Here is a 45,753-nt window from a genome sequence, read left to right on the forward strand (position 1 = left end):
CATCGCCAAGCGCCAAATTAGAATTAGCCGATATCGTGATGATATCGGCTTTTTTGTGTCTAAAATTTAGGTTTTGGACTATCATGTTCGTGCTAAATGCCCGCTCTCGTTAAAAATACGGCGTTAAGGCGTGATGAGCACTCGCTTGACCGACGTGACAGGCAATAAAAAACCAGCCTGCGGCTGGTTTGTTTGTTTTTACATTACTATTTTAAATAGTTAGTCACTATTTTAAATAGTTAGTCACTATTTTTAACACTTTCATAAGCCCATGAAAGCCAAGGTAATAGTAATTCTACGTTGGCAGCTTCAACCGTTGCACCACACCATATTCGTAATCCAGACGGTGCATCTTTATATGAATTGATGTCATAGGCTACCTGTTGATCAGCGAGTAACTGACCAAACTCTTTTAATTGTTTATCAGTCAGAGACAAGCGCAAACATACGCTGGTATTAGAGCGCTGTTCAACTCTCTCAGCAAGGAAATTGATCCACTCGTGTTGGTTAACAAAATTGGTTAAGATGGCTAAGTTATTCTCTGAACGAGCAATTGCGGCATCAACGCCACCGATTTCAGTTATCCAATTTAACGCATCTAAATAGTCGGCGACGCATAACATTGAAGGAGTATTGATCGTTGCACCGGTAAAGATGCCTTCAATTAATTTGCTGTTTTGTGTTAAACGGAAAATTTTTGGTAGTGGCCAAGGTGGTGTATATGATTCTAAGCGTTCAACAGCAGCAGGGCTGAGGATAATCATGCCATGAGCACCTTCTCCGCCTAATACTTTTTGCCAACTGAATGTGGTGACATCAAGTTTTTCCCAATCCATTGGCATAGCAAACACTGCCGAGGTTGCATCGCAGATAGTTAAACCACTGCGTTGTTCACTGATCCAGTCAGCGTTTGCAACTTTTACACCTGATGTAGTGCCATTCCAAGTAAAGACGATATCATGATCTGGATTTGTGAGTGTCAGATCAGGTAATTGACCATAGTCGGCTGTTAGCGGATTAACGTCACTAAGTTGTAACTGATTTTTAATATCACTGAACCAACCTTTACCAAATGATTCCCAATAGCAAACATCAACAGGCTTTTTGCCTAATAATGACCACAACATCATTTCCATTGCACCTGTATCAGAGGCCGGTACGATGCCTACCTTGTAATCGGCGGGGATCTTTAACAAGGATTTTGTTTGTTCAATCGCTTGCTGTAGTGCTGATTTTCCGATGTCAGAGCGATGTGATCGACCAAGGGTTGAGATGTCTAGTTGGGTTAATTCATAACCAGGACGCTTGCTGCAAGGACCTGAAGAAAAGTTAGGATTATGAGGTTTACTTGTTGGGATCATTAGTTATTCCTTTACTAAAGTGCTATCCATGTACATCGATTATAGCAATCGGCGAGTCATCTATGAAGTATTTAAACCCGTGATTTTTTATAGCATTGTTTATTGCCGCTAACGTTTGCTATTCCTGATAAATAAACGTATTTTCAACACAGTTTAAATAGATAGGAATTGAATACTATGGCTAAAGGCTTAGACAAACATCAACATCGAAAAGATGAATTAAGTGCATTCGGTAAAAACTTAGCGAGACGTGCTCGTTCTCACTGTGAATTATGCGATGCGTCCGGGGTTAAATTAAATACCTTTGAAGTTGCACCAATACAGACAACGCCAGATTTTGATGATTGTATTTTAATTTGTGATACTTGCAGTGAACAGCTTAACAATCCTAAGCGTATTGATGCTGATCATTGGCGTTGCTTGAACAAGTCAATGTGGTCTGAAGTCGCTATCGTACAAGTTACAGCGATCAGAATGTTACGTGTGCTAGCTGAAAAGCATGATTGGGCTGAAGATTTGAATGAAATGGCATACTTAGAGCCTGAAGTTGAAGAGCGTATTAACAAGCTATAGCAAATCTCTTGGTATACTCGGTTAAGTCGTTTGGGTATCTGGATAATTAATGCTATTCTGCGGCTCCATTTTTGTATTGTAGTTAAATTAGAGGTCTTCGATGAGCCAAAGTTGTGATGTGATAGTAATTGGTGCCGGTGCTGCAGGATTGATGTGTGCGGCAAGTGCTGGTTACCGAGGTCGCTCAGTATTGGTTCTCGATAATGCCAAGAAAGCGGGTCGTAAAATCCTTATTAGTGGCGGTGGACGTTGTAACTTTACTAATAATGACCTTTCTACAGATGCATTCATTTGTGCAAATCCACACTTCGTCAAATCTGCATTAAGCCGTTATACCGCTTGGCATTTTATTGAGATGGTAGAGCGTCATGGTATTGCCTATCATGAGCGTGAGCATGGCCAGTTATTCTGTGATGACTCAGCAAAAGATATTGTTGATATGTTACATACAGAATGCGACTGGGCTGGTGTTAAGATTCAATTGCGCACTGAAATCTTGTCTATCGAAAAAACCGATGACGGCCGTTATCATTTGCAAACCAGTGAAGGTGCATTAAATTGTCAATCTTTGGTTATTGCGACGGGTGGTTTATCTATGCCTAAACTGGGTGCGACACCTTATGGTTATAAGGTTGCAGAACAGTTTGGTTTACAAGTAAACGCCACTAAAGCTGGTCTGGTTCCGTTTACCTTACAACAGTATGATAAAGATAAATATGCAGATCTGTCAGGTGTTAGCTTACCGGCACGTATCACCACCGAATCTGGTGTTACTTTTAAAGAAGCGCTGTTGTTTACCCATCGAGGCCTCTCTGGCCCCGCAGTATTGCAGGTATCATCTTATTGGAATGCGGGTGAAGCCGTCAGCATTAACTTATTGCCTGAAGCAGAAATAACTGAAACCTTGGCGGCAATGACGGAATCAAGTCCAAACCAAGCGCTTAAAACAGCGTTAGCGCGTTTATTACCTAAACGTCTGGTTGAGATATTTTATGCGGATGGATTATTACCTGAATGCACGCTTAAGCAGTTACAGCATAAAGAGCTAAATGACATTTCAATGCTCTTGCATAACTGGCAAGTCAAACCGAATAGTACTGAAGGTTATCGTACCGCTGAAGTGACGCTCGGTGGCGTTGATACGAACGAGTTATCATCAAAAACCATGGAAGCTAAGAAAGCCGCTGGTCTATACTTTATTGGTGAAGTGATGGATGTAAGTGGTTGGTTAGGCGGATATAATTTCCAGTGGGCTTGGTCTTCTGGCTGGAGTTGCGGGCAGTTCGTGTAACTGAACGCGTAAACAGACAGTTAAAACAGGTCACATTTTAGAACGGTTAGTGCTACTGAAAATGAATATTTTTCGCAGCATATAACCGTTTTTTTATATTCTAAGTTTAACCAGAATGATAAATCCCGCATTATTTTATTGAAATTGCATTATTTTTTGTTAGCGGTGTCGTGAACAATTTAACCTGAGTCAAACTCGACTCTGATGCTAATTGTTGGACGTCTGCTGATGAGGGATAACTAATACCATCAAAATCGAGCTGTAGCCATTGCTGCTTGTCCTTTATTAACAAACTTTGCCATAGGTGTTGTTGTGTTTTACTTATCTGTAATGGCGCTTTTACTTGCGTTATACGGCTAATAAATTTATATCGATTTAAGTTGTTCTCAAACACTAACAATACACAGCCTTCTCCTTCACACCAGTCGAGCATCACAAGTAAATCTTTGCGGCCGTTACCATTTAAGTCATATTCGCTAAACCAGTATTTGGTGTTATCTGTTTTGGTTTTATGCATGGTAAAATAACGTTTTACCGCATTATTGATTGCTGGCGTACTTATTGCCGGTGAGGGGATATCTGCTGCTTGGAATTCTCGAATGGGGATCCGTGGCAGTTCAGCCGAAAAGGATATCGTTTCAATCTCATCCGTCATTCTATCTAAGGTTAAAGTAGCGCCATTAAAGCTATACTTTTGATTATCTCGCCATTGTTGATTTGCTTGTAATCTTGCCCCATCTCGTCGAAAGTGAAATACGATATTGGCTTTATTACCCTGGTGCTCGGTTAACAGTAATTTTAATCCAGATGAACCATATGTATGCCAATAACCACTTTCATTCAGTTCTTTGCCATTTGCATAACGGTATTTCACGTTGGCTTTATAATGGTCTAAAAGCGCTATTTCGATGGTGACATTATTGTTTTTATAACGATATTGTCCCAACCAACCTTGTGATTCGTCTGGTTGATTAGGGTATTTACCGCACCCTTTTATTTGCTTGTTCTTTACATATAATGTGCTTTTATACTGCCAATAACTGTCGTTGTTATCGATACAACCATGACCAGAAAAAGCGATGTTGAGCTGCTCGCCTTGGTCATTTTCAGTTTCGATAAATGCCCGCAAACCTTTAGTCATGACACTTTTCTTAATTGCCCACTTACTATTTAAATCTTTAATGATGAAAGTAAATTGATTATCTTGCCCATATCCTCGCCAATTCGGTTCTGAGCCTGCAATGTCAAAATGAGTGGATGATGCTGCTTGCTGACACGTTTTATTATCTTGTTTGGATAGGAAGTGGAGTTGATCGACTGTAATAATGGCACGTTGATGTATTGGATTGAGAGACTGGTTTATTTGACCTTCAAACTCAATATAGGCATTGGCTTGCTTTAAGCGTTTTATTTGCTCGAGTAACTGCTTATCAGCTTGTAGATTAAAGGTCTGCGCATTGTGGCATAAGCGTATGGTGCGCTGCTGAGGTGTGATCGTGACAATGCCACTGAAGTGGGCATATTTTTTAGGTATTATTGAAGTGTCCAAGGCTTTAGTCATCTTGCTGGCTGTTGTTGGAACCAGTGCTGTCGGCGCTATATGTGGGGCGTTACTACTGAGTGAGTAAGGACTGTTATTGATAATAGGTTGGTGTTGCTGGGCACAGCCGGTCATTATAAATAGGCTAATAGAGAGTATAACTCGAAGCATAATTCATCCTTGATATCGAGAGTATTGTTAATCATTCACTAGTTACCAAGAGATCCTTTCTGAGTAACTAGTTGATATATCATTATGTGGTGGACCGTGACTAACTACAATATATTTTTTTCAATATAGTGGGCTACGCCATCTTCCGCAGAACTGCCGATCATTTCAAAATCGGGTAGTGCTGCTTTAAGCATGACGGAAGCATTGCCCATGACCAAACCTTTATCAACGGCTTGTAGCATTTCGATATCATTCATTCCATCACCAAAAGCCATTGTTTCTGCCATTGTGAAGCCTTTAATTTTGAGTACTTCAGTCAGTGCTCTGGCTTTATTGACGTTAATGTCCATCACTTCTAAGCATTCAGGTAATGAGAATGAGACATTCAGTTGTGCACCGTGCTGTGCGTTGATTTGTGCTGCTAACGTGACGAGATCTTCATGCGGGCCACAGAAAAAGAATTTAGCAATGCCGGCTTTTTCTAATGTCGCCAGATTGGCAACTTGATAGCTAAACGTGGAGTCTTGACTAAAGCTCAGGATCTCTGGATTTGGTTTGTCTACGAACCATTCATCATCACGATAAACATTAGTTTGAATCGTTTCTGGCAATGTAATTTCAGCGATCATTTGTGCTATCTCTACGGGCACATTTTTACTGTAGATCAGTTCACCTTTATTATTGTGAACTCGCGCCCCGTTTGAGGTGATGAGGTAGATTTCAGCATCAATCGTTTTTCTAATGGCTTCAACATCGACATTATGGCGACCCGTAGCAATAATGAATTTTTTACCTTGTTTGAGCAACTTGTGAATAGTTATTTTGGTTTGTTCTGAGACAATATGTGCAGGTGTCAGTAACGTACCATCTAAATCAGAAACGATAACTTTATACATCTTAACCTCAATATTTACTTCGTGTAGCTAAAGTAGTGTTTGTCGTGAGACTGTCCGTAGTAACGCGCTCAATATTTGGCAAAGTAATTTAATGCCACGGTGAGCGCTGGGATCCTAAAAATATCCGTTTCTAAGAATAATTCATGTGCAGCGCCGGGGATTAATACCGGTTCCGCAGGTTGATGTTGGTTGTGCTTGTGGCTCAAGGCGCGACAAAATTGTTGTTGTGCTTCTGCAAGTACAACTTCATCACCACCGGCTTGCAAGACGAGAGTTGGTGTTTTTATATGTCCGGCATATTGGATCGCACGGCGGCAAGCTTTAATGCTTTGCTGTAGCCAGTTAATCGTTGGACCACCTAATTGCGTCTGTGGGTAAAAACCGTAACTACGACGGAAGATATCAAAGCGTAATGGACTATGAGTTAGCTGGTTATTTTCAAATGGAGAATGCGCAAAATCGCCTTTACCGGGCGCGTAAAAGGACTCGGTATGAATGATCTTGTTGACGATATGCATCGCTCGGCTATAAACATTGGCGATAGGACGGGGTATTTGGCCAAAATTAATGCCAAACATGGGTGATGCGAGCACTGCTGCATCAAAGTCATGCTGATAACTTTGTAAGTATAAACTACCGATTGCGCCACCCATTGAATGACACAGTAAATATTGTTTACTGTGTTGAGTTGGGCTGATGACTTTATCGATAAATAATTTTAAATCGGTGACGTAATCACGGAAATGTTCCACATGACCTTTATGCAGGTTTTTTAATAATCGATCTGACATACCTTGACCACGGTGGTCTAAGCAATATACCGAGTAACCTTGTTGGCAAAGGTCATAAATTAGCTCTCGAAATTTTTGGTAAGACTCTGAACGCCCACCTAAGAGTACAATCGCTGGACCTGTCGCATTGATCACTGCCGATGCATAGCGTAGCGTTACATTATCAACACCTTGCATTGTTTCTTCGATGATAGTTGCATCCCAAAATTGCGAAATTTGCTCATGATATCTATCTGCAAGTTGTGATTCAGTGGTTAAGTTATACGGATTATCAAATTCGACACATGGGTATTTGCTGGACATGGTTGCAGGAGCTTCTTATTAATTTTATTGGTGAACATCTGTTACTAGACTACCATAATTCAATTAATAAAATGGTGACTTAAATAGCTGTAAATATGTTTAACGTCAAAAAAAAATGACGATATTGAATAGCTTGCCCATTACTTTATTGTGAGCTGAGGCTATTTAGCGGTAAAACGCGATAATTAGCGTTAATTTAGGTTGGTAATTATTGAAAGCTTAACTAGTCTTGTTTTATTGATAATCGTAAATTTTTGACATCATATATCGACAATCAAAGAGGCTGCTAATGAAACGTACTCGACTGAAGAAAAAACTTAATTCGCTAAGACGGACTCGTTGTCATTGGTGTCAAATTACAGAGAAAATTAAGCCGATAGAGGTGAGTTACAGCGTCTTATTACAGGGGCGTTAGTATTTATCAATAGTATCGACAAGAGTAGATATAAGTAAGGCGCTTATGATAAGCGCCTTACTGTTTTATTTTTTAATTACCGCACATTACTCGGTGTAAATTAAAGTATGTAACGACTTAGATCTTCATCTTCAACTAATTCGTCGAGGTACTTACCAACGTAATCAGCATCAACAAGTAAGCTTTCACCATCTTTTTCAGATGCATCAAATGAAATTTCTTCCATTAAACGTTCCATTACGGTGTGTAAACGACGGGCACCGATGTTTTCAGTCTTTTCGTTAACATTCCAAGCAGCATTGGCAATCGCATCGATACCTTCTTGGGTGAAATCGACGTTGACGCCTTCCGTTTTTAACATAGCAACGTATTGTTCTGTTAATGACGCTTTTGGTTCTGTCAGAATACGCACAAAATCTTCTGCTTTTAGTGCATCTAATTCAACTCGGATTGGCAGACGCCCTTGTAACTCAGGGATCAGATCTGACGGCTTTGCTACTTGGAAAGCACCCGATGCGATGAATAAGATGTGATCTGTTTTCACCATACCGTGTTTTGTCGTGACTGTTGAACCTTCGATAAGCGGTAATAAATCACGTTGTACACCTTCGCGTGATACTCCCCCATCATTTGAATCGCTACGCTTACAGATTTTATCAATCTCATCAAGGAATACGATGCCGTTATTCTCTACCGCAAAGATGGCTTTTTCTTTCAATTCTTCTGGGTTAACCAGTTTTGCTGCTTCGTCTTCAACAAGTTGTTTTAATGCATCTTTGACTTTCATCTTACGGGCTTTAGTCGTAGAGCCGCCAGAGAGGTTTTGGAACATGCCTTGTAATTGATTGGTCATCTCTTCCATACCTGGAGGCGCCATGATCTCAACACCAACTTGCGGTGCAGCAAGCTCAATATCAATTTCTTTATCGTCTAATTTACCTTCGCGTAATTTTTTACGGAAGATTTGACGAGTATTCTCATTACTGGCTTTTTCTTCTTCGCCCCAGTTGTTACGTGGGTTAGGAAGTAGGGCATCAAGCACACGATCTTCAGCATTTTCTTCAGCGCGAACGTGATATTTTTTCATTTCTTGTTCACGAGTCAGTTTTACTGCAACGTCGGTTAAATCTTTGATGATTTGCTCGACTTCTTTACCAACATAACCAATTTCAGTAAATTTCGTTGCTTCAACTTTGATAAATGGTGCGTTAGCTAATTTGGCTAAACGACGGGCGATCTCTGTTTTACCTACACCCGTTGGACCGATCATCAAAATATTTTTTGGTGATACTTCTTGACGAAGTTCTTGGTCTAACTGCATACGACGCCAGCGGTTACGTAGGGCAATTGCTACTGCGCGTTTGGCATTTTGTTGACCGATAATGTGGCGGTCTAATTCAGAAACGATTTCTCTTGGCGTCATTGAAGACATAATAAGCGTCCTTTAATTCGGTAAAATTTAGTAATCGATAGTTTCAACTGTTTGGAAACCGTTGGTGAATACACAGATATTACCTGCAATAGTCAGGGATTTTTTAGCGATTTCTTCAGCGTCTAATTCGGTATTTTCTAATAATGCCATTGCTGATGCCTGGGCGAAATTACCACCAGAGCCGATCGCGATAAGGTCATTTTCAGGTTGTACTACATCGCCATTACCGGTGATGATGAACGAGCTATTTTTATCTGCTACAGCCAATAAGGCTTCTAAATTACGTAGCACTTTGTCAGAACGCCAGTCTTTAGCAAGCTCTACAGCGGCACGTTCTAGATTACCTTGGTGCGCTTGTAATTTGGCTTCAAAACGTTCGATGAGGGTAAATGCGTCAGCGGTGCCACCGGCAAAACCAGCGATAACTTGGCCATTGTATAAACGGCGCACTTTTCTTGCGTTGCCTTTCATTACCGTGTTGCCAAGAGAAACTTGTCCGTCTCCGGCCATTACGACTTTGCCTTCACGGCGTACAGATACAATAGTAGTCACGATAAAACTCCATTCTAGATTAACTTGAGCGTACCTGGTTGTAGTTAGCTACGCTTCATTATGTTAGGTACAAAATGTTAGGTAAAAAATGCGAGGTAAAAAAAACGCCTCATATGATATGAAGCGTTTTCATTACAATATACCAACTAAGGTGGGTATATTTATTTAGTTTTTCAAGGCTTCCACTGCCAAATTTCACAAGTTGTGACACCTGCGCGTTTAATTTGGTGGCGTTCTTTTTCTGCGGTACGTTTACGTTCGTAAGGGCCTAAAACGACACGATACCAATTGCCTGTATGACGGACATTGGCAGTATAACCTTGAAAGGCTATCGTTGCTTTCATCGCTTCAGCTTGTGATTGTTGACGGAACGAACCACATTGCATTTGATAACGAATACCGGTGTCTTGTTGTGGCGGTATATCAACAATGACTTCTTTTTCTTGCAAGTCTTGCGGATATTGCCACTCTTCCTTAGGCTTTTCCGGTAATGGTTTTACCGTTAGCTTTTTCGGTTGTATTTTTTTAACTGGTTGTGGTTGTGCTTCTTCTGCAGTGCCACTGATTTGGGCTAAAAAGTAACCCAAGCCGATTGCCAGCAATAAAAACAGCAAGATCGCCAACACCGGACGTTTCTTTTTAGCAGGTGGTGCCTTTTTAGCACCCCGCTGTTTTCTCGGCTTCGGGGCGTGCCCCGCGTAATCCTTACGAGCCATAATTTACATACGTTCCAAAGTTTCAATGCCTAGCAGATCTAGACCTTGTTTAAGCGTTTTCGCTGTTAACTGCGCCAGTTTTAGACGGCTTAATTTAACGTCTTCATCTTCAGTACTTAGGATAGGGCAAGCTTCATAGAAACTTGAGAATACGCCAGCTAGTTCAAACAGGTATGTACATAATGTGTTTGGTGTAGCTCGTTTTGCTACTAGATGCACAATCTCGTTAAACTGGATCAGTTTACCTGCTAACTCTTGTTCTTTGTCTTCGTTTAGTTGCACTTTAGCTGTGGCTAGTTTTGCTGCTGTTGCTGCATCAACTTTGTTGAAGATACTGCCAACACGCGTACAAGCGTAAAGCAGGTAAGGGGCTGTATTACCTTCAAAGCTTAACATTGAGTCGAAGTTGAAGATGTAATCACTGCTGCGGTTTTTAGATAAATCGGCATATTTAACCGATGAGATACCAACAACGCGAGCGATGTGTTTTAGTTCATCTTCAGCAAGGCTAGGGTTCTTCGCTTTTACTAATGCGTAAGCACGTTCTTCTGCTTCGATGAGGAGATCAACCAGTTTTACGGTGCCGCCAGAACGCGTTTTGAATGGACGACCATCTTCACCATTCATAGTACCAAAACCAAGATGTTCCAGTGATGTTTCAGGTTTAACAAAACCAGCTTTTTGTACTACTGAAAATACCTGTTGGAAATGCAGTGCCTGACGTTGGTCAACAAAGTACATGATGCGGTTCGCATTCAGCTGTTGTTGACGGAAGCGCATTGCTGCAAGATCGGTTGTTGCGTAAAGGAAACCACCACCGTTTTTCTGAATGATTACCGGTAATGGGTCGCCATCTTTGTTTTTGAATTCATCTAAGAATACACATTTCGCGCCGTTTGATTCTGTTAGTAGACCTTGTGCTTCAAGTTCGTTAACAACGTTATGCAGGTCGTTGTTATAGAAGCTCTCGCCACGTACGTCTTCGCGCGTTAGTTTTACGTTTAGGCGTTTGTAGATTTCATGACAATGTGCAAGTGACACGTCATTGAACTCTTGCCATAATTTATTGCACTCTGCATCACCAGATTGCAGCATTACCACCATTTCACGTGCGCGTATGGCAAAATCTTCAGATTCGTCGAAACGACCTTTTGCTGCGCGGTAGAATACTTCTAGATCAGAAAGTTGCATGCTAATTTCTGTATTTTCAGCACGTTTCTCTTCCATGTACGCTAATAGCATACCGAACTGCGTACCCCAATCACCAACGTGGTTTTGACGGATCACGTTATGACCAAGTAGTTCTAATGTACGTGCAACTGAATCACCAATGATAGATGAACGTAAGTGACCTACGTGCATTTCTTTGGCTAGATTTGGAGATGATAAATCCACGATTACGTTATCTGGTGTTGCTGTTTTTTGTACTGAAAGGTTTTCATCTTCCAGTGCAATATCAATCTGTTGCGCTAACCAGTTTTGGTTTAAGAAGATGTTAATAAAACCTGGGCCTGCGATCTCTGTACGGCTGACTAAGTCTGATTCAGGTAGGTTATCAATGATTAGTTGTGCTAACTCACGCGGGTTTTTCTTCGCTGGTTTGGCCATCATCATTGCTAAATTTGTTGCTAAATCACCATGAGCTTTGTCGCGGGTACGATCTACTGAGATGCGTGGTTGTGCATCTGCAGGAATGATTTGTTGTTCTTTTAAGATCGTAACGGTTTGCTCGAGTAGCTGTATAATATGCTCTTTCATGGATTCTCTTAACTAGCAATGATGAATGAAATAGACCGATCATTTTAGCCTGATTAGGGCCATTTGACTAGTTAATCGAGGAGAAATACCGATATCCTTACAACATTTCAGTTGGATCCACATCTAACGACCAACGGGCTTTGCGTGCTGACTTTAACGCTTCTATTTTAGGCATAATCTGGCGCAGTAGCTGAGTGATGTGCTGACGTTGGGGACCTTGCAACAATAGCTGTAAACGATATTTGCCTGCGCGCTTCTCCATAGGGGCTGGCATTGGCCCTAAACAAAGCAATTGAGGATTGTGATTATGTGCTTGAACCAGTTGTTTTATTTCGACTAAAAACGCATTGGCTTCACTGAACTGATGGGCTTCTGCGCGAAATAGGGCCTGAAAGCTATAAGGCGGCAAATTAGCCATTGAACGCGCATGTAATGCAGTTTGAGCAAAGTGTGAATAGCCATTGTTAATCAGGTCTTGAATTAGCTCGTGTTCAGGGTGGTGAGTTTGGATCGCGACTTCACCTTGCTTAGCTGCTCGTCCCGCGCGTCCTGATACTTGCACAAACAATTGCGCGAGTTTTTCTGGCGCGCGAAAATCACTGCTAAACAGGGCACTGTCTACGTCAATTAAACCGACTAAGGTAACATCGGGAAAATGATGGCCTTTGGCGAGCATTTGTGTGCCGATTAAAATCCGAAATTCTCGTTTACGCACCGCTTCTAATGATTTTTCTAAACTGCCTTTACGACTGGTACTATCGCGGTCAATACGAATAATCGGGTATTGCGGAAAATGTTCGGCGAGCATGGTTTCGAGTTGTTCAGTACCAAAACCGGCAGTGATGATCTCTTTAGAGTCACAACTTGGGCAACGACGCGGTTTGGGAAATTGCTCATCGCAATGGTGACAATGCAATGTATTACGCGATTGATGGTAAGTGTAATAGGTATTACAACGCTGACATTCTGCCATGGAACCACAGGTATGACACATGACGGCTGGCGCATAACCACGGCGATTAAGAAACAGCAGGACTTGATTACCCGCCGCTAAGTGCGTTGCCATTAAAGCCATAAACTCAGTCGATAACCCTGAGTCTAACGATTGATTTTTAATATCAATAAGATGATGGCTGGGCATTTGCGCATTACCCGCACGTTGGGTAAGTTTTAAGTGGCGATATTTACCCGTCATGGCATTGTGCAGGGTTTCTAATGCAGGAGTTGCAGAACCTAATACCACGGCGATATTATTGCGATGCGCCCTGACAATTGCCAAATCGCGGGCGTGATAGCGGAATGTTTCTTGTTGTTTTAGCGAACCATCATGCTCTTCATCAATAATGATCACGCCTAAATCGTGCATAGGGGTGAATATTGCCGATCTTGTGCCAATGACGATACCTGCGACACCCGCTTGTGCTTCAAGCCAAGCCTCGCGTCGTTCAGCATCATTTAAACCAGAGTGCAGGGCGACGATTGGCACATTGAAACGGCGTTTGAAGCGTGAAATTGTTTGCGGTGTAAGACCAATTTCGGGGACGATGACTAACGCTTGCTTGCCCGTCTTTAATACTTTCTCGATAACATTTAAATAAACTTCAGTTTTACCACTACCCGTCACACCATCGAGTAAGTAGGTGGTAAAGTGATTGATGTCAATTGCGGCGATGGTGATCGCTTGTTCGGTATTAAGCGAAGGGCGGTTGTCACTGACAACCAAATTCTGACGCCAATGCTGGGCATCATTATCTTGGACTTCAATATATTCTTGGCTGATCAGTCCTTTGTCTTGCAGTGCTTTGATGGTGGTTGATTTTATATTGGCTAATTTTAAATGTGATTGAGTCAAGCCTGTTTCAGCTAATAACTTGATGGTCTGTAATTGCGCAGGGGTTAAACGGTTTAATTCTTTTGCTGTCAACTCATGAGCGCTATCGGTTAATTGCCAAAATGTGTAACTGTTTAATTTCGCCGATTCCAGTTTACGCAATAATACCGGCAGTGCTTGGGCGATAACTTCGCCGATTGGGTAATGGTAATAATCGGCACACCAATTAAAAAAGGCCAACATCTCTGCCGATAAAATAGCGCTATCATCGAGTACATTGATAATCGGTTTGAGTTTGGCTAGCGGAAATTCACTGTCGTTTTTAGTGGCTAGCGCAATGCCAATAAGTTGCTTATTCATAAACGGTACACAGATCCGCATACCGGGCTCGATGTGTTCATCATCAGAGTAGGTATAATCAAAGCTTCTGCTTAAATGGACTGGAACGGCAACGGCGACAACTGGCATTTACTCAACTCTCTTTTTCGGGCTAAATCTGTATTTCGATAGACAGTTTACGGCTGTTAACTAGGTAATGTCTTGATATTTTCTGTTTAATGTTCTATTTGCAGTTTATTTATGCATCAGCTATTGATATTAGGGGGTAAGATCCTATATTATTCGCAGCCTAAAAATTCTATAACTTTATGTGGTGTCTGGCAGAGTTTCAGATGGCGACATAACCAAAATTGAGGTTTCTATGAAACAAGGTATACACCCAGAGTACGCAGCAATCGAAGCAAAATGTTCATGTGGTAACGTTTTCACTATGGGCTCTACTCGTGGTAAAAACATCACGCTAGACGTATGTTCAAACTGTCACCCGTTCTACACTGGTAAGCAACGTACTGTTGATACTGGCGGTCGTGTTGATAAGTTCAACAAACGTTTTGGTGCTCTTGCAGCAAAATAATAATTGTATTTATACAGTTATTTGCAGTGAGTCAAAAGGGTGCCTACGGGTGCCTTTTTTTATACCTAAAAAATAATTTGAAACATTTATCAAACTTAAAATTAACCTCAGTCATTTCATTTCCATAAAAATCTTCTTCTAAAATTAGCCAAGCATATAAAAATAAACACTTCGTACCAGTGCAAAGGTAGAATAAACCACTTAAATTAATGTAGAATCATGCCGACAATATTATTAGCCGGTTTCGCTTAGTGTAAAATAAAAGTGAGCTGTGTTAAATTAAAGTTAAATACTTGGTATTACATTCAATTATTATTTAATTCCCCAACGTTGTTTCTCACACTTTGTTATTCTTGAACTAAGTCTGTGAGTTATGTGCATTCATTTCATTCAGGATATTGCGTATGTCAGATTTTAGACAGCAAGCATTGGATTACCATGCGAACCCAAAACCAGGCAAAATTGCTATTCAACTTACTACATCAGCAGAAACGGCCGATGATCTTTCTCTAGCATATAGCCCTGGTGTCGCCGAGCCAGTGCGTGAAATCGCTGCTAATCCTGACGATGCTTATAAATACACCGCTAAAGGCAACTTAGTTGCAGTGATTACTAATGGTACTGCTATTTTAGGTCTAGGTAACTTAGGCCCACTGGCTTCAAAACCGGTAATGGAAGGTAAAGCATTATTATTCAAACGTTTTGCAGATATCGACTCGATTGATATTGAAGTGAAACACCGTACAACTGAAGAATTTATTGATACAGTTGCGAATATCGCGGATACATTTGGTGGCATTAACTTAGAAGATATTAAAGCACCAGAATGTTTTGAAATTGAAAAAGCGTTAATTGCGCGTTGTAATATCCCGGTATTCCATGATGATCAGCACGGTACTGCGATCGTAACAGCTGCCGGTATGATTAATGCCTTAGATATTCAAGGTAAAGATATTACTGAAACCGTGATTGTTTGTATGGGGGCTGGCGCGGCGGCGATTGCTTGTATGGAATTATTGATCTCATGCGGTGCTCAGCGTGAAAAAATCTATATGTTAGACCGCAAAGGTGTGATCCACACTCGTCGTGATGACATTAATGAATACAAGCAGCGTTTTGCCAATAATACCGATAAGCGTACATTACAAGATGCGATTAATGGTGCTGACGTATTCGTAGGTGTATCAGGTCCGAATGTATTATCTGCTGACGATGTGAAATTAATGGCCGATAATCCAATTATCTTTGCCTGTTCAAATCCAGATCCAGAAATTAAGCCAGAGTTGGCACACGGTGTACGCCAAGATCTGATTATGGCGACGGGTCGTTCTGATTATCCTAACCAAGTGAATAATGTATTGTGCTTCCCATTCATTTTCCGTGGCGCATTAGACGCGCGTGCTAGCGTGATTAATGAAGCCATGAAAGTGGCTGCGGTACATGCTATTCGTGAGATAGCGAAAGAGGAAGTGCCACAATCAGTGTTAGATGCGTCTGGCACGACGTCGTTAGCATTTGGTAAAGAATACATCATACCGAAACCAATGGATCCGCGTTTATTACCACGTGTAGCTCGTGCAGTTGCTCTGGCTGCGGTTGCAACGGGCGTTTCACGTGTTGAATTACCTGAGAATTACATGCTGTAAATTTCTTATGCAGCTCTAACAAACGCCAAGGTCTATCCTTGGCGTTTGCATTTCTGGTCTTATGCTTGTATAAAGAGCCGCTATATTGCCCACATTTAAGGTTCCCATGTCTGAAGAATACGAAATTGAAGTTATCCCCGTTGTTGTTTCTGAAGAACCAATCGAACTATATAAAATTTTAAAAATTGAGAATCTAGTGACATCGGGCAGTGAAGCAAAGAACCATATTGCTAACGGTTTTGTATATGTGAATGGTGAAGTTGAAACGCGTAAGCGCAAGAAAATTATGTTTGGCGACATTATTGGCTTTGATGGAGAAGCTTACCAAGTCATGTCAGCGGAAGAGCTAGCGTCATACGATGACGCTGATTATGCGGAGACGGATGATGGCGAATATTCTCCTGAAGATGAACTTGCTGATCCTGCGGCTTTAGAATCTGACTCTGTAGCAGCATATATGGTAGAACACGATCTGACTGAAGACGCTTTCACAGGCAATAATACGGTTGCTCAAGATATGTCAGTTGAGCAAGATTTTCACGCTGTAGAAGAAGCGATTGTTGAACCTGTATTTATTACACCAACACCAGCTGCTAAGCCTGTTGTTGACAGTATCCCTGCAGATAGTTGGGAACAGCCTGAAAAGAAGAAAAAGAACAAAGCTGACGTTAAACCAGTAAAAGTAGCTGAACCTAAACCTAAACCGAAAGCGGTTGAGAAAAAGAAAAAAGGCCGTGCGGCACCTTTTAATTTTTAGATATTACTTTAAGGTATTAACAACAATGCGCGTTTAGAACGCGTATTGGTTACAGATTAGATCAAAAAAGGCTCCTATATGGGAGCCTTTTTTATAAACCGTGAGTCTTTTTATTTATACCCAGGTAATTATTGCTTAATCATCTTGTTCTAAATAATCATCGATATTAATACCCAGTGCTAACATTTGTGCTTTTGCTTCTGCAGGTATGTTATCTGGTTTGTCTTTGGTTAAATCGTCATCTGCCGGTAATGGTTGTCCTGTGTAAGCATGTAAAAATGCTTCACATAATAATTCACTGTTAGTCGCATGACGTTGATTGTTAATCTGACGGCGAGTTCTTTCATCTGTCAGTACTTTCAATACTTTCAAAGGAATTGAAACAGTAATCTTCTTAACCTGTTCACTCTTTTTCCCATGTTCTGCATAGGGACTAATATACTCGCCGTTCCACTTCGTCATTTTCGACCTTTGCGTAAATTATTATTTAATGAATAAGTAATAAGTCTACCTTTGAATTTGATTATTGGCAATCAGTATGTAAAGAGCTCTAGACGTCTATTGACCTGTTGTGACCTAATGGTGTATGTTTTGAGGTACTAGTAATACATTAATTCGATATTAAGTTCGGGAGAACGCATGGACGCAGTGAAGCGTAGTATTCATAAATTTGGTGGCAGTAGTTTAGCGGATGCCACTTGTTATCGTCGTGTATCGGCGATTATTAGTGAGCATACTCAAGCTCGCGATCTGATTGTTGTGTCTGCGGCAGGTAAAACCACTAATCAATTATTAGAGCTATTACAATTAGCACAAGATGGTGATCAAGCTGCGTCTGAGCGTCTTATTGCCACGTGTGAATATCAAGTTAAGTTAATTGCTGAGTTATTAGTCGATGAATTATGCACGCAACTTACTTGTGCACTGCAAGATGATATTCATACCATCGGCCATTTATTAGAAAGTAAACTTGATGTTTACACTAAAAACCAAATTCTCGCCCATGGCGAAGTATGGTCGGCACGATTATTAGCGGCATTGTTGAGTCAAAACCAACTGCCTGCGGATGATTTAGATTCACGGTTGTTTTTAACCACTGAATTAGCCGCTCAGCCAGTGGTCGATGAAGTCGTGTCTCGTCAAAAATTAGCGTTGTGTTTAGCGACCCTAAATAATCGTGTTGTTGTTACTGGTTTTATTGCTGGAGATGACCAACAACGCACCGTGACATTGGGGCGTAATGGTTCTGATTATTCTGCAACCTTATTAGGCGCATTAGTTGATGCCGACCAAACGACGATCTGGAGTGATGTGGCGGGGGTATTTAGTGCCGACCCACGTCGTGTTAAAGATGCTGAATTACAAACTAAATTATCACTCGACGAAGCGGCAGAACTTGCGCGTTTAGGTTCACCGGTATTACACGCTCGTACTTTACAGCCGGTAGTGGCGAGTAAACAGCATGTGCAGTTGCGTTGTAGTTATACACCTAGCGAAGGTTCTACCCAGATCCACCGTCGTTTACCCAAAGGTAAGGGTGCCAAAATCGTTACCTCGATAGATGATCTGTATTTAATCGATATTGAATTTTCAGCAAATGCTGATTACCAAACACAATATGATCAGTTACTTGCCTTGCTTGCCGAACAACAATTATCGCCGATTTGCATTAAACGTCGTCCAACCGATCATGTGGTGCGTTTAGGCTATACCGCTGAAATTGTTGAATTCTCACTTTCGGCATTAAAAGTTTACCAGCAGCAACAACCGCAGATAAGTGCTATTGATTGCCGCAGTGGCTTTTGTATGGTGGCATTAGTCGGCTCGGGTGTGACTGAAAATGCCCTGCAATCACATCAGTTTTATCAGCTGATTTCTGAGCACAATCTGACTTTTGTACAAACTGGTGATAACCATTTAAGTATTTGTGCCGTATTACAAAAAGTAGTACTTGAACCCTTATTAAAAGAATTGCACACGGTATTATTTAAACAACCGAAACGCATTGGCGTGGTGCTATTTGGTAAAGGTAATATTGGTACTGCTTGGTTATCTTTGTTTGCTCAGCAACAGCATAAAATACCCGAACAGCAAAATGTAGAGTTATGCTTATGTGGGGTATATGGCTCAAAAGGCGGCGTATTGGACTTCAATGGTCTGGATGCTGCGGCGGTACTTGATGATTTCCAACCCGAATCGTTTGTGTGGGAGCAGTTATTATCTAACCTCGCCTTACACCCGTTTGATGAACTAGTGATTATTGATATCACCGCGAGTGAAGCCATTAGTTATTATTATCCTGAATTTGCTCAACATGGTTTCCACCTTATTTCTGCTAATAAATTTGCCGGCGCGGCGAACTGTGAATTTTATAATCGGGTTAAGCAAAGTTTTAGCGATAATGAAAGTCACTGGTTCTATAACGCCACCGTTGGTGCTGGGTTACCTATTCAGTCATCCATGGATATGTTGCAGCACAGCGGCGATCAAGTCACTGCCGTGAGTGGTATTTTCTCTGGTACCTTGTCTTGGTTATTCCAACAATATGATGGTGAAGTTGCCTTCTCTGAATTAGTTGAACAAGCGTGGCAACAAGGGCTTACAGAACCTGATCCGCGTGAAGATTTGTCCGGTAAAGATGTGCAGCGTAAATTACTTATCCTAATTCGTGAAGCGGGTTATGACATGGAACTGGCTGATATCAAATTAGAATCTTTGGTTTCCGAAGATCTGATGAGTTTTAATGTTAATGAATTTTTAGAATACTGCGAAGCGCTAGATGAAAAAATACTGCGGATGTTTAACAAAGCTAAAAAGCAGGGGTTAGTATTGCGTTATGTGGCGAACTTTAGCTGTAAAGAAGGGGCGCAGGTTGGTTTAGAATTCTTAGAACCAACTCATCCGTTTGCCAATTTATTGCCGTGTGATAATATTTTTTCGATTAACAGTCATTGGTATCGTCATAACCCATTAGTGATCCAAGGACCTGGCGCGGGTAAAGAAGTGACTGCGGGCGCTATTCAGGCGGATCTGTTCCAACTGTGTAAGCTATTCGCACGTTAACTATTTATACGTTAACTATTCATAAGTTAACGAGTTAGCACGCTAATGACAGTATTTCCTACGGCTAAACTCTAACACGCACATAATTCATGTTTAAGATGAATTATGTGCGTTGACTTTAAGGGGGAAAGTTGTGATGATGAAGACGTACAGAGCTATGGACGTCTAAACATCTTAAGGGAAGAAGAGTATGAGTTTTCACAACGCACAAAATATCGAAGTATTAAATCAAAGTGTTTCTGAATTGGGACGTGATATTAACGTTTCATTTGAATTTTTCCCGCCCAACTCACCTGCGATGACGTCTACTTTATGGGAGTCAATTAATCGTCTTAAAGCGTTAGAGCCTAAATTTGTTTCTGTCACTTATGGTGCTAATTCAGGTACGCGTGATCTGACCCATAATATTATCAAACAAATTAAACATGAAACCGGCTTGATCGCGGCGCCGCACCTTACCTGTATCGATGCTAATCGCAAAGAGCTAAAGCAGATCGCAACAGACTACTGGGATAACGGTATTCGTAATATAGTGGCACTGCGTGGTGATTTACCACCGGGCTTGAATCAACCCGATATGTATGCGGCTGACTTAGTGGCGTTGTTGAAAGAAGTGAATGATTTTGATATTTCGGTTGCGGCCTATCCTGAAGTACATCCTGAAGCAAAAAATGCCCAAGCAGATTTATTAGCGCTAAAAGATAAAATTGATGCGGGTGCTGACCGTGCTATTTCACAGTTCTTCTTTGATACCGAGAGTTTCTTACGCTTCCGTGACCGTTGTGCGGCTGTAGGTATAGATAAAGAGATCGTGCCGGGAATTTTACCGGTATCGAATTATAAGACTTTATGTAAGTTCTCAAAATTGACCAATGTAAAAGTACCGAATTGGATGCACAGTCAGTTTGAAGGATTAGATAATGATCAGGCGACACGTAATCTGGTCGGAGCAAGTATTGCCATTGATCAGGTGAAAGTATTATCACGAGAAGGGGTCAAGGACTTCCATTTCTATACCCTAAATCGCGCTGATTTAACCTATGCGATTTGTCATACGCTTGGTGTTAGACCTAAATAACTTTCATTACCTCTACCTATCATAAATAGACAGATACAAAAATGCCGACCCTATTCAGAGTCGGCATTTTATTATCTACAGTATTTGTTACCTGCCGTACTTTCTATCGTACTAACTGTCGTACTAGCCAGTATTACGCATACCAGCAGCAACACCAGCGATACTTACCATTAGGGCTTGCTCGATATCTGGGTTAACGTCTTCATTGCTACGCGCGCGGCTTAATAGCTCTGCTTGGAGAATATTCAGTGGATCGGTATACGGATTACGTAATTCAATCGACGTTTTGCTCCAAGGCTGGCCATCTAATAAATTAGCCTCTGGCGTTAAACCAATAATTAGTTCTGTTGCTAGGGCTAAACTAGCACGCAATTCTTTACCTAAATGCCATAAATCTTCTGTTACCAAACACTGGTCATAATATTCTGCTAACCAAGCATCGGCTTTCAAGAATACCATTTCAAACATTTCTAAACGGGTATTGAAGAATGGCCATTGCTGTTGCATTTCTTGCAGTGTTTCACGTTGACCTGAATCCAGCATGTTTTTAAATGCGGCAGTACAGCCTAACCAAGCAGGGAGCATTAAGCGGTTTTGTGTCCATGCAAAGATCCAAGGGATCGCACGTAAACTTTCTACGCCACCGTTGGGCTTACGTTTTGCAGGGCGACTACCTAATGGCAGTTTACCTAATTCTAGCTCAGGTGTGGCAGAGCGGAAGTAAGGTACGAATTTTTCATGACCTTGGATATATGAGCGATATTCTTCACATGAATCCGCTGACATTTGATCCATGGCATCACGCCACGCTTGTTCAGGTGCTGGCGGCGGCAGTAAATTCGCTTCTAGAATTGCACTGGTATAAAGATTTAAGCTTTGTTCTGCGACGTCTGCAAGACCAAACTTAAAGCGGATCATTTCACCTTGCTCTGTTACACGTAAACCACCTTTAAGCGAACCTGGAGGTTGAGATAGCAGGGCTGCATGTGCAGGAGCGCCACCACGACCGATACTACCACCACGTCCATGGAATAAAGTCAGGTTAATGTCTTCTTGCTCACAGATAGCAACTAATGCTTCTTGTGAACGATATTGTGCCCACGATGCCGCAATTACACCCGCATCCTTAGCGGAATCAGAATAACCGATCATAATGTGCTGATGGCCATTGATGTAGTTTTTATACCAATCAATTGCTAATAGGCTGGCTGTTACTGTACCGGCATTATTCAGATCGTCTAATGTTTCGAATAATGGCGCTACTGGTAAACGGAATGGACAGCCAGTTTCTTTTAATAGTAGTTGTACAGCTAATACATCAGAGGCTTTACGCGCCATTGAGATGATGTAGATACCCAGTGATTCAGGATCTTGTTTTGCCACAGTGCGACAAGTATCAAGTACTTCTTTCACATCTGCAGATGGCTGCCAGCAAATTGGGAGCAGTGGGCGTTTGTTATTTAATTCTTGCAGTAAGAAAGCTTGTTTATCTTGTTCGCTCCACTGTGCATAATCGCCTAGACCAAGGTAGCGAGTTACTTCTGCTATCACATCAGTATGACGATCGCTGTCTTGGCGAATATCAAGTTTAACTAAGCTCACACCAAAGCATTCAACACGACGAATAGTATCGAGTATCGCGCCTTTGGCAATAACAGCCATGCCACAAGCATTTAGCGAGTTGTAACACGCTAATAACGGTTGGCGTAATTGTGCTGTCTTTGTGATGATGTCACGGCTTTCAGTGGACTCACCTTTAAGCTGTGCCGTTAGGCTAGCCAGCGTCTCGGTTAATTCACTGCGTAATTTTTTCAGTAATACACGATACGGTTCATGACTTTCACCAACCAATGCACGTAATGTGTCATCACAGTCATTCATGGATAGTTCACTGGTAAGATGCGTTACATCTTTAAGGAACAAGTGGATCGCCATCCAGCGGCTAGTGAGTAGTACTTCTTCGGTTACTTTTGAGGTAACAAACGGATTACCATCGCGATCACCACCCATCCAAGAAGTAAACTTAACCGGCGAAGCATCAATAGGTAATTGATAATCTAAACGGTCTTGTAATCGTGTATCTAGGCGGCGTAAGAAGTTTGGTACTGCATCCCATAATGAATTCTCGACAACGGCAAAGCCCCATTTCGCTTCATCGACAGGCGTTGGACGTACTGTTCTAATTTCGTTAGTGTGCCAAGCTTGTGATACCAGTTGTTCGATACGCGTCATGAAGACATTGCGTTCTTGATCGCTTAATTCAGTTAGTTCTAGCTGGCTAAGGCATTTATTGATGGCGCCATGCTTGTGGATCAGGGTACGACGGGTGATCTCAGTTGGATGCGCGGTCAGTACTAAATCGATATTTAGATTTTTAACTGCAGAAAGTACATCTTCTTCACTGATTTCAGAGTTATTAAGTTTTGCAAACAGTTCATCAATTGAATCGGGTACACAAACATTATCGGCACAGTTACGTGACGTTGTGTGGAACTGCTCTGCGATATTAGCTAAGTTTAAGAATTGGCTAAACGCACGTGCAACCGGTAATAGCTCATCATCAGAGAGGCCACGTAGCACGGTGAGTAATTGTGCTCGGTCTTTATCATTACCGGCGCGTGATGATTTTGCTAGTTGACGAATGGTTTCAATCTTATCGAGGAACTCTTCTCCAAGATGGTCCTTGATTGTATTCCCGAGCACTTGGCCTAATAAGCCAACATTACTGCGTAACGCTGCATATTTATCTGACATACATAATCCTTCAATTCAGTGTGTAATACGGCAACAACTATTATCGTTATGTATGTAAAATAACTATATTTAGAGACATTCGTCAACAAAATCGTGTAATTAATACGATTAATTGTGATATTGACTGTAATTTTACTACAAAACGATAATTCTTCGTTAGTTTTTACATGATTGTTCAATCAGTTTTTGGATAATAGCTTGAGTTGGTTTCACTTGGGCTAAATCTAAATATTCATCAGGTTGGTGCGCTTGATTGATGCTACCTGGACCCATCACAATAGTATCGCAGCCAAGTTGTTGAATAAAAGGCGCTTCGGTACAGTAATTAACGGGGATTACACTTTCACCCGTTAGCTTTTCAGCTAATTTAATTAATGCCGAGTCTGTATCACAAGCATAAGCAGGGATAGGTTCATGCAGATGATAAACATCGACTGCGCCGGGCCACTGCTTCATGATCGGTAATAACGCTTGGTTGAGTAACATGAATAACTCATCTGGATTGACACCTGGAATAGGGCGCATGTCGATGTGTAGCTCACAGCTGCCACAAATACGATTCGGGCTATCACCACCGTGTACATGGCCAAAGTTCAATGTCGGTTGTGGGATAACAAAATGATCGCAGGCGTATTGTTCTTTTAATTTACGCTGGAGTATTAATAATTGCCCTGTCACTTGATGCATTATCTCAATCGCATTAATACCGTTGGCTGGATCAGAGGAGTGACCGCTGCGTCCAGTAATTCTAATTGCCTCGGACATATGACCTTTGTGCATAAACACGGGGACCATGTTTGTTGGCTCACCGATTACCGCATAATCTGGGCGGAAGCTTTGCGCTGCCGCAATTGCTCTGGCACCTGCCATTGTGGTTTCTTCATCGGCGGTAGCGAGTATACGCAAAGGTTTATCGAGTTTTGTTAAATCAATGTTTTTACATGCTTCTAATACAAAGGCGAAAAACCCCTTCATATCGATAGACCCCAAACCATACCATTTATCGTCTTTTTCGGTCAGTTGGAACGGATCTTTAGTCCATAAACCGTCATCAAATGGCACGGTATCTGTGTGGCCAGCGAGTAATAACCCGCCATCACCTTGCCCGTAAGTTGCGACTAGATTAAATTTACCATTAGTTTCAGGTACGCTAGTGATATTAATGCTAAAACCCAGTTCGCTGAACCAACCGGCAAGTAAGTCGATAACAGGCTTGTTGCTGATATCTAACTCTTTTTCTAATGAGCTGATTGAAGGGGTTAAGATCAGTGATTTATAAATCTCGTTGAATTTAGGTAGCTGCATATTACGTTCCTGTAATGATTGATTGTTTTTTTATGCATAAAAGTTGCATAAAAATGTAATCTGTTTTATTCTCTAATCATCCTTACTTTACAACGTATGGGTTAGATAATGAATCGTTTTTCATGGTTTCGACGAGACAGTATTTAAAATGCATTAATGTCGCTTAATTTGATTAGGCGAGTGCAACCGAAAAGGGCACAATTGCCCATCGTTTTACAATTTAGCAAACACGGAAGTCAAACATGTTAAAAACAATTTTAGTCGGCGCGACCGGGTATACCGGCGCTGAGCTAGCCCATTACATTACTAAACATCCTGAACTCGAGCTTGCCGGTTTGTATGTTTCAGAACACAGCTTAGATGCAGGTAAATCGTTTTCTTCTTTATATGGTCATTTATTAAATGTTGTCGACCAAACGATTGAGCCGTTAGCTACTGCTAATATTAAAAACATTTGTCAGGATATCGATATCGTTGTACTGGCTACTGCACATGAAGTTAGCCACAATATTGCCGCTGAGTTTTTAGCGCAGGGTACTGTGGTATTTGATTTGTCGGGTGCTTTTAGAGTTAACGATCCTGCTTTCTACGAAAATTATTACGGCTTTAAACATAACTTCGATAAAGAATTGAAAAGTGCTGTTTATGGTTTAGCTGAATGGGCGAGTGCTGATATAGCTGAAGCAAATTTGATTGCTGTTCCAGGCTGTTACCCAACGGCGTCGTTATCAGCACTGAAACCATTAGCACAACACGGTCTTATCGCTGCTGAACAGAAACCTATTATCAACGCAGTGAGTGGCGTGAGTGGTGCAGGGCGTAAAGCGTCATTAGCTTCTGCTTTTTGCGAAGTGAGTCATGCCCCTTATGGTGTGTTTAATCACCGTCATCAACCAGAAATTAGTACGCACCTAGGTCATGAGGTTATTTTTACGCCGCACTTGGGTAGCTTTAAACGTGGCATATTAGCAACAATTAACGTCAAACTAGTTGCTGGCGTAACACCTGAACAAGTAACGGCAGCTTATCAAGAAGCCTATCAAGACCAGCCAATGGTACGGTTATTACCAAGTGGCTGGCCAAGTATTAAAGCGGTCGAAAAAACAGCTTATTGCGATCTAGCGTGGCAACAACAAGGACAAGATTTAATTGTTGTGTCAGCGATTGATAACTTACTAAAAGGTGCTGCTGCACAAGCAATGCAGTGTATTAACATTCGTTTTGGCTTTCCAATGACGACGTCATTAGTATAAGGATATGAACATGACAACTCCTTTAGTATTAAAACTTGGCGGCGCATTACTTGAAAATGAAACGGCACTTGAGCAGCTTTTTAGTGCATTAACTGAATTTCAAGCAACCGCATCACGCCCGCTTATCTTGGTGCATGGCGGTGGCTGTTTTGTTGATGAATTATTAGCAAAAATGAACATTGTGAGTGAAAAGAAAAACGGTTTACGTGTTACCCCTAAAAGCGATATCGGTTATATCACTGGCGCATTAGCGGGCACGGCGAATAAAGTATTAATGGCGCAGGGTATTAAACTTGGCGTTAAAGTTGTCGGTTTGAGTCTTGCTGACGGTGGTATATCGACCGTAACACAATCAACCGCAGGACTTGGTGCTGTGGGAGAGTGTGAAGCTGGTGACCCAACATTGTTAACAGCACTGCTTAGTGGTGGTTTTTTACCTATTATTAGTTCTATTGGTATTGATGCCCAAGGGCAGTTGTTAAACGTCAATGCAGACCAAGCGGCAACCGCGATTTGCGAAACCATGAATGCAGATTTGGTGATGTTATCTGATGTAGAAGGCATTTTAGATGCGGACATGCAGTTAATTCCTGAAATGAATAGCCATTATGCCGATGAATTGATTGCGGCTGGTGTGATTAATGGTGGTATGGAAGTAAAAGTGAGGGCAGCGTTAAAAGCGGCTGCATCATTAAATCGCGATATTAAATTAGCGAGTTGGAAAGTGCCTGAACGGTTAGTGGCATTATTAAATGGTGAAGTAGAGGGAACGAAAGTTTCTAGCTAATATTGATCAGATAACGGAGTTCGATCATGGAAAATTTATTATCAGTTAAAGATTTAAGTAAACAACAGATCCTTGACTTATTAGCACTAGCTAAAGCAGTGAAAGCCAACCCGGCTGAATACTCACAGGCATTAGCGGGTAAAAGTATTGTCACCATTTATGAAAAACAGTCACTACGAACACGCGTTACTTTTGATATTGGTATCCATAAGTTAGGTGGTCATGCGGTTTATCTTGATTCACAAAACGGGGCTATTGGTGAGCGTGAGACAGTAAAAGACTTCGCGGCCAATATTTCTCGTTGGGCAGATGCGATTGTTGCACGCGTAGTGAGTCATAAAACGTTAGAAGGTTTAGTTGAACATGGTTCAGTGCCAGTGGTTAACTCTTTATGTGATTTATACCACCCTTGCCAGGCATTAGCTGATTTCTTAACAATTTCGGAACACTATGAAGATGTTTCTAAAGTGAAATTAGCGTATGTTGGTGAAGGTAATAACGTTACTCATTCATTAATGCTTACCGGCGCTATCTTAGGTGCTGAAGTGACGGCAGTATGTCCACGTGGCAGTAGTCCAGATGCACAAATTGTTAAACAAGCCATGGCGTTAGCTGAAATTAGTGGTGGTAAAATAAATGTAACAGATAACCTAGATGACATAGTTGATTATGATGTTATTTATGGTGATACTTGGGTATCAATGGGGGACGACACACCATTGGCGCAAGTAAAAGAAAAGTACATGCCGTATCAGATCAACCAAGCGTTGCTGATACGCACAGGAATCAAACATGTATTGCATTGTCAGCCGGCTCACCGTGAGTTAGAGATCACATCAGAAGTGATGGATGGCGAACACTCGCTGATCTTTGATCAAGCCGAAAATAGAATGCACGCCCAAAATGCAGTTTTACTGACATTGCTGAAGTAACATATTAAGGAAAATGAAAATGACACAAACAGTTAAGAAAGTAGTAGTAGCGTATTCTGGTGGTTTAGATACTTCAGTGATCTTACCTTGGTTACAAGAGAACTATGACAATTGTGAAATTGTTGCGTTTGTTGCCGATGTAGGTCAAGGCGCTGAAGAACTTGAAGGCATTGAAGCTAAAGCATTGGCTTCGGGTGCGTCTGAGTGCTACGTGGTTGATCTAAAGGATGAGCTTGTAGAAAACTATATTTACCCAACGCTTAAAACAGGTGCTGTATATGAAGGCACTTACCTTTTAGGTACATCAATGGCGCGTCCTATCATTGCCAAAGCGCAAGTTGAAGTTGCCCGTAAAGTTGGCGCTGATGCACTTTGCCACGGTTGTACTGGTAAAGGTAATGATCAGATCCGTTTTGAATCATGCTTTGCAGCACTAGCTCCTGAGTTAACGGTTATTGCCCCTTGGCGTATCTGGGACTTAACGAGTCGTGAATCACTACTTGAATACTTAGCTGAACGTGACATCCCAACTGCTGCATCAGCAGAGAAAATTTATAGCCGTGATGCCAATGCTTGGCACATATCTCATGAAGGTGGTGAGTTAGAAGACCCATGGAACCAACCAAGTAAGCAAGTTTGGACCATGACAGTTGATCCAATTGATGCACCGAACGAACCTGAATTTCTGACTATATCTGTAGTTAAGGGTGAAATCACAGCCGTTAACGGTGAAGAAATGTCTCCTTATAACACGCTGATGTATTTAAATGAAAAAGCAGCTGCACATGGTGTTGGTCGTGTTGATATCGTTGAAAACCGTTTAGTGGGTATGAAGTCTCGTGGTTGTTACGAAACTCCCGGCGGCACAGTAATGGTTGAAGCATTACGTGGTATTGAAGAATTAGTATTAGATAAAACCACGCGTAAGTGGAAACAAACGGTTGCCGCTGAATTCTCGCACCTTGTTTATGACGGTCGCTGGTTTACACCTTTATGTGCATCATTACTGGCTGCTGCAGGCACACTGGCTGAAGAGATGAACGGTGAAGTCATCGTTAAAATGTACAAAGGTTCAGTGCAAGCAATCCAGAAGAAATCGCCAAACAGTCTTTATAGTGAAGAATTCGCTACATTTGGTGATGATAATGTCTATGACCAAAGCCATGCGGAAGGTTTCATCCGTTTATATTCGTTGTCTAGCCGTATTAAAGCTTTATCAACTAAGTAATTTTATATGAGGGCGTTAATCGCCCTCTACTTCGAATATACATATTTCTAATATACAGATAGAAAGAATAAGGATGTAACCATGGCACTATGGGGCGGTAGATTCAGTCAAGCAGCTGATGCAAGATTTAAAACGTTTAATGATTCACTGCGGTTTGACTATCGTTTAGCTGAACAAGATATTACAGGTTCAGTGGCATGGTCAAAAGCCTTGGTTAGCGTAGGCATTTTAACGCAAGATGAACAAGTAACAATTGAAGCAGCTTTAAATGATCTGAAACTTGCGGTATTAGAAAACCCAGAGCAGATCCTACAAAGTGATGCTGAAGATATTCACAGCTGGGTTGAAACGCAGCTTATTGCCAAAGTCGGTGATTTAGGTAAAAAGCTCCATACCGGTCGTAGCCGTAATGACCAAGTAGCGACAGATTTAAAATTATGGTGCAAACAGCAAGGTGAACAGTTGTTAATGCAGCTGGATAAAACCCAGCAACAACTGGTTTCGCTTGCGCGTGAACATCAGCATACTGTATTACCAGGTTACACCCATTTACAACGCGCACAGCCAGTGACCTTTTCACATTGGTGCCTCGCGTATGTTGAAATGTTAGAACGTGATTTTAGTCGTTTAACAGATTGTTTAAAACGTCTTGATACTTGCCCATTGGGTTCTGGGGCTCTCGCTGGTACCGCTTATCCAATGGACAGAACTGAATTAGCACACACACTTGGTTTTGCCAGTGCGACACTCAACAGCCTAGATTCAGTTTCTGATCGTGACCATGTCATGGAATTGATGAGCACGGCAAGTATGTCGATGATCCATTTATCACGTTTAGCAGAAGATTTAATTTTCTATAACTCGGGTGAATCTAACTTCATTGAGTTGGCTGATGCGGTGACCTCTGGTTCATCATTAATGCCACAAAAGAAAAACCCAGATGCGTTGGAACTTATTCGTGGCAAAACTGGCCGGGTATTTGGTTCACTCAGTGCGATGTTGATGACACTGAAAGCACTGCCGCTGGCATACAACAAAGATATGCAAGAAGATAAAGAAGGCTTGTTTGATGCGCTAGATACTTGGAGCGATTGCCTTCAGATGGCTGCAATGTCGTTGGTTGGCATGAAGATCAATGAAGCAAGAACTAAAGAAGCTGCATTGGGTGGTTACTCAAACGCAACCGAGCTTGCTGACTACCTTGTTGCGAAAGGGGTGCCATTCCGTGATTCTCACCATATTGTTGGTGAAGCTGTGGTTTCTGCAATCGGCAAGGGTGTGCCATTGGAAGCGCTCACATTAGCTGAATTTAAAGAGTTTAATGAACTCATTGAAGATGATGTATATCATCATTTGTCACTTGAAGAAACATTAGCAAAACGCAAAGCGCAGGGCGGGGTATCACCCGTGCAAGTTGAATTTGCTTTAACTAACGCTGAAAAACGTTTAGAAGAACGCGATACATCGGGTATTAGTATTCGGGCTGCACGTTTGACTGATCTTGATGATATTGAGCGTATGGTAAATTATTGGGCTAATATCGGTGAGAACTTGCCACGGAACCGTTCTGATCTGGTTAAAGCTGTGGGTACCTTTGCGGTCACCGAGAAGCATAATCAAGTTACTGGCTGTGCGTCTATCTATGTATATGATACTGGACTGGCCGAGATCCGCTCTCTGGGTATTGAGCCTGGTTATCAAGGCGGGGGACAGGGTAAAGCGGTTGTCGAATATATGTTACGTAAAGCGGAGCAAATGGCGATCCAAAAAGTGTTCGTCTTAACACGCGTACCTGAATTCTTCATGAAGCTTGGCTTTAGCTCGACGAGTAAGTCAATGTTGCCAGAAAAGGTATTGAAAGATTGTGATATGTGTCCACGTCAACATGCCTGTGACGAAGTTGCATTAGAGTTTAAATTAAATGTGGTTAGCGAAACGATAAATTTAAAAGTGGAAAAAATCGCGTCTTAATATCTGTTTGAATGATTGAAAGCACCCAAATACGGGTGCTTTCTTGGTTATAAATAATGTCAATAAAGTAGCTTGAACTTAATCTTTACTCGCTATATAATACCGACACAAATTAAGGAACGATTAATCGTGATGAGCATCTGTATGATGATTTGACACGATATGACTTAATAAAATCGATGTGATGATTAAATTCTTTATATTGATATTTTTCTTGCTAATGGCAAGAGGTCATGTATAATTCGTTTCACTTGCTTAGGCAAGAAGCTGAATCATTATGTTATTGTTTTAACCTTGAGTTAAAATATTAATGGTCAGTCATCAAGACTCCCGATAGGGGAGTCAACAAGTTAAAGATATCGTATTCATGATCTATTTTATATAGATGTGGATGTCGAATTTTTTTGTGTGTTTAACTTTATTGGAGCTCTGGTCTAATGCAGAACCAAAGAATCCGTATCCGCTTAAAAGCGTTCGATCATCGTCTTATCGATCAGTCTACAGCGGAAATCGTTGAAACTGCGAAACGCACTGGCGCACAAGTACGTGGACCTATTCCACTACCTACGCGTAAAGAGCGTTTCACAGTGCTTACTTCTCCGCACGTTAACAAAGATGCGCGTGACCAGTACGAAATCCGTACTCACAAGCGCCTGGTTGACATCGTTGAGCCAACAGAAAAAACCGTTGACGCTCTAATGCGTTTAGATCTAGCTGCTGGTGTTGATGTTCAAATCAGCCTTGGCTAGTAAGTTCTAAAACAACGATTTATATTGAGGTTATTATAATGATTGGTCTAATCGGACGTAAAGTTGGTATGACACGTATCTTCACTGAAGATGGCGTTTCTATCCCAGTATCCGTTATTGAATGTGAGCCTAACCGCGTTACTCAAGTTAAAACACTTGAAACTGACGGTTACCGCGCACTTCAAGTGACCACTGGCACGAAAAAAGCTAGCAGAGTAAACAAGCCAGAAGCGGGTCATTTCGCTAAAGCTAAAGTTGAAGCTGGTCGTGGCCTTTGGGAATTCCGTCTGGAAACAGGCGAAGGCGAAGCTGTTGAAGTTGGCTCTGAGCTAAACGTTAACATTTTTGCTGAAACGATTAAAGTAGACGTTACTGGTACATCTAAAGGTAAAGGTTTCGCTGGCGTTATTAAACGTTGGAACTTTTCTATGCAAGATGCTACGCATGGTAACTCTCTTGCTCACCGTGCACCGGGTTCAATTGGCCAATGCCAAACTCCAGGTCGCGTATTTAAAGGCAAGAAAATGGCAGGTCACATGGGTGCTGAACGTGTAACGATTCAGTCTCTTGATGTGGTACGTGTTGATAGTGAACGCAACCTAGTACTTGTTAAAGGTGCTATTCCAGGTGCGATCAACGGCAACGTAATTATCAAACCAGCTGTTAAAGCTTAATCCGAGGAATTAGTAATGGAATTGTTATTGAAAGACGCACAAGGTGCTCTTGAAGTTTCAGAAACTACCTTCGGACGTGAGTTTAATGAAGCTCTGGTTCACCAGGTAGTTACAGCGTATGCTGCTGGCGCGCGTCAAGGTACTCGTGCACAGAAAAACCGTTCTGACGTTGCAGGTGGTGGTAAAAAACCATGGCGTCAAAAAGGTACTGGTCGTGCTCGTGCAGGTACTGCAAGCAGCCCGATCTGGCGTAAAGGTGGTGTAACTTTTGCTGCGCGTCCTCAGGACCACAGCCAAAAAGTTAACACTAAGATGTACCGTGGTGCGATTAAAAGCATCCTTTCTGAATTGGTACGTCAAGAGCGTCTTATTGTAGTTGAACAGTTCGCTGTTGAAACTCCTAAGACTAAAGAATTAGTTGCTAAACTAAAAGACTTCGATTTGAACGACGTTCTAATCGTAGGTGTTGAAGTTGATGAGAACTTATTCTTAGCTGCTCGTAACCTTTACAAAGTTGATGTTCGTGACGTTGCTGGTATTGATCCAGTTAGCTTAATCGCGTTCAACAAAGTTGTTATGACTGCAGCTGCAGTTAAGCAGATTGAGGAGAACTTAAAATGATCAGTGAAGAACGTTTATTGAAAGTTATCCTAGCGCCGCATATCTCTGAAAAGAGCACTATGTCTGCTGAAAACAACAACACAATCGTTTTCAAAGTTGCACTAGATGCAACTAAAGCTGAAGTTAAAGCAGCTGTTGCAAAACTTTTTGAAGTTGAAGTTAAAAATGTAAGCACATTGGTATTGAAGGGTAAAACTAAGCGCACTGGCGCTCGTTTTGGTCGTCGTTCAGATATCAAAAAAGCTTACGTTACTCTAGCTGACGGCGCTGACATCGATTTCGGCAGTGCTGAATAATCAAGGGGATTCTGAATAATGGCTATTGTTAAGTGTAAGCCTACTTCTCCAGGTCGTCGCCACCTTGTTAAGGTAGTGAACCCGGATTTGCATAAAGGCAAACCACATGCTCCACTTTTAGAGAAAAAATCTAAATCTGGTGGCCGTAATAATAACGGTCGTATCACTGTTCGTCATCACGGCGGCGGTCATAAGCAACATTACCGTATCATTGACTTAAAACGTAATGATAAAGATGGTATCCCTGCAAAAGTTGAACGTTTGGAATATGATCCAAACCGCTCAGCTAACATTGCACTTGCACTTTACGCAGATGGTGAACGTCGTTACGTTCTAGCTGCTAAAGGTATGCAAGCTGGTGATATTATCGTTTCTGGTGCTGAATCAGCAATTAAAGCTGGCAACACATTACCAATGCGTAACATCCCAGTAGGTACAACTGTACACGCTGTGGAAATGAAGCCAGGTAAAGGTGCTCAAATTGCACGTTCTGCTGGTACATACGTTCAAATCATTGCTCGTGACAACTCATACGTTACTCTACGTCTTCGCTCTGGCGAAATGCGTAAAGTATTAGTTGATTGTCGTGCAACGATTGGTGAAGTTGGTAACGCTGAACACATGCTTCGCCAACTTGGTAAAGCAGGTGCTAGCCGCTGGCGCGGTGTTCGCCCAACAGTACGTGGTGTTGTAATGAACCCGGTTGATCACCCGCACGGTGGTGGTGAAGGTCGTACTTCTGGTGGCCGTCATCCGGTTTCACCTTGGGGTATGCCTACTAAGGGTTACAAAACTCGTAAGAACAAGCGTACTGATAAACTTATCGTACGTCGTCGCAACAAGTAATTTTATAGAGGTATCACCATGCCACGTTCTCTCAAGAAGGGTCCTTTCATAGACCTACACTTGCTGAAGAAGGTAGAGAAAGCGGTGGAAAGCGGGGAAAAAAAACCAGTTAAGACTTGGTCCCGTCGTTCTATGATCATTCCAAGTATGATTGGTCTGACCATCGCTGTCCATAATGGTCGTCAACATGTTCCAGTTTTCGTTACAGACGAAATGATTGGTCATAAGTTAGGCGAATTCGCACCGACTCGTACTTATCGCGGCCATGCTGCAGATAAGAAAGCTAAAAAGCGTTAGGAGAAATTAGATGGAAGCATTAGCTAAACACCGTTTCGCCTCAGGCTCTCCACAGAAAGCACGTTTGGTCATTGACCTTATTCGTGGTTTACCAGTGGATAAGGCTCTTGAAGTTTTAACTTTCAGCACTAAAAAAGCTGCTGTACAAGTTAAAAAAGTTCTTGAGTCAGCTATCGCAAACGCTGAACACAACGAAGGTGCGGATATTGATGAGTTAGTAGTAACTACAGCGTTTGTTGACGCTGGACCTACTATGAAGCGTATCATGCCACGTGCTAAAGGTCGTGCAGATCGCATCTTGAAGCGTACTAGCCACATCACAATTGTTGTAGCAACGCGCTAAGAGACTAGGAGAAAACAATGGGTCAGAAAGTTCATCCAAATGGTATTCGCCTAGGTATCACCAAGCAGTTTAACTCTACTTGGTTTGCGAACACTAAAGACTTCGCCGACAATTTGTACGGTGATTTCGAAGTACGTCAGTTTTTAACTAAAAAACTGAAAAATGCATCTGTTTCACGTATCGTTATCGAACGTCCAGCGAAAAGCATCCGTGTGACTATTCACACAGCTCGTCCTGGCGTTGTTATCGGTAAGAAAGGCGAAGACGTAGAAAAACTACGTAATGCTATCGCTAAGATGACTGGTACTTCTGCACAAATCAATATCGCAGAAATCCGTAAGCCTGAACTAGATGCTAAATTAGTAGCTGAAGGTATCGCTTCTCAACTTGAACGTCGTGTTATGTTCCGTCGCGCTATGAAGCGTGCAGTACAAAATGCAATGCGTTTAGGTGCTAAGGGTATTAAAGTTCAAGTTAGCGGTCGTTTAGGCGGAGCTGAAATCGCTCGTGCTGAGTGGTATCGTGAAGGCCGTGTGCCTCTACATACTCTTCGTGCAGATATCGATTATTCAACTGCAGAAGCTCTTACAACTTATGGCATCATCGGTGTGAAAGTTTGGATCTTTAAAGGTGAAGTACTAGGTAAATTACCTCTAGTACAAGAGCAAGAAGCACCTTCTAAGCCAAAGCGTCGCACTCGTAGCCCTAAAGCTGCTAAATAGGAGACTCTGTTATGTTGCAACCAAAACGCATGAAGTTCCGCAAAATGCACAAAGGCCGTAACCGCGGTCTTGCAAAAGGCGGAAACGTAACTTTCGGCGAATTCGGTCTTAAAGCTACTGGTCGTGGTCGACTTACTGCTCGTCAAATCGAAGCAGCACGTCGTGCAATGACTCGTCACGTTAAGCGTCAAGGTCAAATCTGGATCCGTGTGTTCCCAGACAAGCCGATTACACAAAAGCCGCTTGAAGTACGTCAAGGTAAAGGTAAAGGTAGCGTTGAGTATTGGGTTTGCCAAGTACAACCAGGCAAAATCCTTTATGAAATGGCTGGAGTTCCTGAAGAATTGGCACGTGAAGCATTCAGCCTAGCTGACTCTAAGCTGCCAATTTCTACAACTTTCGTAACTAAGACGGTAATGTAATGAACGCTAGCGAACTGAAACAAAAAAATGTTGAAGAGCTAAATGAAGAGTTACTTAACCTATTACGTGAGCAATTTAACTTACGTATGCAGTTAAGTACTGGACAACTAGCACAAACGCATTTAATCAAAAATGTACGTCGCGATATCGCGCGTGTTAAGACCATCCTGAACGAAAAGGCGGGTGTATAATATGAGCACTATTCGTACTGTACAGGGTCGTGTTGTTAGCAACAAAGGTGATAAAACTATCGTTGTTGCAGTAGAACGTAAAGTGAAACATCCGTTATACGGTAAGTTCATCAAGCGTACTACTAAACTACACGCACATGATGAGAATAACGAATGTCAACTAAATGATGTTGTAACTATTCGTGAAACTCGTCCAGTGTCTAAGCTTAAAACTTGGGCATTAGTAGAAGTATTAGTAAAAGCTTAATTTTAAGTTTATACTGATATAGTTATCTACTTGTTATAACGGCTCCTTTTAGGGGTCGTTTGTTTTTTAGTCTATTCCCGTTGCTTTTTTCAAAGCCGTGGTGTTATAATGCGCCACCTCTTGAGAGAGAGCGGACTCATTTAATTCATGTTGGATTAAATGAAATTATTGCGGAGCACTAATAATGATCCAAATGCAGTCTACGTTGGACGTAGCCGATAACTCAGGCGCACGTCGCGTTCAGTGTATCAAGGTCCTAGGTGGTTCGCACCGCCGCTATGCGCGTGTTGGTGACATCATCAAAGTTACTGTTAAGGAAGCAATTCCTCGCGGTAAAGTAAAAAAAGGTGATGTTCTAAACGCAGTGGTTGTGCGTACTAGGTCAGCAATCCGTCGTACAGACGGTGCAGCTATCCGTTTCGACCGTAACGCAGCAGTTATGCTTAACGCTAACGGCGCGCCGATCGGTACTCGTATCTTTGGCCCAGTTACACGTGAACTTCGTACTGAAAAGTTCATGAAAATCGTATCTCTGGCACCAGAAGTACTATAAGGAACGAAAATGGCAGCTAAAATTTTAAAAAATGATGAAGTTATCGTTGTTGCAGGTAAAGATGCTGGTAAACAAGGCAAAGTTACTGAAGTAAGAGCAGACGGTAAAATATTCGTTGAAGGTGTTAACCTTATCAAGAAACATCAAAAGCCAAACCCACAATTGGGCGTAGCTGGCGGTATTATTGAGAAAGAAGCAGCTTTAGACGCATCAAACGTGGCACTATTCAACCCTGCAACAAGCAAGGCTGATCGTGTCGGTTTCCGATTTGAAGACGGCAAAAAAGTTCGTTTCTTCAAATCTAATAATGAACTTGTTTAATTGGAGTTAACTGTGGCGAAACTGCATGAATACTACAAAGAAACGGTAGCGACTGAACTTAAAACTAAGTTCGGCTATAAATCTATCATGCAAGTCCCTCGGATTGAAAAGATCACCCTTAATATGGGTGTGGGCGAAGCAATCAATGACAAAAAAGTATTAGAAAATGCTGCTGCTGATATGGCTGCAATTTCTGGTCAAAAGCCATTGATTACTAAAGCTCGTAAATCCGTTGCTGGCTTTAAAATCCGTGAAGGATATCCTATTGGTTGTAAAGTTACTCTACGTGGTGAGCGTATGTGGGAATTCCTTGAGCGCCTAATCGGCATCTCAATTCCACGTATTCGCGATTTCCGTGGCCTGAACCCTAAATCGTTCGATGGTCGTGGTAACTACAGTATGGGTGTTCGCGAGCAAATCATCTTCCCAGAAATCGATTACGATAAAATCGATAAAATTCGTGGTATGGACATTACTATTACTACGACTGCAAATTCTGATGAAGAAGGTCATGCTCTGCTGACTGCCTTTAATTTCCCATTCCGTAAGTAAGGTAGGGTCATGGCTAAGCAATCAATGAAAGCGCGCGACGTAAAACGCGCGAAGCTAGTAAATAAATTCGCTGAGAAACGTGCTGAATTAAAAGCAATTATCTCTGGCGTGAATACTTCAGACGAAGATCGTTGGAATGCAGTTCTTAAATTGCAATCGTTACCTCGTGATTCTAGTGAGAGTCGTCAGCGTAATCGCTGTAACATCACTGGCCGCCCTCATGGTTACCTACGTAAATTCGGTTTAAGCCGTATTAAACTACGTGAGCACATGATGCGTGGTGAAGTTCCAGGTCTTAAAAAGGCTAGTTGGTAAATCACTAATTTCGGGAGTATACGATAATGAGCATGCAAGATCCTATTGCGGATATGCTAACACGCATCCGTAACGGTCAGTCAGCCTCTAAGGTTGCAGTTAAAATGCCTTGTTCTAAGCAGAAAGTTGCACTAGCAGCTGTGCTTAAAGAAGAAGGTTACATTAATAGTTACGCTGTTTCAGGTGAAGTGAAAGCTGAACTTGAAGTGACTTTGAAGTATTTCGAAGGCAAAAACGTAATTGAAAAAATTGAGCGCGTTAGTCGCCCAGGTTTACGCATCTACAAGGGAAGTAATGATCTTCCTAAAGTGATGGGTGGCCTAGGTGTTGCTATCGTTTCTACTTCTAAAGGCATGATGTCTGACCGTGCAGCTCGCAAAGCTGGCATCGGTGGCGAGATCATCTGCTACGTTTCTTAAGGGGTTATATATGTCTCGTGTTGCTAAAGCACCAGTTGCCATCCCTGCAGGCGTAGAGATCTCTCTAAATGGTCAGGAAATCACTGTTAAAGGCCCTAAGGGTTCTTTAACTTCTGTTGCTCATGTTGGCGTTGTTGTTTCAATTGCTGATGAAAAAGTTTCTTTTGGTCCTGCTGAAGGCGTAAAAGATGCTTGGGCACAAGCTGGTACAGCTCGTGCTAACGTGAATAACATGGTTAAAGGTGTAGCTGAAGGGTTTACTAAAACTCTTCAACTAAATGGTGTTGGTTACCGTGCAAATGTTAAAGGTTCAGATGTGAATCTAACATTAGGTTTCTCACACCCTGTAGTTTATAACCTTCCAGAAGGTATTACTGCAGTTTGCCCAAGCCAAACTGAAATTGTAATTACTGGCGCTGACAAACAATCTGTTGGTCAAGTTGCAGCTGATATTAGAGCATTCCGTCCGCCTGAACCTTATAAAGGTAAAGGTGTTCGTTATTCTGATGAAGTTGTGCGTCGTAAAGAAGCCAAGAAAAAGTAGGGTAATACTATGGATAAGAAATCTGCACGTCTTCGTCGCGCAACTCGCGCACGTAAGAAAATGCAAGAATTGGGTGCTACACGTTTAGTGATTAACCGCACTCCAAACCATACTTATGCACAGGTTATCACACCGAATGCGGAAGTATTGGTTTCTGCTACAACGACAGAAAAAGCAGTTCGTGAAATGATCAGCTATGGCGGTAACGTTGAAGCAGCTAAAGTAATCGGGAAACTGGTTGCAGAGCGAGCTATCGAGAAAGGCGTTACTAAAATTGCTTTCGATCGTTCAGGTTTCCAATATCACGGTCGTGTTGCAGCATTAGCTGATGCCGCTCGTGAAGCTGGCCTTCAGTTCTAGTCAGGAGTAGGAAATGTCTAAAGTTGAAAACCAAACAGGTGATCTGCAAGAGAAATTAATTGCAGTTAATCGTGTTTCAAAAGTTGTTAAAGGTGGTCGTATCTTCAGTTTCACTGCTCTTACAGTAGTGGGTGACGGTAACGGTCGCGTTGGTTTTGGTTATGGTAAAGCACGTGAAGTACCAGCTGCTATTCAAAAAGCAATGGAAAAAGCGAAACGCAATATCGTAAGCATTGAACTAAATGGTGTGACTCTTCAACATCCAGTTAAGGGTCGTCATTCTGGTTCTAAAGTATTCATGCGTCCAGCATCAGCTGGTACAGGTATCATTGCCGGCGGTGCAATGCGTGCAGTACTAGAAGTTGTTGGTATCCATGACGTACTTTCTAAATGTTACGGTTCTACTAACCCAATTAACGTTGTACGAGCTACAATTGGCGCGCTTACTGGTATGTCATCACCAGAACAAATCGCTGCTAAACGTGGTCTACCTGTTAAAGAAATTCTGGGGTAATAAACCATGGCTAAAATTAAAGTAACTCAAACTAAAAGTGCAATCGGTCGTTTACCTAAACATCGTGCAACACTTGTTGGTTTAGGCCTTCGTAAAATCAACCACAGTGTAGTATTGGAAGATACAGCATGTGTACGTGGTATGGTTCACAAAGTAGCTTACATGATTAAAGTGGAGGAAGCGTAATGTTTCTAAATACTCTATCTCCAGCAGCTGGTTCTAAGCCAAACGCTAAACGTGTAGGTCGCGGTATCGGTTCTGGTCACGGCAAAACTTGTGGTCGTGGTCATAAAGGTCAGAAGTCTCGCTCAGGCGGCGGCATTCGTCCTGGCTTTGAAGGCGGTCAAATGCCTTTGAAACAACGTTTACCAAAATTTGGTTTCACTTCACGTAAACAGCTGGTAACAGCTGAAGTACGTTTGAATGAAATCGCTAAAGTTGAAGGCGACGTTGTAGATCTAAACACGCTTAAAGCAGCAGGTCTTGTTACAAAAAACATCCTGTTTGTTAAAGTTGTTTTATCTGGTGAAATCACTCGACCAGTTACAATTCGTGGCATTAAAGCTACGAAAGGTGCTGTTGAAGCGATTGTTGCTGCAGGCGGTCAAATCGAAGGATAGTACAAATGGCTAAGAAACCAGGATTGGATACGAATAAATCGCAAGGTGGCTTATCAGAATTGAAAAGTCGTTTATGGTTCGTGTTGGGTGCAATTATTGTATTCCGCGCCGGCTCTTTTGTTCCTATTCCTGGTATTGATGCCTCTGTACTTGCTACGCTTTTTGATTCGCAAAAGGGTACCATCTTAGAAATGTTTAACATGTTCTCTGGTGGTGCACTTGAGCGTGCGTCTATTTTTGCGTTGGGTATTATGCCGTATATTTCGGCCTCTATTATCATACAGTTATTAACTGTAGTTAATCCTACACTTGCCGAATTGAAAAAAGACGGCGATGCAGGACGACGTAAAATTAGCCAGTATACCCGTTACGGAACATTGTTCTTAGGTACTTTTCAAGCTATTGGTATTGCAAAAGGCTTACCTAACATGGTTGATGGACTTGTCCATAATCCAGGGTTAAGTTTTTACTTTACTGCTGTAGTTAGTTTAGTAACTGGTACTATGTTCTTAATGTGGTTAGGTGAACAAATTACCGAACGCGGTATTGGTAATGGTATCTCAATATTAATTTTTGCAGGTATTGTTGCTGGTATGCCGCCAGCTATCGGACAAACGATTGAGCAGGTTATCGATGGTAATCTTCACGGTCTGTTATTGTTAGTGTTAGCTGGTGTTGTTTTTGCTGTTACATATTTTGTTGTATTTGTAGAGCGCGGTCAGCGTAGAATTGTGGTAAACTACGCAAAACGCCAACAAGGACGACGTGTTTTTGCAGCTCAAAGCACGCATTTACCGTTAAAGCTTAATATGGCTGGTGTTATTCCAGCTATTTTTGCTTCGAGTATAATTTTGTTTCCTGGAACGCTTGCACAATGGTTCGGTCAGAACGAAGGTTTATCTTTCCTTACTGACATTTCCTTGGCTCTACAGCCAGGACAACCTTTGTATGTAATGCTTTATGCAGCAGCAATTATCTTTTTCTGTTTCTTCTATACTGCGTTGGTATTTAACCCACGCGAAACAGCAGATAACTTGAAAAAGAGCGGGGCGTTCATCCCAGGTATTAGACCAGGCGAACAAACTTCAAGGTACATAGATAAAGTAATGTCACGACTAACTCTAGCGGGTTCTTTGTACATTACATTTATTTGTCTAGTACCATTGTTCATGACACAAGCTATGGGTGTGCAGTTCTATTTCGGTGGAACGTCATTACTTATTATGGTTGTGGTAATCATGGACTTTATGGCTCAAGTTCAAACCCATTTGATGTCTCATCAATATGGTGATGTACTTAAGAAAGCTAATTTAAAAGGCTAAGGCCATTAAATTAGCTTGAGCATGTCCTATAACAGTTACGGAGTAAGAAATGAAAGTTCGTGCATCTGTTAAAAAGATTTGTCGTAATTGCAAAGTGATCAAACGTCACGGCGTAGTACGCGTAATCTGTGTTGAACCAAAGCATAAACAACGCCAAGGTTAAGCAATTTAGAGGCTTGAGTTAGATTTTATAATCTTTTTCAAGTTTCTATTGCAATATATCTCTCTTCTGAGTATCCTTACGGGCTTTTCGAAGAGAGCAATCTTTTTTTTTAACACCTTAAGTGGAGTGGTATAGTGGCCCGTATAGCCGGCATTAACATTCCTGATCAAAAGCATACAGTCATTGCCCTGACTGGTGTTTTCGGTATCGGCGCAACACGTGCGAAAGCAATTTGTGTAGCAACTGGTATCGCTGAAACAGCTAAGATCAGAGAGCTAGAAGAAGCTCAACTAGAACTTCTTCGCGAAGAAGTAGGTAAATACACTGTAGAAGGTGACCTACGTCGTGAAGTAAGTATGAATATCAAGCGATTGATGGACCTCGGTTGTTACCGTGGTATTCGTCACCGTCGCAGCTTACCTCTACGTGGTCAACGCACTAAAACAAATGCGCGCACCCGTAAAGGTCCGCGTAAAGCTATCAAGAAATAGGAGCTGACGAGTAATGGCTAAAACCCCAACTCGCGCTCGTAAGCGCGTTAAAAAGCAAGTTGCTGACGGTATTGCACACGTTCATGCTTCTTTCAACAACACTATTGTGACAATCACAGATCGCCAAGGTAATGCTTTATCTTGGGCAACTGCAGGCGGCTCAGGCTTCCGTGGTTCTCGTAAGTCAACTCCATTCGCTGCGCAGGTTGCTGCTGAGCGTGCTGGTGAAATGGCTAAAGAGTATGGTCTGAAAAACTTAGAAGTTATGGTTAAGGGCCCTGGTCCTGGTCGTGAATCTTCTATTCGTGCATTGAATGCGATTGGTTATAAAATTACTAACATCACTGATGTTACACCAATCCCTCACAATGGTTGTCGTCCACCTAAAAAGCGTCGCGTATAACGTTTTTAGGAATATTGGAGAAAGAACATGGCTAGATATTTGGGCCCAAAGCTCAAGCTTAGTCGTCGTGAAGGTACAGATCTTTTCTTGAAAAGTGGCGTACGCGCGATTGAATCTAAGTGTAAAATTGATAACGCACCTGGTGTACATGGTGCTCGTAAACCTCGTCTATCTGACTACGGTTTACAACTACGTGAAAAGCAAAAAGTTCGTCGTATGTACGGTGTACTTGAAAAGCAATTCCGTAACCTATATAAAGAAGCTGCTCGTCTAAAAGGCAACACAGGTGAAAACCTACTTGCTTTATTAGAAGGCCGTCTAGATAACGTTGTTTATCGTATGGGCTTTGGTTCTACTCGTGCGGAATCGCGCCAGTTAGTAAGCCACAAAGCAATCGTTGTAAACGGTAAAGTTGTAAATATCCCTTCTTACAAAGTGAAAGTTAACGATACAGTTAGCATTCGCGAGAAGGCTAAGAAGCAAGCTCGTATCGCATCAGCTCTAGAAATTTCAGAGCAGCGTGAGAAAGCATCTTGGGTTGAAGTTGACAGTAAGACACTTGAAGGCGTTTTCAAACGTGCTCCTGAGCGTTCTGATCTGTCTGCAGACATCAACGAACAGCTTATTGTTGAACTTTACTCTAAGTAAAGTTAACTTCATAAGAGAGGACATACATGCAGGGTTCTGTAACAGAATTTCTAAGACCAAGACTTGTTGATATTGAGCAAATTAGCTCAACACGTGCCAAGGTAACACTTGAACCGTTAGAGCGTGGCTTTGGCCACACTCTAGGTAATGCTTTACGTCGTATTCTACTTTCTTCTATGCCAGGTTGTGCTGTAACAGAAGTTGAGATCGATGGCGTACTCCATGAGTACAGCAGTAAAGAAGGCATTCAAGAAGATGTTCTTGAAATTCTTCTTAACTTGAAAGGTCTTGCAATCAAACTTGAAGGCAAAGACGAAGCGTTACTAACTTTAACTAAGTCAGGTACAGGTCCTGTATTGGCAGGTGACATCACCCATGATGGTGATGTTGAGATTGTAAATCCAGAACACGTGATTTGTAATTTAACCGGTCAAGCAGATATCAGTATGCGTATTCGTGTGGCACGAGGCCGTGGTTACGTACCCGCTTCTACACGTGTACACGCTGATGATGAAGAGCGCCCTATCGGTCGTTTGCTTGTTGATGCTGCATTCAGCCCTGTAAGCCGTATTGCTTACAATGTTGAAGCTGCTCGAGTTGAGCAACGTACTAACCTTGATAAGTTAGTAATCGATATGGAAACTGATGGAACATTAGATCCTGAAGAAGCTATTCGTCGTGCTGCTACAATTTTGGCTGAACAACTTGATGCCTTCGTTGATCTTCGTGATGTAACGGAACCAGAGCAGAAAGAAGAAAAGCCAGAGTTTGATCCGATACTGCTACGTCCTGTTGATGATTTAGAACTTACTGTTCGTTCAGCTAACTGCCTTAAAGCAGAAGCTATTCATTATATTGGTGATCTTGTACAGCGCACTGAGGTTGAGTTACTTAAAACACCTAACCTTGGTAAGAAATCTTTAACTGAAATTAAAGATGTTCTAGCGTCACGTGGTCTTTCTCTAGGCATGCGCCTAGAAAATTGGCCGCCAGCAAGTATCTCGGACGAATAGTAAACACTAGTCAAAAGATTTTTGTAAGAAGGATAAGTTCATGCGCCATCGTAAGAGTGGTCGTCAACTAAATCGTAACAGCAGCCATCGTCAGGCTATGTTCCGTAATATGGCATGTTCTTTAGTTAGTCACGAGATCATTAAAACGACTCTGCCTAAAGCTAAAGAACTACGTCGTGTAGTTGAGCCTCTAATTACACTTGCTAAAACGGATAGCGTAGCTAACCGTCGTCTAGCATTTGCACGTACCCGCAGCGATGAAGTTGTAGGTAAACTATTTAAAGAATTAGGCCCACGTTTCGTAAACCGTTTAGGCGGTTATACTCGAATCTTAAAATGTGGTCTACGTACTGGCGATAAAGCTCCTATGGCTTACATCGAACTAGTAGATCGTCCAGCTGTTGAAGCTGCTGACGAAGAATAGTTTTAAATAGTATTAAAAGCCAGAGCTCACGCTCTGGCTTTTCTATTTCTAAAACCCCATTTTTCTTTCTTCTTCAATTACCAATCATCCTATTCGACTCGCACCTTTCTTTTTTAGATTTCGAAACTTTTAGCTACAATACCTATTACCTCTCCGATTAAACTTTCAATATTATATATACCTATTTATGCGCATTTTTAGCTGCAAATAATGCAATTCGTTATTTTTAAGCAGTTTTGGCTGATAAAGTTACTTAAAGTATGCTTTTTGTACTAATTTGTTTTTTTTAATAATTTCTAATTTTAGCGCTTGCCAATGTGATCTAAATCTCTATAATGCGACCTCACTGACACGGCAACAGCCGCT

Annotated in this window: 52 protein-coding genes; 40 read left to right on the forward strand and 12 right to left on the reverse strand. The window is 41.8% G+C overall.

Annotated features, from left to right (window positions below):
* Window positions 1–239 precede the first annotated feature (239 nt).
* Complete coding sequence (locus A923_RS0120455) at window positions 240–1,361, reverse strand: phosphoserine transaminase (protein ID WP_017223559.1); 1,122 nt, start codon at window positions 1,359–1,361, stop codon at window positions 240–242.
* 177 nt (window positions 1,362–1,538) lie between these two features.
* Here A923_RS0120455 and A923_RS0120460 point away from each other — a divergent pair, with 177 nt between their 5' ends.
* Both A923_RS0120460 and A923_RS0120465 read left to right on the forward strand, forming a co-directional pair.
* A complete protein-coding gene (locus tag A923_RS0120460; protein WP_017223560.1) occupies window positions 1,539–1,934 on the forward strand; it encodes a PhnA protein in 396 nt (131 codons plus the stop codon).
* 100 nt (window positions 1,935–2,034) lie between these two features.
* Window positions 2,035–3,225 carry a BaiN/RdsA family NAD(P)/FAD-dependent oxidoreductase gene (locus tag A923_RS0120465; protein ID WP_017223561.1) on the forward strand — a complete coding sequence of 397 codons (1,191 nt, stop codon included), beginning with the start codon at window positions 2,035–2,037 and terminating at the stop codon, window positions 3,223–3,225.
* A 130-nt stretch (window positions 3,226–3,355) separates the two neighbouring features.
* Here the strand turns inward: A923_RS0120465 and A923_RS0120470 are convergent, their stop codons facing one another.
* The 8 genes from A923_RS0120470 to priA all read right to left on the reverse strand — a co-directional run bounded on the left by A923_RS0120470 (window position 3,356) and on the right by priA (window position 14,098).
* A complete protein-coding gene (locus tag A923_RS0120470) occupies window positions 3,356–4,936 on the reverse strand; it encodes a hypothetical protein (RefSeq protein ID WP_017223562.1) in 1,581 nt (526 codons plus the stop codon).
* Window positions 4,937–5,040: 104 nt separating this feature from the next.
* Window positions 5,041–5,832 carry a Cof-type HAD-IIB family hydrolase gene (locus tag A923_RS0120475; RefSeq protein ID WP_017223563.1) on the reverse strand — a complete coding sequence of 264 codons (792 nt, stop codon included), beginning with the start codon at window positions 5,830–5,832 and terminating at the stop codon, window positions 5,041–5,043.
* A 68-nt stretch (window positions 5,833–5,900) separates the two neighbouring features.
* Complete coding sequence (locus tag A923_RS0120480; RefSeq protein ID WP_017223564.1) at window positions 5,901–6,926, reverse strand: alpha/beta fold hydrolase; 1,026 nt, start codon at window positions 6,924–6,926, stop codon at window positions 5,901–5,903.
* A 515-nt stretch (window positions 6,927–7,441) separates the two neighbouring features.
* On the reverse strand, window positions 7,442–8,773 hold the full coding sequence (gene hslU, locus A923_RS0120485; RefSeq protein ID WP_017223565.1) for an ATP-dependent protease ATPase subunit HslU: 1,332 nt from the start codon (window positions 8,771–8,773) through the stop codon (window positions 7,442–7,444).
* Between the two features lie 27 nt (window positions 8,774–8,800).
* The gene (gene hslV, locus A923_RS0120490; RefSeq protein WP_017223566.1) at window positions 8,801–9,325 is read right to left on the reverse strand and encodes an ATP-dependent protease subunit HslV; all 525 of its coding nucleotides are present in this window, start codon (window positions 9,323–9,325) and stop codon (window positions 8,801–8,803) included.
* A 173-nt stretch (window positions 9,326–9,498) separates the two neighbouring features.
* A complete protein-coding gene (locus A923_RS0120495) occupies window positions 9,499–10,041 on the reverse strand; it encodes an SPOR domain-containing protein (protein ID WP_017223567.1) in 543 nt (180 codons plus the stop codon).
* Between the two features lie 3 nt (window positions 10,042–10,044).
* Entirely contained in the window at window positions 10,045–11,799 is a 1,755-nt protein-coding gene (gene argS, locus A923_RS0120500; protein WP_017223568.1) for an arginine--tRNA ligase, read from the reverse strand.
* A 97-nt stretch (window positions 11,800–11,896) separates the two neighbouring features.
* Window positions 11,897–14,098 (reverse strand): primosomal protein N', encoded by a 2,202-nt coding sequence (priA, locus tag A923_RS0120505; RefSeq protein ID WP_017223569.1) that lies wholly within the window; start codon window positions 14,096–14,098, stop codon window positions 11,897–11,899.
* 232 nt (window positions 14,099–14,330) lie between these two features.
* Here priA and rpmE point away from each other — a divergent pair, with 232 nt between their 5' ends.
* The 3 genes from rpmE to A923_RS0120520 all read left to right on the forward strand — a co-directional run bounded on the left by rpmE (window position 14,331) and on the right by A923_RS0120520 (window position 16,946).
* Window positions 14,331–14,543 (forward strand): 50S ribosomal protein L31, encoded by a 213-nt coding sequence (rpmE, locus tag A923_RS0120510; RefSeq protein ID WP_017223570.1) that lies wholly within the window; start codon window positions 14,331–14,333, stop codon window positions 14,541–14,543.
* Window positions 14,544–14,947: 404 nt separating this feature from the next.
* Window positions 14,948–16,189 carry a malic enzyme-like NAD(P)-binding protein gene (locus tag A923_RS0120515; RefSeq protein WP_017223571.1) on the forward strand — a complete coding sequence of 414 codons (1,242 nt, stop codon included), beginning with the start codon at window positions 14,948–14,950 and terminating at the stop codon, window positions 16,187–16,189.
* Window positions 16,190–16,295: 106 nt separating this feature from the next.
* Window positions 16,296–16,946 (forward strand): RNA-binding S4 domain-containing protein, encoded by a 651-nt coding sequence (locus A923_RS0120520; RefSeq protein ID WP_017223572.1) that lies wholly within the window; start codon window positions 16,296–16,298, stop codon window positions 16,944–16,946.
* A 135-nt stretch (window positions 16,947–17,081) separates the two neighbouring features.
* Here the strand turns inward: A923_RS0120520 and metJ are convergent, their stop codons facing one another.
* The gene (metJ, locus tag A923_RS0120525; RefSeq protein WP_017223573.1) at window positions 17,082–17,408 is read right to left on the reverse strand and encodes a met regulon transcriptional regulator MetJ; all 327 of its coding nucleotides are present in this window, start codon (window positions 17,406–17,408) and stop codon (window positions 17,082–17,084) included.
* A 177-nt stretch (window positions 17,409–17,585) separates the two neighbouring features.
* On the opposite strand from metJ, the gene A923_RS0120530 reads away from it, so the two are divergent.
* Together A923_RS0120530 and metF are read left to right on the forward strand one after the other, a co-directional pair.
* Entirely contained in the window at window positions 17,586–20,009 is a 2,424-nt protein-coding gene (locus A923_RS0120530) for a bifunctional aspartate kinase/homoserine dehydrogenase II (protein ID WP_017223574.1), read from the forward strand.
* Between the two features lie 190 nt (window positions 20,010–20,199).
* On the forward strand, window positions 20,200–21,087 hold the full coding sequence (metF, locus tag A923_RS0120535; RefSeq protein WP_017223575.1) for a methylenetetrahydrofolate reductase: 888 nt from the start codon (window positions 20,200–20,202) through the stop codon (window positions 21,085–21,087).
* Window positions 21,088–21,210: 123 nt separating this feature from the next.
* Here the strand turns inward: metF and ppc are convergent, their stop codons facing one another.
* Window positions 21,211–23,841 (reverse strand): phosphoenolpyruvate carboxylase, encoded by a 2,631-nt coding sequence (gene ppc / locus A923_RS0120540; protein ID WP_017223576.1) that lies wholly within the window; start codon window positions 23,839–23,841, stop codon window positions 21,211–21,213.
* Between the two features lie 156 nt (window positions 23,842–23,997).
* Window positions 23,998–25,146 (reverse strand): acetylornithine deacetylase, encoded by a 1,149-nt coding sequence (gene argE, locus A923_RS0120545; protein WP_017223577.1) that lies wholly within the window; start codon window positions 25,144–25,146, stop codon window positions 23,998–24,000.
* 242 nt (window positions 25,147–25,388) lie between these two features.
* Between argE and argC the strand changes: the two genes are divergently transcribed.
* From argC to rplQ, 33 genes are all read left to right on the forward strand, one after another.
* Window positions 25,389–26,399 carry an N-acetyl-gamma-glutamyl-phosphate reductase gene (argC, locus tag A923_RS0120550; RefSeq protein ID WP_017223578.1) on the forward strand — a complete coding sequence of 337 codons (1,011 nt, stop codon included), beginning with the start codon at window positions 25,389–25,391 and terminating at the stop codon, window positions 26,397–26,399.
* A 10-nt stretch (window positions 26,400–26,409) separates the two neighbouring features.
* Window positions 26,410–27,186 (forward strand): acetylglutamate kinase, encoded by a 777-nt coding sequence (argB, locus tag A923_RS0120555; RefSeq protein WP_017223579.1) that lies wholly within the window; start codon window positions 26,410–26,412, stop codon window positions 27,184–27,186.
* A 26-nt stretch (window positions 27,187–27,212) separates the two neighbouring features.
* Window positions 27,213–28,118 carry an ornithine carbamoyltransferase gene (locus A923_RS0120560; protein ID WP_017223580.1) on the forward strand — a complete coding sequence of 302 codons (906 nt, stop codon included), beginning with the start codon at window positions 27,213–27,215 and terminating at the stop codon, window positions 28,116–28,118.
* 19 nt (window positions 28,119–28,137) lie between these two features.
* Window positions 28,138–29,346, forward strand: a complete 1,209-nt coding sequence (locus A923_RS0120565) for an argininosuccinate synthase (RefSeq protein ID WP_017223581.1) — start codon at window positions 28,138–28,140, stop codon at window positions 29,344–29,346.
* 81 nt (window positions 29,347–29,427) lie between these two features.
* Window positions 29,428–31,317, forward strand: a complete 1,890-nt coding sequence (gene argH, locus A923_RS0120570; protein ID WP_017223582.1) for an argininosuccinate lyase — start codon at window positions 29,428–29,430, stop codon at window positions 31,315–31,317.
* Between the two features lie 437 nt (window positions 31,318–31,754).
* On the forward strand, window positions 31,755–32,066 hold the full coding sequence (gene rpsJ / locus A923_RS0120575) for a 30S ribosomal protein S10 (protein WP_017223583.1): 312 nt from the start codon (window positions 31,755–31,757) through the stop codon (window positions 32,064–32,066).
* A gap of 35 nt (window positions 32,067–32,101) precedes the next feature.
* Window positions 32,102–32,740, forward strand: coding sequence for a 50S ribosomal protein L3 (gene rplC, locus A923_RS0120580; protein ID WP_202800855.1), 639 nt, complete (start codon window positions 32,102–32,104; stop codon window positions 32,738–32,740).
* Window positions 32,741–32,755: 15 nt separating this feature from the next.
* The gene (rplD, locus tag A923_RS0120585) at window positions 32,756–33,361 is read left to right on the forward strand and encodes a 50S ribosomal protein L4 (protein WP_017223585.1); all 606 of its coding nucleotides are present in this window, start codon (window positions 32,756–32,758) and stop codon (window positions 33,359–33,361) included.
* Entirely contained in the window at window positions 33,358–33,657 is a 300-nt protein-coding gene (rplW, locus tag A923_RS0120590; protein ID WP_017223586.1) for a 50S ribosomal protein L23, read from the forward strand. The genes rplD and rplW overlap by 4 nt, the downstream gene beginning before the upstream one ends.
* 18 nt (window positions 33,658–33,675) lie before the next feature.
* Window positions 33,676–34,503, forward strand: coding sequence for a 50S ribosomal protein L2 (gene rplB, locus A923_RS0120595; protein WP_017223587.1), 828 nt, complete (start codon window positions 33,676–33,678; stop codon window positions 34,501–34,503).
* An 18-nt stretch (window positions 34,504–34,521) separates the two neighbouring features.
* Entirely contained in the window at window positions 34,522–34,800 is a 279-nt protein-coding gene (gene rpsS, locus A923_RS0120600; RefSeq protein WP_017223588.1) for a 30S ribosomal protein S19, read from the forward strand.
* Between the two features lie 10 nt (window positions 34,801–34,810).
* Window positions 34,811–35,143 carry a 50S ribosomal protein L22 gene (gene rplV, locus A923_RS0120605; RefSeq protein ID WP_017223589.1) on the forward strand — a complete coding sequence of 111 codons (333 nt, stop codon included), beginning with the start codon at window positions 34,811–34,813 and terminating at the stop codon, window positions 35,141–35,143.
* A gap of 17 nt (window positions 35,144–35,160) precedes the next feature.
* Window positions 35,161–35,865 carry a 30S ribosomal protein S3 gene (rpsC, locus tag A923_RS0120610; RefSeq protein ID WP_017223590.1) on the forward strand — a complete coding sequence of 235 codons (705 nt, stop codon included), beginning with the start codon at window positions 35,161–35,163 and terminating at the stop codon, window positions 35,863–35,865.
* Between the two features lie 11 nt (window positions 35,866–35,876).
* Window positions 35,877–36,287 (forward strand): 50S ribosomal protein L16, encoded by a 411-nt coding sequence (rplP, locus tag A923_RS0120615; protein WP_017223591.1) that lies wholly within the window; start codon window positions 35,877–35,879, stop codon window positions 36,285–36,287.
* Window positions 36,287–36,478 carry a 50S ribosomal protein L29 gene (rpmC, locus tag A923_RS0120620; protein WP_017223592.1) on the forward strand — a complete coding sequence of 64 codons (192 nt, stop codon included), beginning with the start codon at window positions 36,287–36,289 and terminating at the stop codon, window positions 36,476–36,478. The genes rplP and rpmC overlap by 1 nt, the downstream gene beginning before the upstream one ends.
* Window position 36,479: 1 nt before the next feature.
* Window positions 36,480–36,725, forward strand: a complete 246-nt coding sequence (gene rpsQ, locus A923_RS0120625; RefSeq protein ID WP_017223593.1) for a 30S ribosomal protein S17 — start codon at window positions 36,480–36,482, stop codon at window positions 36,723–36,725.
* Between the two features lie 184 nt (window positions 36,726–36,909).
* A complete protein-coding gene (gene rplN / locus A923_RS0120630; RefSeq protein WP_017223594.1) occupies window positions 36,910–37,278 on the forward strand; it encodes a 50S ribosomal protein L14 in 369 nt (122 codons plus the stop codon).
* A gap of 9 nt (window positions 37,279–37,287) precedes the next feature.
* Entirely contained in the window at window positions 37,288–37,599 is a 312-nt protein-coding gene (gene rplX / locus A923_RS0120635) for a 50S ribosomal protein L24 (protein ID WP_017223595.1), read from the forward strand.
* 12 nt (window positions 37,600–37,611) lie between these two features.
* Complete coding sequence (gene rplE, locus A923_RS0120640; protein WP_017223596.1) at window positions 37,612–38,151, forward strand: 50S ribosomal protein L5; 540 nt, start codon at window positions 37,612–37,614, stop codon at window positions 38,149–38,151.
* Between the two features lie 9 nt (window positions 38,152–38,160).
* Complete coding sequence (rpsN, locus tag A923_RS0120645; RefSeq protein WP_017223597.1) at window positions 38,161–38,466, forward strand: 30S ribosomal protein S14; 306 nt, start codon at window positions 38,161–38,163, stop codon at window positions 38,464–38,466.
* A 26-nt stretch (window positions 38,467–38,492) separates the two neighbouring features.
* Complete coding sequence (gene rpsH, locus A923_RS0120650) at window positions 38,493–38,885, forward strand: 30S ribosomal protein S8 (RefSeq protein WP_006034609.1); 393 nt, start codon at window positions 38,493–38,495, stop codon at window positions 38,883–38,885.
* Window positions 38,886–38,895: 10 nt separating this feature from the next.
* Window positions 38,896–39,429, forward strand: a complete 534-nt coding sequence (gene rplF / locus A923_RS0120655; RefSeq protein ID WP_017223598.1) for a 50S ribosomal protein L6 — start codon at window positions 38,896–38,898, stop codon at window positions 39,427–39,429.
* A gap of 9 nt (window positions 39,430–39,438) precedes the next feature.
* A complete protein-coding gene (gene rplR, locus A923_RS0120660) occupies window positions 39,439–39,789 on the forward strand; it encodes a 50S ribosomal protein L18 (protein WP_006034611.1) in 351 nt (116 codons plus the stop codon).
* 13 nt (window positions 39,790–39,802) lie between these two features.
* Window positions 39,803–40,303, forward strand: a complete 501-nt coding sequence (rpsE, locus tag A923_RS0120665) for a 30S ribosomal protein S5 (RefSeq protein ID WP_017223599.1) — start codon at window positions 39,803–39,805, stop codon at window positions 40,301–40,303.
* Window positions 40,304–40,309: 6 nt separating this feature from the next.
* Entirely contained in the window at window positions 40,310–40,489 is a 180-nt protein-coding gene (rpmD, locus tag A923_RS0120670) for a 50S ribosomal protein L30 (RefSeq protein WP_017223600.1), read from the forward strand.
* Window positions 40,489–40,923: a 50S ribosomal protein L15 gene (rplO, locus tag A923_RS0120675; protein ID WP_017223601.1), complete on the forward strand. Its 435-nt coding sequence runs from the start codon at window positions 40,489–40,491 to the stop codon at window positions 40,921–40,923. Before rpmD ends, rplO begins: the two co-directional genes overlap by 1 nt.
* A gap of 5 nt (window positions 40,924–40,928) precedes the next feature.
* Window positions 40,929–42,245, forward strand: a complete 1,317-nt coding sequence (secY, locus tag A923_RS0120680; RefSeq protein ID WP_017223602.1) for a preprotein translocase subunit SecY — start codon at window positions 40,929–40,931, stop codon at window positions 42,243–42,245.
* A 49-nt stretch (window positions 42,246–42,294) separates the two neighbouring features.
* Complete coding sequence (rpmJ, locus tag A923_RS0120685) at window positions 42,295–42,408, forward strand: 50S ribosomal protein L36 (RefSeq protein ID WP_011770886.1); 114 nt, start codon at window positions 42,295–42,297, stop codon at window positions 42,406–42,408.
* Between the two features lie 134 nt (window positions 42,409–42,542).
* A complete protein-coding gene (gene rpsM / locus A923_RS0120690) occupies window positions 42,543–42,899 on the forward strand; it encodes a 30S ribosomal protein S13 (RefSeq protein ID WP_017223603.1) in 357 nt (118 codons plus the stop codon).
* Between the two features lie 13 nt (window positions 42,900–42,912).
* Complete coding sequence (gene rpsK / locus A923_RS0120695) at window positions 42,913–43,302, forward strand: 30S ribosomal protein S11 (RefSeq protein ID WP_017223604.1); 390 nt, start codon at window positions 42,913–42,915, stop codon at window positions 43,300–43,302.
* Window positions 43,303–43,329: 27 nt separating this feature from the next.
* Window positions 43,330–43,950, forward strand: a complete 621-nt coding sequence (gene rpsD, locus A923_RS0120700; protein ID WP_017223605.1) for a 30S ribosomal protein S4 — start codon at window positions 43,330–43,332, stop codon at window positions 43,948–43,950.
* A 26-nt stretch (window positions 43,951–43,976) separates the two neighbouring features.
* Window positions 43,977–44,963, forward strand: coding sequence for a DNA-directed RNA polymerase subunit alpha (locus A923_RS0120705; RefSeq protein ID WP_017223606.1), 987 nt, complete (start codon window positions 43,977–43,979; stop codon window positions 44,961–44,963).
* Between the two features lie 40 nt (window positions 44,964–45,003).
* Window positions 45,004–45,387, forward strand: coding sequence for a 50S ribosomal protein L17 (gene rplQ / locus A923_RS0120710; RefSeq protein WP_017223607.1), 384 nt, complete (start codon window positions 45,004–45,006; stop codon window positions 45,385–45,387).
* Window positions 45,388–45,753: the final 366 nt, after the last annotated feature.

Origin of the sequence: Moritella dasanensis ArB 0140, assembly GCF_000276805.1 — a bacterium.
GTDB lineage: Bacteria > Pseudomonadota > Gammaproteobacteria > Enterobacterales > Moritellaceae > Moritella > Moritella dasanensis.

What these genes read in the sequence shown, in the direction of transcription:
- argH (WP_017223582.1), top strand. Translation starts at nt 29,428, where the DNA reads ATGGCACTATGGGGCGGTAGATTCAGTCAAGCAGCTGATGCAAGATTT.
- rpmD (WP_017223600.1), top strand. Translation starts at nt 40,310, where the DNA reads ATGGCTAAAATTAAAGTAACTCAAACTAAAAGTGCAATCGGTCGTTTA.
- rpmE (WP_017223570.1), top strand. Translation starts at nt 14,331, where the DNA reads ATGAAACAAGGTATACACCCAGAGTACGCAGCAATCGAAGCAAAATGT.
- A923_RS0120705 (WP_017223606.1), top strand. Translation starts at nt 43,977, where the DNA reads ATGCAGGGTTCTGTAACAGAATTTCTAAGACCAAGACTTGTTGATATT.
- A923_RS0120530 (WP_017223574.1), top strand. Translation starts at nt 17,586, where the DNA reads ATGGACGCAGTGAAGCGTAGTATTCATAAATTTGGTGGCAGTAGTTTA.
- rpsS (WP_017223588.1), top strand. Translation starts at nt 34,522, where the DNA reads ATGCCACGTTCTCTCAAGAAGGGTCCTTTCATAGACCTACACTTGCTG.
- A923_RS0120565 (WP_017223581.1), top strand. Translation starts at nt 28,138, where the DNA reads ATGACACAAACAGTTAAGAAAGTAGTAGTAGCGTATTCTGGTGGTTTA.
- A923_RS0120475 (WP_017223563.1), bottom strand. Translation starts at nt 5,832, where the DNA reads ATGTATAAAGTTATCGTTTCTGATTTAGATGGTACGTTACTGACACCT.
- rpsD (WP_017223605.1), top strand. Translation starts at nt 43,330, where the DNA reads ATGGCTAGATATTTGGGCCCAAAGCTCAAGCTTAGTCGTCGTGAAGGT.
- argC (WP_017223578.1), top strand. Translation starts at nt 25,389, where the DNA reads ATGTTAAAAACAATTTTAGTCGGCGCGACCGGGTATACCGGCGCTGAG.
- rplD (WP_017223585.1), top strand. Translation starts at nt 32,756, where the DNA reads ATGGAATTGTTATTGAAAGACGCACAAGGTGCTCTTGAAGTTTCAGAA.
- hslU (WP_017223565.1), bottom strand. Translation starts at nt 8,773, where the DNA reads ATGTCTTCAATGACGCCAAGAGAAATCGTTTCTGAATTAGACCGCCAC.
- rplO (WP_017223601.1), top strand. Translation starts at nt 40,489, where the DNA reads ATGTTTCTAAATACTCTATCTCCAGCAGCTGGTTCTAAGCCAAACGCT.
- secY (WP_017223602.1), top strand. Translation starts at nt 40,929, where the DNA reads ATGGCTAAGAAACCAGGATTGGATACGAATAAATCGCAAGGTGGCTTA.
- A923_RS0120560 (WP_017223580.1), top strand. Translation starts at nt 27,213, where the DNA reads ATGGAAAATTTATTATCAGTTAAAGATTTAAGTAAACAACAGATCCTT.
- rpsK (WP_017223604.1), top strand. Translation starts at nt 42,913, where the DNA reads ATGGCTAAAACCCCAACTCGCGCTCGTAAGCGCGTTAAAAAGCAAGTT.
- metF (WP_017223575.1), top strand. Translation starts at nt 20,200, where the DNA reads ATGAGTTTTCACAACGCACAAAATATCGAAGTATTAAATCAAAGTGTT.
- rpsN (WP_017223597.1), top strand. Translation starts at nt 38,161, where the DNA reads ATGGCTAAGCAATCAATGAAAGCGCGCGACGTAAAACGCGCGAAGCTA.
- metJ (WP_017223573.1), bottom strand. Translation starts at nt 17,408, where the DNA reads ATGACGAAGTGGAACGGCGAGTATATTAGTCCCTATGCAGAACATGGG.
- rplF (WP_017223598.1), top strand. Translation starts at nt 38,896, where the DNA reads ATGTCTCGTGTTGCTAAAGCACCAGTTGCCATCCCTGCAGGCGTAGAG.
- rpsH (WP_006034609.1), top strand. Translation starts at nt 38,493, where the DNA reads ATGAGCATGCAAGATCCTATTGCGGATATGCTAACACGCATCCGTAAC.
- rpsE (WP_017223599.1), top strand. Translation starts at nt 39,803, where the DNA reads ATGTCTAAAGTTGAAAACCAAACAGGTGATCTGCAAGAGAAATTAATT.
- rplR (WP_006034611.1), top strand. Translation starts at nt 39,439, where the DNA reads ATGGATAAGAAATCTGCACGTCTTCGTCGCGCAACTCGCGCACGTAAG.
- A923_RS0120480 (WP_017223564.1), bottom strand. Translation starts at nt 6,926, where the DNA reads ATGTCCAGCAAATACCCATGTGTCGAATTTGATAATCCGTATAACTTA.
- rplP (WP_017223591.1), top strand. Translation starts at nt 35,877, where the DNA reads ATGTTGCAACCAAAACGCATGAAGTTCCGCAAAATGCACAAAGGCCGT.
- rplW (WP_017223586.1), top strand. Translation starts at nt 33,358, where the DNA reads ATGATCAGTGAAGAACGTTTATTGAAAGTTATCCTAGCGCCGCATATC.
- rpmJ (WP_011770886.1), top strand. Translation starts at nt 42,295, where the DNA reads ATGAAAGTTCGTGCATCTGTTAAAAAGATTTGTCGTAATTGCAAAGTG.
- ppc (WP_017223576.1), bottom strand. Translation starts at nt 23,841, where the DNA reads ATGTCAGATAAATATGCAGCGTTACGCAGTAATGTTGGCTTATTAGGC.
- A923_RS0120465 (WP_017223561.1), top strand. Translation starts at nt 2,035, where the DNA reads ATGAGCCAAAGTTGTGATGTGATAGTAATTGGTGCCGGTGCTGCAGGA.
- priA (WP_017223569.1), bottom strand. Translation starts at nt 14,098, where the DNA reads ATGCCAGTTGTCGCCGTTGCCGTTCCAGTCCATTTAAGCAGAAGCTTT.
- rpmC (WP_017223592.1), top strand. Translation starts at nt 36,287, where the DNA reads ATGAACGCTAGCGAACTGAAACAAAAAAATGTTGAAGAGCTAAATGAA.
- rpsJ (WP_017223583.1), top strand. Translation starts at nt 31,755, where the DNA reads ATGCAGAACCAAAGAATCCGTATCCGCTTAAAAGCGTTCGATCATCGT.
- argE (WP_017223577.1), bottom strand. Translation starts at nt 25,146, where the DNA reads ATGCAGCTACCTAAATTCAACGAGATTTATAAATCACTGATCTTAACC.
- rplX (WP_017223595.1), top strand. Translation starts at nt 37,288, where the DNA reads ATGGCAGCTAAAATTTTAAAAAATGATGAAGTTATCGTTGTTGCAGGT.
- rplN (WP_017223594.1), top strand. Translation starts at nt 36,910, where the DNA reads ATGATCCAAATGCAGTCTACGTTGGACGTAGCCGATAACTCAGGCGCA.
- argS (WP_017223568.1), bottom strand. Translation starts at nt 11,799, where the DNA reads ATGAAAGAGCATATTATACAGCTACTCGAGCAAACCGTTACGATCTTA.
- A923_RS0120470 (WP_017223562.1), bottom strand. Translation starts at nt 4,936, where the DNA reads ATGCTTCGAGTTATACTCTCTATTAGCCTATTTATAATGACCGGCTGT.
- rpsC (WP_017223590.1), top strand. Translation starts at nt 35,161, where the DNA reads ATGGGTCAGAAAGTTCATCCAAATGGTATTCGCCTAGGTATCACCAAG.
- A923_RS0120515 (WP_017223571.1), top strand. Translation starts at nt 14,948, where the DNA reads ATGTCAGATTTTAGACAGCAAGCATTGGATTACCATGCGAACCCAAAA.
- rplB (WP_017223587.1), top strand. Translation starts at nt 33,676, where the DNA reads ATGGCTATTGTTAAGTGTAAGCCTACTTCTCCAGGTCGTCGCCACCTT.
- rplQ (WP_017223607.1), top strand. Translation starts at nt 45,004, where the DNA reads ATGCGCCATCGTAAGAGTGGTCGTCAACTAAATCGTAACAGCAGCCAT.
- A923_RS0120460 (WP_017223560.1), top strand. Translation starts at nt 1,539, where the DNA reads ATGGCTAAAGGCTTAGACAAACATCAACATCGAAAAGATGAATTAAGT.
- A923_RS0120495 (WP_017223567.1), bottom strand. Translation starts at nt 10,041, where the DNA reads ATGGCTCGTAAGGATTACGCGGGGCACGCCCCGAAGCCGAGAAAACAG.
- rplV (WP_017223589.1), top strand. Translation starts at nt 34,811, where the DNA reads ATGGAAGCATTAGCTAAACACCGTTTCGCCTCAGGCTCTCCACAGAAA.
- argB (WP_017223579.1), top strand. Translation starts at nt 26,410, where the DNA reads ATGACAACTCCTTTAGTATTAAAACTTGGCGGCGCATTACTTGAAAAT.
- rpsQ (WP_017223593.1), top strand. Translation starts at nt 36,480, where the DNA reads ATGAGCACTATTCGTACTGTACAGGGTCGTGTTGTTAGCAACAAAGGT.
- A923_RS0120520 (WP_017223572.1), top strand. Translation starts at nt 16,296, where the DNA reads ATGTCTGAAGAATACGAAATTGAAGTTATCCCCGTTGTTGTTTCTGAA.
- A923_RS0120455 (WP_017223559.1), bottom strand. Translation starts at nt 1,361, where the DNA reads ATGATCCCAACAAGTAAACCTCATAATCCTAACTTTTCTTCAGGTCCT.